Genomic DNA, 57,443 nt, shown 5'->3' with positions numbered 1-57,443 from the left:
CAGGATCAGACCGTGTACGCGCTCCGGGTGGGTTTGCGCGTAGGCCAGCGCCAGGGTCGAACCCCACGAACCGCCGAACAGCACCCATTTGTCGATGCCCAGGTGCTTGCGGATACGCTCGAGGTCGGCGACCAGATCCCAGGTGGTGTTGTTTTCCAGGCTGGCGTGCGGGGTGGAGCGTCCGCAGCCGCGCTGGTCGAAGGTAACAATGCGATACAGGTTCGGATCGAAATAGCGACGGCTCTGCGCGTCGCAACCGGCACCCGGGCCGCCGTGGATGAATACCACCGGCAAGCCTTCCGGCGAACCGCTTTCGTCGACGTACAGCGTGTGGGTGTCATCGACAGCCAGATCGTGCCGGGCATGGGGTTTGATCTGCGGAAACAATGTCTGCATTGCGCGCTCCGTAAGGGGTCGAGGTCATCCCTGGGGGGACTTCTATTATTCTGCCGTTGGGCATCATAAACCCGATTTACGTCAATGAGCATGCCTGAGGACATGAATCAAAACCTGTGGCGAGGGAGCTTGCTCCCGCTGGGCTGCGGAGCAGCCCCAAAACAGTCAGCCGAGTGTTCCCGGTTGAATCCGGATTGCCGCTTTACGACGGCTGCGCCGCCGAGCGGGAGCAAGCTCCCTCGCCACAGTTTTCTCTGCGAGTTATGCGGTGTAGTGCGACTTTGCCCAGGCCAGATAGCCCTGCAGCAACTCTTTCAGCACCACCCGCGTCGGCTCCGCCAGATCGGCGCGGTAGCGGAACGGTTCGAACTCTTCCATATAGGTGCTCTGGCACAGTTCCAGCTGCACGGCGTGGATGTTCTCGGCGGGGTTGCCGTAATGGCGGGTGATATGGCCGCCCTTGAAGCGCCCGTTGAGCACGTGGCTGTAATTGCCATGCCGGGCGCAGATCGCCTGCAGTTGCTCCGCCAATTGCGGATCACAGCTCGCGCCGTTGAAGGTGCCGAGGTTGAAGTCCGGCAGTTTGCCGTCGAACAGGTGCGGGATGATCGAACGGATCGAATGCGCGTCGAACAACAGCGCATAGCCGAACTCGGCTTTCAGCCGCGCCAGCTCCTGTTGCAGGGTGCGGTGATACGGCGTCCAGATCTGTTCCAGGTAGGTCGCGCGTTCTTCTTTCGAGGGCTCGTGCCCTTCGCGGAACAACGGAATGCCATCGAACAGCGTCGCCGGATACAGCCCGGTGGTGGCACCGGCGTACAACGGCTTGTCATCAGACGGACGGTTGAGGTCGATGACGAACCGCGAGTACTCGGCGGCCAACGTGCTGGCGCCGAGTTCCTCGGCAAAATCGTAAAGCTGCGGAATGTGCCAGTCGGTATCCGGCAGGCTTTTCGCATCGGCGATCAGCCCGGCCTCGACCGCTGGCGTCAGACGCACGCCGGCATGCGGCATGCTGATCAGCAGCGGTACGCGACCTTGTTTGAAATTCAGAACCTTATCCACAACCGCTCTCCTACAGACTTGATTCGACGCCGTGACGCACGACGCGTTTGTCCAGATCACCACCGAGCCAATAGGCCAGATCCGCCGGACGATCGATGTGCCAGGCGACGAAATCCGCGACCTTGCCGACTTCCAGCGAACCGTGGGTGTCAGCCATGCCCAGCGCCTGCGCGGCATGAATGGTCGCGCCGGCCAGGGCTTCTTCCGGGGTCATGCGGAAACAGGTGCAGGCCATGTTCAGCATCAGGCGCAGCGACAGCGCGGGCGAGGTGCCGGGATTGAGGTCGCTGGCGATGGCGATCTTGACCTTGTGTTTGCGCAGGGCGTCCATCGGCGGCAACTGGGTTTCGCGCAGGAAATAAAACGCGCCCGGCAACAGCACGGCGACGGTGTCGGACTTGGCCATGGCGATGGCGTCATCCTCATCCATGAACTCCAGATGATCGGCAGACAACGCGTGATACCGCGCGGCCAGACTGGAACCATGCAGCGACGACAGTTGTTCGGCGTGCAGCTTCACCGGCAGGCCGAGTTTTTGCGCAGTGATGAACACCCGCTCGACCTGCTCCGGCGAGAACGCCAGGTATTCACAGAACGCGTCCACCGCATCGACCAGCCCTTCGGCGGCCAGCGCCGGAAGCATCTCGGCGCAGATGTGCTCGATGTAGTCGTCAGCGCGATCCTTGTACTCCGGCGGCAGCGCATGAGCCGCCAGACAGGTGCTGCGTACGCTGATCGGCAGTTCTGCGGCGAGCCGGCGAATCACCCGCAGGATCTTGCGTTCGCTGGCCAGATCCAGACCGTAGCCGGACTTCATCTCGACCGTGGTCACGCCGTCGCGCATCAGGCTTTTCAGGCGCTTGGCGGCGCTGGCGAACAGCTCGTCTTCAGTCGCTTCACGGGTGGCGCGCACGGTGCTGGCGATGCCGCCGCCCTGCGCGGCGATCTCAGCGTAGCTGACGCCTTGCAGGCGCTTCTCGAATTCGCCGCTGCGGTTGCCGCCGAACACTGTGTGGGTGTGGCAGTCGATCAGCCCCGGGGTGACCCACGCGCCTTGCAGATCGTTGACCGCCGGGTATTCGCCAGAAGGCAGCAGATTGCGCGGACCGATCCACTCGATGTGCGCACCGGACGTGACGATGGCTGCGTCCTCGATGATCGAGTAGACGCCCTGCGCCATGGTTGCGACGTGGCAGCGTTGCCAGAGGGTTTTCATCCCAAGTCCTCGTCTTGTTCAAAATCGATTCGCGAGCAAGCCCGCTCCCACAGTTGAAATGCGTTCCCCTGTGGGAGCGGGCTTGCTCGCGAAGAGGCCCTTACAGGCTAGGCAAAAGCTTCGCAGGAACCAGCTCGCTCAAGCACCGCGAAGCCAGCAGCTCAGTCGCCGCATTGATGTCCGGCGCAAAGAAGCGGTCCTTCTCATAGAACGGCACTTCCTTGCGCAGAATCGCCCGCGCCTGCTCCAGCTTGGCCGAGGTCTTCAGACCGTTACGCAAATCCAGCCCCTGCACCGCCGCCAGCCATTCCACCGCGAGAATTCCGCGGGTGTTCTCGGCCATTTCCCACAGGCGCTTGCCAGCGGCCGGAGCCATCGACACGTGGTCTTCCTGGTTGGCCGAGGTCGGCAGGCTGTCCACCGAATGCGGATGGGACAGTGCCTTGTTCTCGCTGGCCAGTGCCGCGGCGGTCACCTGGGCGATCATGAAACCGGAGTTGACGCCGCCATTGGCCACCAGGAACGGCGGCAGCTGCGACATGTGCTTGTCCATCATCAGCGAGATGCGGCGCTCGCTCAGCGAGCCGATTTCGGCGATGGCCAGGGCCATGTTGTCGGCGGCCATGGCCACCGGTTCGGCGTGGAAGTTACCACCGGAAATCACGTCGCCTTCAGCCGCGAATACCAACGGGTTGTCGGAGACGGCGTTGGCTTCGACCACCAGCACTTCAGCGGCCTGGCGGAACTGGGTCAGGCAGGCGCCCATGACTTGCGGCTGGCAACGCAGCGAGTACGGGTCCTGGACCTTCTCGCAGTTCTGGTGCGAATCAGAGACTTCGCTGCGCTCACCGAGCAGATCGCGGTAAGCCATGGCCGCGTCGATCTGGCCTTTCTGCCCACGGGCCGCGTGGATGCGCGCGTCAAACGGCGAGCGCGAACCGAGCACCGCTTCAACCGTCAGACCGCCGATTGCCAGCGCACCGGCAAACAGGTCTTCACCTTCAAACAGACCGCGTAGGGCAAATGCGGTCGATACCTGAGTACCGTTGAGCAGTGCCAGACCCTCTTTCGCCGCCAGGGTCAGCGGGGTCAGACCAGCGACTTTCAGCGCTTCGGTGGCTTCCATCCACTCGCCCTTGTAGCGCGCCTTGCCCTCGCCCAGCAGCACCAGCGACATGTGCGCCAGCGGCGCGAGGTCACCCGATGCACCGACCGATCCCTTGAGCGGAATGTGCGGATAAACCTCGGCGTTGATCAGCGCGATCAGTGCGTCGATCACCACGCGGCGGATGCCGGAGAAACCACGGCTGAGGCTGTTGACCTTGAGCACCATGATCAAGCGCACCAACTCATCGCTGATCGGCTGGCCGACACCGGCAGCGTGAGACAGCACCAGCGAACGCTGGAGGTTTTCCAGGTCTTCGCTGGCGATGCGGGTCGAAGCCAGCAGGCCGAAACCGGTGTTGATGCCGTAGGCGGTGCGGTTCTCCGCGAGGATCTGCTCGACGCAGGCCACGCTGGCCTCGATCTGCGCGGAGGCGCTGTGGTCGAGGGTCAGTTTGACCGGGTGTTGATAGACGTCACGCAGTTGGGCCAGGCTCAGTTGGCCGGGAATCAGGTTCAGCGCAGTCATTAAAATGCTCCTTTTGAGAGTTTGTTATTGGCTCGCCAGTCGCTCCGGATAATTCCGTTGTCCGTCGCATTTCGCCTTTTGGACGATCCGCGCCTTGGCACGCTGGCGTTGTAAAAATCAGTGCAGATTCGGTAATACGTTGTGCAGCGAATTCGGGTCCTTCAAAACGCTCGCGGCGGCGGCGATATCCGGCGCCAGCCAGCGATCCTGATCGTAGGCCGGGACTGTTTCACGCAGCAGTCGCCACGCCCGGTCAGTGCCCACGCCGAAGCGCTGTTCCTTGAGGAATTCGAACGCCTGCGCCGCCAGCAGATATTCGATGGCAAGAATCTGCGTGCAGTTTTCCAGAGCGCGGTGCAGCTTCAGCGCAGCGCTGGTGCCCATGCTCAAGTGGTCCTCCTGCAAGCCGGAGGTGACATAGTTGTCGAGCACGGCCGGTTGCGCCAGTTGGCGGTTCTCGGCACACAGCGAAGCGGCGACGTATTGCACGATCATCATCCCGGAGTTCACCCCCGGGTTGGCCACCAGAAACGCCGGCAGACCGCTGACGTGCGGGTTGACCAGACGATCGAGACGACGCTCGGCAATCGAGCCAATCTCGGCCATGGCAATCGCCAGCAGATCCGCCGCCATCGCCACCGACTGACCGTGCGGGTTGGCCTGCGACATCACCCGGAAGTTGTCCGGCGTGCCCAGCAGCAACGGGTTGTCGGTGCAGCCGTTGAGCTCGGCTTCGACCTGTTTGATCGCGTGCGCCAGTTGATCACGCGCCGCGCCGTGCACCTGCGGGATCGAACGAATGCTCAGCGCATCCTGAGTACGAATGCCTTGGCTCGCCGCGATCACCTCACTGCCGTCGAGCAAGGCCCGCAGGTTGATCCCGACCTGCTGCATGCCCGGGTGTGGCTTGAGCGCGATGATCTCGGCATCGAACGCGGCGATCTGCCCGCGCTGCGCTTCGAAACTCATGGCGCCGATCACGTCGGCCCACTGCACCAGCCGCGTCGCATCGGCAATCGCCAGGCAGCTGAGGCCGGTCATGCACGGGGTGCCGTTGACCAGGCACAAACCGTCCTTCGCACCGAGCTGCACCGGTTGCAGGCCTTCTTCGGCCAGCGCTTGTTGCGCCGAGGTGATCTGTCCGCGATAGCTGACATTACCGACGCCCAGCAGGGCGATGCCGATGTGCGCCATGTGCGTCAGGTAACCCACCGAGCCTTGCGATGGCACTTGCGGGGTGATGCCGCGATTGAGCAACGCCAGCAGCGCTTCGACCACACGGCGATGAATGCCGGATTTGCCGTGGCTGTAGTTGTGGATCGCCGCGCAAAGGATCGCGCGAGTCTGCTCATCAGGCAGCACCGGGCCGACGCCACAGGCGTGGCTGAGCAAGGTATTGCGCGAGAGCTGGCTGAGTTGTTCGTCCTTCAGCGAGACGTTGGACAGACCACCCAGACCGGTGTTGACGCCGTAAGCGCGTTCGCCGCTTTCGACGATGCGCTGGACGATGCCCTGAGCGTTTTCGATGCGCGCCCAGGTTTCGCTCGACAGCTCCAAGGTGGCGCCGTGACGGGCGACGGCGACCACGTCCTGCCAACGCAAGGGGGTACCAGTGATGATGATTTTTTCAGCCTGGGACATCTAAAACCTCATGCCTATTCTGTTGATACACCAACCTGTGGCGAGGGAGCTTGCTCCCGCTGGACTGCGAAGCAGGCCCAAAATTTTTGCGACCGCTGCGCGCTCGAGCGGGAGCAAGCTCCCTCGCCACAAAAGCAGTCTCACCCTTAGTCCACTAAACCACCGCCGCCCGCCGCTGCACGAACCGGTCGACATACTCATCCGCCGGCGAATGCAGGATCTCTCTCGGGGTGCCGACCTGAATCAGGCGGCCGTCCTTGAGGATCGCGATGCGGTTGCCGATGCGCACGGCCTCGTCGAGGTCGTGGGTGATGAAGACGATGGTCTTGTGCAGGGTCTTTTGCAGCTCCAGCAACTGGTCCTGCATCTCGGCGCGGATCAGCGGATCCAGCGCACTGAACGCTTCGTCCATCAGAATAATGTCGGTGTCCGCCGCCAATGCACGGGCCAGGCCCACGCGCTGACGCATGCCGCCGGAGAGCTGGTGCGGGTATTTGTTTTCGTAGCCCTTGAGGCCGACGGTGTTGATCCAGTGCAAGGCGCGCTCGTTGCACAGTTGCTTGCTCTCGCCGCGCACTTTCAGGCCGTAGGCGACGTTCTCGATCACGGTCTTGTGCGGCAGCAGGCCGAAGCTCTGGAACACCATGCTGATCTTGTGCCGGCGAAATTCGCGCAGCGCTTCCATGTCGTATTGCAGGATGTCCACGCCGTCGACCAGGATCGCGCCGCTGGTGGGGTCGATCAGGCGATTGAAGTGGCGCACCAGGGTTGATTTGCCGGAACCGGACAGGCCCATGATCACGAAGATCTCGCCAGTGCCGATGCTCAGCGACAGGTCGTTGACCCCGACCACGCAACCGGTCTCGTTGAGCACTTGATCCTTGGTCTTGCCCTGGCCGACCATCGCCAGTGCGTCCTTGGCGCGGTTGCCGAAAATCTTGAAGACGTTTTTGACTTCGATCTTGCTCACGGTTGCGTTGCTCATTTGCTCACCTCATGCCGTGGCCGACCGTACGCCTGAGTAATGCGGTCGATGACCACCGCGAGAATCACGATCGCCAGACCGGCTTCGAGGCCGCGTCCGACGTTGAGGGTCTGAATCCCCACCAGCACGTCCTCACCCAGACCACGGGCGCCGATCATCGAGGCGATCACCACCATCGACAGGGCCATCATGGTGGTCTGGTTGATCCCGGCCATGATGCTCGGCAGGGCCAGCGGCAGTTGCACGCCGAACAGTTGCTGCCAGCGGTTGGCACCGAAAGCGTTGATCGCTTCCATCACTTCGCCGTCGACCTGGCGGATGCCCAGATCAGTCAGGCGGATCAGCGGCGGCGCGGCGTAGATCACCGTGGCGAAAATCGCCGGGACTTTACCCAGACCGAACAGCATCAGCACCGGAATCAGGTACACGAAGCTGGGCATGGTTTGCATGATGTCGAGCAGCGGCATCAGCACCGAACGCAGGCGATTGCTGCGCGCCGAGAGAATCCCCAGCGGAATGCCGATCAGCACCGATATGATCGTCGCGACCATCATCAGCGCCAGGGTCTGCATGAGTTTGTCCCACAGGCCGACAGCGCCCACCAGGAACAACAGACCGACGATGACCGCAGTCGTGACGACTTTACGCGTGGCGTGCCAGGCGACGACGCCGACGATCGCCAGCATCAACCACCACGGCGCCGCACGCAGCAGGCCTTCGAGGTTCACGATGGCCCAGAGCAAGGTGTCCGAGATGTGGCGGAATACATCACCGTAGTTGGTGACCAGCGCATCGACCCAACCGTTGACCCAGTCGGCGATGGAAAAGGTAAATCTTTCGGGAAACATAAGCGGCTCTCAATCAGAAATCTCAATCAAGCGATTTACGGCATATCTCCCGGCCAGCCTCACGGTTGACCGGGAGGTATCGACCTACAGCGCCGCGTCGATTTTTTTGGCAGCGTCGTCACTGACCCACGCATGCCAGACTTCAGGATGTTCCTTGAGGAAGATTTTCGCCAGCTTCGGCGACTCGATACGTTCCTTCGCCATGCGTCCCAGGTTCTGGTTCAGCAGGTCGATCGGCAGGTTGACCTTTTCCAGCACGGCCACCAATTCCGGGGCTTGCTCGTGGAAGGCTTTCGACAGGCCGACCTTGATGCTCAGGCTCTTGTCGACGCCCGGTTTTTCTTCGAGTTTGACCGCATCGATCTGGCCCATCAGCGGGGTTGGCGTCCAGTAGTAGAACAGGATCGGCTCGCCACGCTTGTAGCTCGACAGCACCGCCGCATCCAGCGCCGGGCCGGTGCCCGGACGGAAGTTGGTGTAGCTGTTTTCCAGGCCGTAGCTCTTGAGCATTTCGCTGTTGTCCAGCTCGCAGGTCCAGCCGGCCGGGCAGTTGTAGAAACGGCCCTTGGACGGCTCTTCGGCGTCTTTGAAAATGGCCGCGTATTTGCCCAGATCGGCGATGTTTTTCAGGTCCGGCGCTTTTGGCTCAAGCTTGCGCTTGGCGTCGCCTTCGATCACGTAGCGCGGCACGTACCAGCCTTCGACCGCACCAACGATCGGCGCGCCGACACCGACGACCTTGCCGGCCTTCTCGGCCTTGTTCCAGACATCGCTGCGGCCGACCCACTCTTCGGCGAACACTTGAATGTCGTTGCTGCTCAGGGCGTTCTCCATGGTGATGGAGTTGCCCGGCAGGCTGTCGGTCTTGCAGTCGTAGCCTTTCTCCAGCACCACTTGCAGGACGTCGGTCAGCAGCATGCCGCTTTCCCAGTTCAGGCCGGCAAACTTCACCGGTTTGCCCGATTCGCACCAGCCAGCTGCCTGAGTCGCACCGGCACTGGCCAACAGGCCCATGGACAGCAATGTGGTCAGCAGGGTCTTGTTCGATTTCATTGTCGCGACGCTCCTAATCATGAATTGGCTTACGGCAGTTCAAGAGGCATCCAGCCCTGTCCACGTCCAGTCAGGCCTGCGCCGCAGCGCGACTGGCCCCACTTTTTTCAGGTTGTACATCGCTGTTCTGCTCGACCGGCAGAATCAGGTGATCGGGCACCGAGCCGTGCCATTTTTTCGCGCACAGGTAATACAGCGCGGCAGGCAACACCAGACCGATGATCCAGGAGATATCCACATCACCGAGGGCCGCCACCAGCGGGCCGGTGTAGAACTTGGTGGAGATGAACGGCAACTGCACCAGCACACCGAACACATAGATGCTGATCCCGAGCAGGTTCCAGCGCCCGTAACGACCGTTCGGATCGGCCAGCGCCGGCACGTCGTAGCGCTCGCGGGTGATGCAGTAGTAGTCGACGAGGTTGATCGCGCTCCATGGCGTGAAGAACGCCAGCAGGAACAGAATGAAAGACTTGAACGCACCGAGGAACGAGTGCTGACCGAGCAAGGCGATCAGGGTTGCCGCACTGACAATCACCAGCACGAACACCAGACGCTGCAGGCGCGAGACCGTCAGGTGGCCACGGAAGCCGCTGATGATGGTCGCGATGCACATGAAGCTGCCATAGGAGTTCAGCGTCGAGATGGTCACCTTGCCGAACGCGATGCTGAAGTACAGCAGCGCGGCGGTGGCCCCGGTGCCGCCCAGCCCGACGATGTAGGCCACTTCGTGACCGGCGAACTGGCCGTTGGCCGAAGCTGCCGCGAACACGCCGAGGACCATCGCCACCTGCGCGCCGATGACCGAACCTGCGCCAGCGGCAAAGAAGGTTTTCACCGAGGAAATCTTGCTCGGCAGGTAACGCGAGTAGTCCGCCACATAAGGGCCGAAAGCGATCTGCCAGGACGCCGCGAGCGACACCGCCAGCAGGAAGCTGCTCCAACTGAAGTGGCGAATTTGCAGGAGTGCGCCAACGTCCACCTGGCTCAGCAGGCGGCTGAACAGATACACAAAGGCAATCACGCCAATCACACTGGCGACCCGGCCGATCCAGTGGATCACCCGATAACCGAGCACCGTGACCAGCACGATGACACTGGCGAACAGCAGAATGCCGACGGTGTCGCTGACGCCAAACAACTGGCCCAGCGCCTGACCGGAAAGCACCGTACCGGTGGCGGTGAAACCCAGGTACATCAGGCACACCAGCACGATCGGAATCGCCGCACCGTACACGCCAAATTGCACGCGGCTGGAAATCATCTGCGGCAGGCCCAGCTTCGGCCCTTGCGCCGCATGCAGCGCCATCACGCCGCCGCCCAGCAGTTGACCGATCAACAGACCGATCAACGACCAGAACACATCACCGCCCAGCACCACGGCCAGGGCCCCGGTGACAATCGCAGTGATTTGCAGATTCGCACCCATCCACAGGGTGAACTGGCTAAACAGACGACCGTGTCTTTCCGCTTCCGGGATGTAGTCGATCGAACGCCTTTCGATCAACGGTTTGTTGCTTGCACGATCAGGGGTTACAGCCATGATTCAACCTCTGTGGATTGTTTTAATTGTTCACTGAGCTTCGGTAGGGCTGCTTTTCTGTGGGAGCGAGCTTGCTCGCGAATTGGCCAGCACATTCAACATCTGTGCTGGCTGACAGATTGCTTTCGCGAGCAAGCTCGCTCCCACATAAAGCCAAAGCGTGTTACTTGCCGCCGGTAATCATCGGCAGGTTCAGCCCCTGCTCCTTGGCGCAGTCGATAGCGATCTGGTAACCGGCATCGGCGTGACGCATGACACCGGTGGCCGGGTCGTTGTGCAGGACGCGGGCAATGCGCTCGGCCGCTTCGTCGGTACCGTCGCAGACGATTACCATGCCCGAGTGCTGGGAGAAGCCCATGCCGACACCGCCACCGTGGTGCAGGGACACCCAGGTCGCGCCGCTCGCGGTGTTGAGCAGAGCGTTGAGCAGTGGCCAGTCGGAGACCGCGTCGGAACCGTCCTGCATCGATTCGGTTTCGCGGTTCGGGCTGGCTACCGAGCCGGAGTCGAGGTGGTCGCGACCGATGACGATCGGCGCCGACAGCTCGCCGCTGCGCACCATTTCGTTGAACGCCAGACCGAGCTTGGCGCGCAGGCCCAGACCGACCCAGCAGATACGTGCCGGCAGACCCTGGAAGCTGATGCGCTCGCGGGCCATGTCCAGCCAGTTGTGCAGGTGCGCGTCGTCCGGGATCAGCTCTTTGACTTTGGCGTCGGTCTTGAAGATGTCCAGGGGATCACCCGACAGCGCCGCCCAGCGGAATGGACCGATGCCACGGCAGAACAGCGGACGGATGTAGGCCGGGACGAAGCCCGGGAAGTCGAACGCGTTTTCCACGCCTTCTTCCTGCGCCATCTGACGGATGTTGTTGCCGTAGTCGAAGGTCGGAATGCCTTGCTTCTGGAAGTCCAGCATGGCTTTGACGTGGACCGCCATCGATTGCTTGGCGGCTTTGATCACGGCGGCCGGCTCGGTCTTGGCACGAGCGCGGTACTCTTCCCAGGTCCAGCCCGCCGGCAGGTAGCCGTTCAGTGGGTCGTGGGCGCTGGTCTGGTCGGTGACCATGTCCGGGCGCACGCCGCGCTTGACCAGTTCCGGCAGGATTTCTGCCGCGTTGCCCAGCAGCGCGATGGAAATCGCTTTGCCTTCGGCGGTGTATTTGGCGATGCGCGCCAAGGCGTCATCGAGGTCTTTGGCCTGCTCATCGACGTAGCGGCTTTTCAGGCGGAAATCGATGCTCACCTGCTGGCATTCGATGTTCAGCGAGCAGGCACCGGCCAGGGTGGCGGCCAGCGGCTGAGCGCCGCCCATGCCGCCGAGACCGGCGGTCAGCACCCACTTGCCCTTGAGGTTGTCGTTATAGTGCTGGCGACCGGCTTCGACGAAGGTTTCGTAGGTGCCCTGAACGATGCCCTGGCTGCCGATGTAGATCCAGCTGCCGGCGGTCATCTGGCCGTACATGGCCAGGCCTTTGGCGTCGAGTTCGTTGAAGTGTTCCCAGCTCGCCCAGTGCGGCACCAGGTTGGAGTTGGCGATCAGTACGCGCGGGGCGTTGCTGTGAGTCTTGAACACGCCGACCGGTTTGCCCGACTGCACCAGCAGGGTTTCGTCGTCATTGAGGTGGGTCAGACTCTCGACGATCTTGTCGTAGCACTCCCAGTTACGCGCGGCGCGACCGATACCACCGTAAACCACCAGCTCTTTCGGGTTCTCGGCCACTTCCGGATCGAGGTTGTTCATCAGCATGCGCAGCGGCGCTTCGGTCAGCCAGCTCTTGGCGGTCAGCTTGTTGCCGCGCGATGCACGGATTTCGACGTCACGTCTCTTTGTATAAACGGCAGTTGTAGGCTTATTGTCAGTCACGAAAAAGACTCCTCAGCGATCAATTCAAACCAACCCTGGCAGTGGGCAAGCAGCCTGTGCGCCTCAATGCGCGACAAGCGAATCAGTGGACGCTGCGGACTTATACGCATACGTCTTTACTTGTACATACAAGCATATGCAATCAAGCGGCCAACTTGCCGGCGGGCAGTTCAGGAAAAATTGCGGACAGCGCTGGAGAGCGCCTGACACAAGGGTTGTGGCGTGGATGAATTTTTTTGCAGGGAGGAAATGAGGTAGCGGCGGATCGTTACGAACCCGTGGTTTTGCGCCACGCTGGGGCGTTCGGTAACAAGTTGGTGCGTGAAGGGAAACAGCCTGCGTGAACGCAATTGTGGCGAGGGAGCTTGCTCCCGCTGGAGGCCGAAGGACTCCCAATTCCGGCATCTACCGGTTTTGGGGCCGCTTCGCAGCCCAGCGGGAGCAAGCTCCCTCGCCACAATGTGTTTTATTTGAGCAGGATAATCAGCGTGCCGTCAGCTCGATCACGCAGCACGGAGCATTGACGGCCACTTCAACCAGACCGCTGTTACCGTCCAGTTGCACACAATCATGTCGGCCCAATTGCGCGACGCTGTCAGCGACTTTCGCCTCAAGCAACTCACTGACACTGAACACCACCACCGTCCCCGCCGAGCTGAAGAACCGCTGCTCGCCGTCCAGCCACTGCAAGCGCGCGCTGTAACGCTGTGGCGCGTAGATCAGGTTGAAGTCGCGGATCGCGCCGCCGAGCAAGGTGCAGGAGACCTGGCTTTCGCCGCTGAACGCAAACGGGTCCAGCGGTAACAGTGGGCGCGTGTCATCACCGTCGACACACAGGGTCATGCCATCGCCCTGCAACACGGTGATCACCCGCTGATAACCGCTGAAGGTGGAGAACCCCCCGGACTCGGCGATGTCGGCGATCGACAGGCGCCAGCCGAACCCCTCAAGGCCTGCGCCCGCGTCACGGGTGATTTCTTCGGTGCTGCCGCCGCCGTTTTTCCACGGCATGCGCGGGTAACCCTCGGCGCGTAAAACTTTCAGTGCACTCATTTATGAAAGCGTCCTTCCAGACGATGACGGGAACCTGGGTGGATCAGGCGCGCCGCAGTCACCGGCTGCCGCCCTGACCAGGTGCGGCGACGGATCAGCAGGCACGGCTCGCCTTTTTCGATCTGCAGCAACTTGCACTCGGAGGGCTCGGCGAGGATCGCTTCAACCACGTGCTCGCCTTCGGTCAGCGGCGCGACCTGGTTGAGATAGGCGTAAGGGGTCTGCAGGGTGAAGTCCTGCTTGAGGTAATCCGGGGCGACCAGCGCGTTGACGAAACGGTCTTCGATTTGCACCGGAATATCGTTTTCGTAATGCACGATCAGCGAGTGGAAGACCTTCTGCCCTTCGCGCATGTCCAGCGCCAGCGCGCGCTCGGAACCGGCGGCCTCTTCTTCGAGGGTGATCACCTGGCAGGTGTGGCGATGGCCACGGGAGGCGATTTCGTCGGCGATGTTGTGCACTTCGAACAGCGCGGACTGGCTCTTTGGTTCGGCGACAAACGTACCGACACCTTGCATGCGCACCAGCAGACCGTCGGCGGTCATCTCGCGCAGGGCGCGGTTGATGGTCATGCGGCTGAAACCGAGCTGGCTGACCAGTTCGCTTTCCGATGGCACGCGGTAGTGCGGTGGCCAGTTACCGCTGTCGATCTGCTGGGTGATCATCTGTTTGACGCGGGCGTACAAGGGCGCCGGACTGTCGCCCAGGTTCGCGGCCAACGGAGAGACTGGAGGCGGAGTCGGCACGGTTGATCCCTGTTTATTGGCTGAAAGTTGCTAGCTTGCCGGAGTTTACCGGGCAGGCAAACGTCTGTATATGTATATACAAATAACACACGATGGGGTGCTGAACCATGTCCGCCTTCTTTGCCGAACGCGCGCTGCTGCCTAACGGATGGGCCAACAATGTACGTCTTGAGGTCAGCGCCGATGGCCTGCTGACCCGAATCCTGGCCGATTCCACCGCAGACGGCGCCGAGCGGCTGAGCGGTCCGCTGCTGCCGGGGATGCCCAATCTGCACTCCCACGCCTTCCAGCGCGCGATGGCCGGGCTGGCCGAAGTGGCCGGTAATCCGAACGACAGTTTCTGGACCTGGCGTGACCTGATGTATCGGCTGGTCGGAAAAATCAGCCCGGAGCAACTCGGCGTCATTGCCCGTCAGCTGTACATCGAAATGCTCAAGGCCGGTTACACCTCGGTCGCCGAATTCCACTACGTGCACCACGACAACAACGGTCAGCCGTATGCCGATCCGGCCGAGCTGGCGCTGCGCATCAGTCAGGCCGCAAGCGACAGCGGCATCGGCCTGACCCTGCTGCCGGTGCTCTATAGCCACTCGGGCTTCGGCGGTCAGACGCCGAACGATGGCCAGCGCCGCTTCATCAACAGCAGCGAAAACTACCTGAAGCTGCAATCGCGCCTGCAACCTCTACTGGCGCAGCAAAAAGCCCAATCGCTGGGTCTGTGCTTCCACTCGTTGCGCGCGGTCACCCCGCAGCAGATCAGCGAAGTATTGGCCGCCAGCGACAAGCAATGCCCGGTGCATATCCACATCGCCGAACAGCAGAAGGAAGTCGATGACTGCCTGAGCTGGAGCGGCCGCCGTCCATTGCAGTGGCTGTACGAAAACACCGAAGTCGATCAGCGCTGGTGTCTGGTCCACGCGACTCACGCCAACCCGGAAGAAGTCACGCTGATGGCCAAGAGTCGCGCCATCGCCGGCCTGTGCCTGACCACCGAAGCCAACCTCGGCGACGGGATTTTCCCGGCGGTGGATTTCCTCGCTCAGGGCGGCCGCATGGGCATCGGCTCCGATAGCCATGTGTCGCTCAGCGTGGTCGAAGAGTTGCGCTGGCTGGAATACGGCCAGCGGCTGCGCGACCAGCGGCGTAATCGTTTGTATGGCGCGGATCAGCCGATGGTCGGGCGCACGCTATATGACGCGGCACTGGATGGCGGCGCCCAGGCTTTGGGACAGCCGATCGGTGCGCTGGAAGTCGGCAAGCGTGCGGACTGGATCGTGCTCGACGGCAATGACCCGTATCTGGCCACGGCCAGTGGTGACGGGATCTTGAATCGCTGGTTGTTTGCCGGTGGCGATCGGCAGGTGCGCGACGTGCTGGTCAACGGCCAATGGGTGGTGCGTGACGGGCGGCATGCCGGCGAAGAGGAAAGTGCCAGAGCCTTCACCCAGGTTCTGCGCGAACTTCTGGGCTGACACAAAACAAAAATGTGGGAGCGGGCTTGCTCGCGAAAGCGGTGTATCAGTCAACATTTCAATCGACTGACACGCCCTCTTCGCGAGCAAGCCCGCTCCCACATTTGATCTTCGGTGATGCTTAATTCGAGGTCTTGGCCATCTGCCGATCCGACGCCCGCCAGATCAGGCGCGTGGTGTCGTAACCCTGCTGCCGCGCCTTGCTCAGCAACTCTTCACGCACTTCAGCGTTGACGGTCGGCGTACGCGACAGCAGCCACATGTACTTGCGACTCGGATCGCCAACGATGGCGGTCTTGTAGTCATCGCTGACGTACAGCACCCAGTATTGCCCCTTCGCCACACCCGGAATCAGCCGCGAGAACCAGGTATCGAACTCGACCCACAACTTGTCGGTCTTGCCCGGCACCTGTGGATAAGCCGTACCCTTGACCTCTTCCCACTGCCAGTCGGCCGTCAGGCAACGGTTGAGCACATCGACGTTGCCGTTGGTCTCGAGCGTGTAATGGGCCTCGGATTGCGCGCAGTTGCGCTGAAAGTACATCGGCATCCGCGCCAGTTCGTACCAGGTACCCTGGTAACGCTTGAGGTTGACCTCGTGGGCCGTCTTGGGCGCCAGCGGATCTTCACCGTGCGTGGCGCAGCCGGCCAGTACCAGGCCGGCAAAAAGGACAAGCAATAACCGCTTCATTGTTTTTCTCCCGTGGGCGCACAGCCCCGGTTTACTTCAGGCCTTGGCCGGAAAACATCAGCACTTTGTCACCGGCGTACTGCACGCTGATAAAGCTGTTCTTGTCGCCCCAGGTGCAACTGGACATGCCGAGCGCGCCCGAGCAGTCGGTAGGTTTGCCGAGCAACGTCTCGACTTCGGCCTTGGCCATGCCGGCCGACAGTTTCGAGTAGTTTTCCTGATTGACCTTGCTGCATGCGGCGAGCAGCACGCAAAAGGTCAGAAGGGCGATAGATCGCAGCGACATGAAGTAACTCCTGGAGCGGAAGGGGGATGGCATGGGGCCAACCAGAAGCTTAGAAGAGAAAACCCTCATCTGGTTCCCTTCAGAAATGGCTATTTATTGCTCCGCTCGTCTGGCTTTTGCCGATAAATCAGACACTTTGCAGGGCTTCTGAGCATTTCGTCGCTTTTCACAAAAGCGCCCTAATCTTTGGCGCACCGAGGCCGAAATAAGAGCAGCGCAAAGCCCCCGAGTGTGGCAAATTGCCGCCCTTTCTCGACCAGCCCCTTCGCGGTAGTTCATTCGATGACCAGAAACATGAAATTCAGCCACAAGATCTTGTTGGCTGCCGCCCTTGTGGTGGCCGTTGCATTCGCCTGTTTCATTTTGTTCAACGACTATCGACAACGCGAAGCCCTGAGCAGCAGCACCGAAGCCTCGATGCAGGAGCTGGGCAGCCTGACCACCAGCAACATCCAGACCTGGCTGGAAAGCCGTATCCAGTTGCTGCAATCGCTGTCGCAACAGGTCGCCGCCGACGGCAGCGCCCCGGCCAGCCTCAAACGCATCATCGACCTGCCCGCCTACACCGGCAATTTCCAGCTCAGCTACTTCGGCGGCGCTGACGGCGTGATGTTCTCGGTGCCCGCCGGCAACCGCGCGCCGGACTACGACCCGCGCGCCCGTGGCTGGTACAAGGCGGCCAACAGCGCGCAGCAGACCATCGTCACCGAACCCTACATCGCCGCGTCGTCGGGCAAACTGGTGATCACCGTCGCCACCCCGGTGCAGCGTCAGGGCCAGATGATCGGCGTGGCCGGTGCCGACATCGACCTGACCAGTGTCAGCGCGATCATCAACTCGCTCAACTTTGGTGGCCACGGCCATGCGTTCATCGTCAGTGCCGATGGCAAGATCCTGATTCACCCGGACAGCAAACTGGTCCTGAAAACCCTCGCCGAGGCCTATCCCAACGGCGCACCGAAAGTCAGCCCGGGCCTGAAAGAAGTCGAATTCGACGGCAAGACCCAACTGATCTCGTTCACCCGCGTCAACGGCGTGCCATCGGCTGACTGGTACGTGGCGCTGGTGCTGGACAAAGACACCGCGTTCTCGATGCTCAGCGAATTCCGCACCTCGGCGCTGATCGCCATGGCGATCGCGGTGGTGATCATCATCGCCCTGCTCGGCATGCTGATTCGCGTGCTGATGCAGCCGCTGCTGACCATGGGTCGCGCCATGCACGACATCGCCGAAGGCGAAGGCGACCTGACCAAGCGCCTGGTGATCCACGGCCATGACGAGTTCGGCGCGCTGGGCCTGTCGTTCAACCGCTTCGTCGAGCGTATTCACACCTCGATCCGCGAAGTGTCCTCGGCCACTGGCCAGGTCAACGAAGTCGCCCTGCGCGTGGTCGCCGCGTCGAATTCGTCGATGTACAACTCCGATCAGCAAGCGACCCGCACCAACAGCGTGGCCGCGGCGATCAACCAGCTCGGCGCCGCCGCTCAGGAAATCGCCCAGAACGCCGCCCTCGCCTCGCAGCATTCGAGCGACGCGCGCAGCCTGGCGGTCGACGGCCAGCAGGTTGTGGATAAAACCATTCAGGCCATGCAGCAGCTGTCGGCAAAAATCAGCGACTCCTGCGGCAACATCGAAACCCTCAACAGCAACACGGTGAACATCGGGCAGATTCTGGAAGTGATCACCAGCATCTCGCAACAGACCAACCTGCTGGCGCTCAACGCCGCGATCGAGGCGGCCCGCGCCGGTGAGGCTGGCCGAGGTTTCGCCGTGGTCGCTGACGAGGTGCGCAACCTCGCACACCGCACTCAGGATTCGGCGCAGCAAGTGCAGAAGATGATCGAAGAACTGCAGGTCGGCGCACGCCAGGCAGTCAGCATCATGACCGAGAGCCAGCGCGAGAGCGAAAGCAGCGTCGGCATCGCCAACCAGGCCGGCGAACGTCTGGGCAGCGTGACCCAGCGCATCGGCGAGATCGACGGGATGAACCAGTCGGTGGCTACCGCGACCGAAGAGCAGACCGCGGTGGTCGAGTCGATCAACGTCGACATCAACGAGATCAACACGCTGAACCAGGAAGGTGTCGAGAACCTGCAGGCGACCTTGCGGGCTTGCTCGGATCTGGAGCAGCAGGCGGCGCGCTTGAAGCAGCTGGTAGGCAGCTTCAGGATCTAAGGCGCGGCCAATGGCGTCTTCGCGAGCAAGCCCGCTCCCACAGGTTTTTGTGAACGACACAGATCCCCTTTGGGAGGCAGCCTGCTGGCGATGACGGCGTTAGCGACGATTGAATTTTGAGTTGAAATACGCTGGTCAGCTCGCAATGACGCTGGACTGAATTAAGACTAAACTCAGTCCTGTTCAATTTGGCGAGACTCAACCATGAAGCTTTCATCGCAAATCAAACCGATCAGCTACCTCAAAAGTCATACAGCGGAGATCGTCAAGTCGATCACTGAAAGCCGTGAGCCATTGGTCATCACCCAAAATGGTGAAGCCAAGCTTGTAGTTATGGACGTGAAAAGCTTTGAGGAGCAGGAAGACACAATGGCTTTGCTGAAGCTATTGGCAATGGGCAATCGGGAGATTGAGGAAGGCAAGTATCGAGACGCTGAGGATGTTTTCGCGGACGTGGACAGGGCCGACCATCAATGAGTTTGAAGGTCGTTATTCTTCAGTCCGCACAGACAGATCTCAAAGAACTCCGGACCTACCTTATCAAACAGTCCTCGAGTCAGACGTGGCAGAGTACCTACGCTAACCTCAAGAACGCCATTCTTGGTCTCGCAGACCTTCCTTATTCCGGTTCAATCCCCGAGGAAATCGAGAAGCTCAACCTTGGTCAATACCGACAAATCATTTCCGGGATGAACCGAGTCATTTATGAAGTCAGAGAAAAAACCGTCTTCGTTCATATCATTGTCGACTCAAGAAAAAGCCTGCCTTCACTTTTGATGAAGAGGCTGTTGAACGGCAATCCTTGAACTCAACAAATCAGAACCGTGACCCAGGCTGACTGAGAAACGCCAACTCCTCAGCCGTAGACTCCCGCCCCAACACCGCATTGCGATGCGGAAACCTTCCAAACCGCGCAATCACTTTCCGATGCCGCTCGGCATAATCCAGATTGTCGGCAAACACCGCCCGCTCGGCTTCCGGCTGTTCGGCCAGCAGAGCGATAAAGCGCGAAACGGCTTCGTTCTGCACCGCGAGGTTTTCGCAGTGTTCGAACACCAGATAAATGAATACCCGCTGGATCGGCTTCAACTGCCGATCGAAATCCGCAGCAATGCCCTGCGCGACGAGCTTCTGCGCGCGCAGATCACCGGAAAAGGCTTTAGGAGAGTCGCGAAAAATCATGCGCGGCAGTTGATCAAGCAGCAGCACCACCGCCAGCCAACCTTCGGGACGTTGCGTCCACTCGGTCAATTCGCCGGCGAGGGCCTGATCGACAAAGACCCCGAAACGCTCACGCGCTTCGAGGTCTTGGCTGTCTTTCTTGCCGAACCACAACTTGCCCTTGTCAGCCGCAATCTCGTCCGGTGATTCGGCATGTCCGAACCACCAATCGAGCAACGGCTGCCAGGGCGCGTTCATGGCTTATTCCTTGTGGTAAGCCGTGGCGCGGGCGACTTCTTCTTTCGAGCCGAGGAACACCGCTACACGCTGGTGCAGGCCTTCGGGCTGAATGTCGAGGATGCGCTGGTGGCCGTCGGTGGACGCGCCGCCAGCCTGTTCCACCAGGAACGACATCGGGTTGGCTTCGTACATCAGACGCAGTTTGCCGGGCTTGGATGGCTCACGGCTGTCGCGTGGGTACATGAACAGACCGCCACGGGTCAGGATGCGGTGTACGTCGGCCACCATCGCGGCGACCCAGCGCATGTTGTAGTTCTTCTTCAGCGGGCCTTCTTCGCCGGCCAGCAGTTCGCTGACGTAGCGTTGTACCGGGGCTTCCCAGTGGCGCTGGTTGGACATGTTGATCGCGAATTCCTGGGTGGTTTCAGGAATGGTGATGTCTTCGTGGGTCAGCACGAAGCTGCCCATTTCGCGGTCCAGGGTGAAGCCTTTGACGCCGTCGCCCAGGGTCAGTACCAGCATGGTCTGCGGGCCGTAGATCGCGTAACCGGCAGCAACCTGCTGGGTGCCTGGCTGCAGGAAGGCTTTTTCGTTCAGCGCTTCGTTCTGGCTCAGGTATTCGTTCGGGCAACGCAGTACCGAGAAGATGGTGCCGACCGGGGCGTTGATGTCGATGTTCGACGAGCCGTCCAGTGGGTCGAATACCAGCAGGTAGGCGCCTTTCGGGTATTTGCCCGGGATCTGGTAGGCATTGTCCATTTCTTCGGACGCCATGCCGGCCAGGTGACCGCCCCATTCGTTGGCTTCGAGCAGGATTTCGTTCGACAGCACGTCGAGTTTCTTCTGCACTTCGCCTTGGACGTTTTCAGTGCCCATGCTGCCCAGAACACCACCCAGGGCGCCTTTGGACACGGCGTGGCTGATCTCTTTGCAGGCACGCGCCACCACTTCGATCAGGAAGCGCAGATCGGCAGGAGTGTTATTGCTGCGGGTCTGCTCAATCAAATAGCGACTCAGGGTAACGCGGGACATGGACGGCTCCGGTGGAATGGGGGGCTAAAAACCCGCGCAGTTTACAGGGAGTCTGAAAACGTAGCGAGCGATGACGCCCGGTAACGTGCATTGGGGCGCAATTGCTTCCATCAGACGTGAACGGGCCGAGAGAGTTCAGGCACCGCATTCAGCGTAGTTCGAAACGGGACGGGTGGTGCATGCGGATCCGCGACCGATCTGAAATTCTTGTTGGCCGATCGGCCGCCTTCGCGAGCAAGCCCGCTCCCACAGTTGACCGAGTAGCCCTGCTGGACGCGATCAATGTGGGAGCGGGCTTGCTCGCGAATGGCGCGCAGCGCCAGCCATGCTCAGGAATTGGTCGGTGGCTTGCGCAACAGACTCGCCGCCATCGCCCCAAGGAACACCACGCTCACCAGCAACACCGCCCACAGGCCGATTTTCTTCCAGTTGGTCTCCGGCATCGCCGCCGCCTCACTGCTCGCCACCTGCGTGGTGACCACTGCGCCCTGCACCGTTGCCTTGCCCAGCGTCGCGAGTTTTTCCGGTTTGAAATCCGGAATCAGCGTGCTCAGCGGCAGGTTCGCGGTTTTCACCGACGGATTGCCCAGCGCCAGACTGTAAGGCCCCTCACCGCGCGCAAGGAAAATCACCTGCGTCGCCCGCACCGCGTATTTCAGGCTCGGTGCCTGCTCGCCCAGACCACCGCCGCGCTCGTCCACGCTCAGTTTCAATTGCTGCACGGTCTGCCCGTACAACTGCAATTCGTTCTGCACCACGTCCTGACCGTTCTGGGTCAGGCGATACAGCAAACCGTTGCTCAACGTCTGCCACGGCAGGCTGCTTTCGCGCCGGCCCGCAAGCGTGACCGGAGCCAGACTGTTCGGTTGCTTCAACTCGACCTGCACCCGCTCGACATTCAGCCCCATCGGCAACTGCCAGGTGTACTCGCCGGACTTGGTGCTGCTGCCCGCCAGCGCTTGCGACCAGACCAACGGCAGCGGCACGTTGCGTGGATCGCTGCTTTTCAATTGTGCCGAAGTCAGGATCGGTGCCGACGTCGGCGCCTCCCACAGCAGGCGCAGATAGCGCGCCGATTGCCCCGGCAGCGCGACCTCATGCTGCTCGATGCGCTCGTCGGAAAAGGTCAGCCGTGCCACCTGCCCCTCACCCCACGCCTGCCAATGCTGCAAGTCATCACTGGCCTCGATGCTGAAGCGCTGGAAGCCGTCACGCTCGCTGGTCCAGTCGAGAATAAGCTGCTGCAGCGGCGCCTTGATCGCACTGGCATCGAGCAGCCAGCCACGCAGCACTTCTTCGCCGGCCTCCAGTTGAGTGGACGGCTGCACTTCTACCAATGTGCCAGTGGTGGTCGATTGCACACGCACGTTCGGCGCACGCTCACTGGCATCGGCGGCGTTGTACAGCGGGAACCACTTCACCTCATGCAACTGCCCGTCGTCGCGGGTCTGCGCCGATTCGCGGGCCAGGGCGTAGGCTTGCGGTTCACCGGCAGCGTTGAATATGCGCAGGTCGCTGAGATCGGTCTGGCGTGCCTGCAATTGCGCGCTCAACGGCAGGTCGAGGCGATACCACGGACCGTTGCCACTCACCGCCAGCGGCACCTGCGTGGCGAAGTCCGCCGGTTTTTCCAGGGCGCCGGCAGTCATCACCACACCCAGCGCCAACCACCCCAGATTCAGCATGCGACTCAAGATGAAACTCCTTCGGTGTCCGGGACGGGTTTGTCCGCCGCCGGTTCGGCTTCGGCGCGTTTCGGTGGCAGCGGTGCAAAGTAGCCCACCACCAGCAGCAACACACCGACGCCGATAAACGAGACGATCCGGGCGAGGCCGCCACGGTTACTCAATTCGACAAAAATCAGTTTGGCCACCACCAGCGCAATCAGCGCCGCGCCGATCAGCCACACTTCACGACGATGGCGCAGATGCCCGCCGATCATCAGACCCAACGCCATCAGGGTCCAGACGATGGACAACCCGGCCTGCACCAGCATCGATTCGAGCAGCAGATCCAGCTCGAACGGAATCCCCGCCCAATGGTGTGCGGCGCGGGTCACCAGCGCGGTGCAGAAGGCGAACAGCGAAACACCGGCGACCAGTTGCGTGGCGTACTCGGCGTAATCCTTGCGCAGGGCAAACTGCGTCACCGCATGACGCGACCACACGTAAACCCCGAACAGGGCGAACAGCAGGCCCAGTTCCAGCGGGTTGATCAGCGGCACATACGGCAGCGGTTCGGCGTTGCCGTCGCTGACACCGTTGGCCAGCCAGAACCACGCCAGCATCAGCACTGCCAGCGGCGCGGCAGCGTACAAACGATATTCGCGAGGGAACGCTGCCACCGGCCACGGCCAGTTGCGCGGAGCCGCCGCCAACAGCAGATACAGGCTCGGCAGGATCGCCCAGCCCAGCCAGCGCCAGGCGTTGTATTGCTCGGACAACAGCAGCAGACCGTAGCGCAGCTCCAGCGCCAGTACGCCGATCAGCAGCCAGCAACCCAGCACATGCGCAGTGCTCAAGGCCCGAGCCGGCAGCATCGGCGCCAGACGCCGCAGGCTGAAGAAATGCACGGCGAACACCAATACCCACGCCAGCCAACCGAAATTCGCCGCTGGGTGATAACGCGCATGCCACGCCGCCAGCAACACCAGCCCCGCCGCCGGAATCAGCAAGGTGCAGAGCAGGCCCAGCGCCGGCCATTTCAGGCGCAGCGCCAACAGCGTCCACAACGCCACACTCAGCGCAGCGACCAGCAGCAACAGCGTCGCCTGCAAATTCAGCGGCGCAAAACGCAGCACCTCACTGACCCACGCCAACGCCCACCAACCGGCGCCCCACACCAGCAGCACTTCGGACAGGCGTTGCAAACTCAGCGCATCGAAGGCCGAGGCGTGATTGCCCAATTGCAGGCGCCAGGCACCGACCAGCGCGGCCAACCCCAGCACCAGCGGCGTCCAGAAGCCGCCATGGGCCAGCGGCCGCAGACCTTCGCTGGACAGCGGCCCGAGCAACGCGGGGCCGGCGAGCAAAAACGCCGTGCCGCCGATCAACTGCAACAACAGCCCAAAGACAAAACTCACGCGCTGTTTGAGGTACAGGCTGAGCCAGATGATCAGCAGACCGCTGGCCGCCCAGACCGCACTCGCGGTTTGCCACGGCAGCACGAACAGCACCGCCAGATTGATCAGCACCAACCCCGCCAGCAACACCACCGACAACCCGCGCAGCAGCCGCACATCGCCGCGCACCATCTCGTCGCGCGCCGCCAGCAGCATGCCGGCGATCAACGCCAGACCGATTAGCGATGCGCTGAGCAAACCGCTCCAACCGGCACTGAATACGGCCGCCGAATCCTCGCCCGCGCCTTGCAGGCGCAACAGGAACAGCGCGCCGCCGAGCAACTGCACGGCGAACGCGGTGAACAGGAACGTGCGCGATTGCAGGCGCAGGCCGACAAACAAGGTCACCAGCCCGGCCAAGGCCCAACTGATCGCTGTCGCCTGAACCAAGAAAAACAGCGGCGCCAACAAGTACAGGAACGTCAGGCCCAGTGCCGCCAGCACCGGCAAGCCCTGGCGCTCCCACGGCGAAGCCTGTTCTGCCGAGGCTTTGCGCAATTGATAGAAACTGAACAGCAGCGCGATGCCGAGCATCAACGCTCCCAGCGGTGCGCCGTCGAGCAGGCTGCTATCGCCAACCCGCAACTGACTGAGAAAGGCCAGCGCCGACCCCAGTTGCAGCAGCAGGGCAAACGCTCGGGCGAACGGCCGATGCTGACGCAGGCCGAGCCAGAAAATCCCCGCGCCCTCCACTGCCCACGCAGCCGAAGTCCAGCGCGCATCGAGGCCCAGCGGGATCGCCAGACTGGCGAAAATCACCCCCAGCGCCAGACAGGTTTCACCGAGCAGCAATGCGCGCCCGCCCATCAATACCCGGGCCAGCCCCATGTAGATCACGCCCAGTGCGAGTGAGCTGAACGCGGCGGCGAACTCCAGGTGCTGCACCAGCGCAAACTGCAAGCCGAAGCCCACGATCGGCGGGCCGAACAACATCGTGCCGTCAACGTAGTCGCCCTTGCGCGCCGACCAATGGAGCAGCGCCTCGCGATCGCCGTCCGCTGGCGCATCGGGCATGTCGAGCAACTTGCGCCGGGCGAACAGCAGGCCGATGGCCAGATACATCAGGAAGAACAGGATCAGGAACGGCTCGGTGCTCCACAGCAGCTCCGGAGCGTAGGAACGCAAGCCCCAGGCGAAGCCGATACCGAACGTGCCGACGAACCCGATCAGGTTGAGCAGGCGCCAGGCCTTGAACCACGCAATGGCAAGAATGCCGGCATTGAGCAGCGCGAAATAGCTGAACAGCGCGACATGGTTGCCCTCCCCGGTCGAGGTCAGGATCGGTGCGGCGAAACCGCCAAGCGCAGCGGCGGCGGCCAGTCCAAGAGCATCCTGAGTGATGGCGAGAATCGCCGAGAACACCGTGACCGCCACCAGCAGACCCAGCGCGGCGGACGGATCGAGCAGCGGATGCAGACGCATCGCCGCAAACACTGTCAGGTACAGCACCGCGATCCCGGTGCCTTGCAGGATCAGCGCATAGCTGTTGTTGCGTGTGCGCAGCCACCAGCCCAGCGCCAGCAGGGCCAACGCCGCCGCCGCGACGCTGGCGTAACGCAATTCGATTGGCACCACCATGCCTTCGGTGGCGTAGCGCAGCAGGAAGGCCAGACCGAAAAACAGCAGCACCACACCGACCCGCAGCACGGTGTTGCCGCCGAACAGCCAGTTGCGCGCAGCGCGGATGCCACGCTCGATCAGGTTCGGGCCACGGGGTTCGGCAGGTTGTGCGGGGGGCGATGGCTCGGCAGTGACGGCGTCCAGATGCCAGACATCGGCCGGCAGTGGCTGACTGGTTTCGCTGGCAGTGACGGTGATCGGTTCGAGTTCGGGCGGCAGCTCCCAGACCAGATCCGGCGCGTCGGCGGGTGCTTGTTCGGCGACGATGGCAGGCTCGCTGACCGGTTCCGCGCTTGCCGCTGGCACCGCGTGAGAGGGAGAGCCTTCCAGCAGATACAGGCGCTGCGCGACGCCTTGCAAGGCCACCTTCGTCTGTTCAAGTTGGCGCTGTTGCTCCGCAGTCTGCCTGCCGAGCTGGGCGATGCGCAGCGTTTGCCCGATCGCCAGTCCGAGCAGTGCACCCAGCAGTGCGGTACTGAACGACTCGTCGAGCAGCCAGCCGAGCAACAGCCCGATCAACATGAACATCCATTGCATGGTCGATATCCCTAAGCAGCCCCAAGGCGGGGCGTATCCGGCGATTGCACAGTCTAGCCACAAACCCTTGTAGGAGTGAGCCTGCTCGCGATAGCGGTTTTTCAGTCAACGAAGCTGTTGAATGTGACGGCGCTATCGCGAGCAGGCTCACTCCTACATTGGATCAGTGGTGATTGAACAGCCCGGTAACTGGCGCTCAGTATATCGATCCGGCCCAACAAACGCTGGGCCTTGCGCACATTTGTTGCGAAAGATTACTCCAGCGCTTTCCAGATATCGGTGGCGTATTCACGAATCGTCCGGTCTGAGGAGAACCAGCCCATGCGCGCCGTGTTGAGCACTGCCGAACGCCACCAGTTGTTGGAATCGTGCCAGTGCGCATCGACGCGCATCTGCGCTTCCCAGTACGAGTCGAAGTCGGCGCAGACCAGGAAGCGGTCGTAGTCCACCAGCGAATCGATCAGCCCGGTATAGCGCGACGTGTCGTCCGGTGAGAACACACCACTGCGGATCGCCTGCAGCACATCGTTCAGACGATGGGACGCAGCGATATCCGGCGCGGCGCTGAACTCGTGGTTCTGTTTACGCGCTTCGACCTGCTGCGCGCTGAGGCCGAAGATGAACATGTGCTCGGCGCCGATGCGCTCGCACATTTCCACGTTGGCGCCGTCGAGGGTGCCGATGGTCAGTGCACCGTTGAGGCCGAACTTCATGTTACTGGTGCCCGAGGCTTCGAACCCGGCCGTGGAAATCTGCTCGGACAAGTCCGCCGCCGGAATGATGCTCTCCGCCAGGCTGACGTTGTAGTTGGGCAGGAACACCACTTTCAGCAAGCCGCGTACGGTCGGGTCGTTGTTCACCACCCGGGCGATATCGTTGGTCAGTTTGATGATCAGTTTGGCCTGGTGATAACTGGCCGCCGCTTTACCGGCGAAGATTTTCACTCGCGGCACCCAGTCGGTTTCCGGCTCGGCACGGATCGCCTGATACAGCGCCACGGTGTGCATCAGGTTGAGCAACTGACGCTTGTATTCGTGGATCCGTTTGACCTGCACGTCGAACATCGCCGCCGGGTTGACCGCAATCCCCAGCCGCTCGTGAATCAGGTAGGCCAGGGCCTTTTTGCTGTGCAGGCGCTGCTCGGCGAAGGCTTTGCGGAAGGCGGGTTTCTCGGCGAACGGTTCGAGGTCGAGCAAGCGTTCTTCCGGGTTATCCAGCACCTCCGGGCCGAGGGAGTCGACCAGCATCGAGGTCAGCTCGGAGTTGGCCTGGAACAGCCAGCGGCGGAAGGTGATGCCGTTGGTTTTGTTGTTGATCCGCTCCGGGTAGAGCTTGTGCAGTTCAGCGAACACGGTCTTGCGCATCAACTGCGTGTGCAGCCCGGACACGCCGTTGACGCTATGCGAACCGAGGAACGCGAGGTTGCCCATGCGCACACGGCGACCGTTGTCTTCCTCGATCAGGGAAACCGCGCGCAGCACGTCGAAATCGTGAATGCCTTTGGCCCGCAGCGAGTCGATGTGCTGGGCGTTGATCAGATAAATGATCTGCATGTGCCGCGGCAGCATGCGCTCCATCAGGCCCACCGGCCAGGTTTCCAGCGCCTCCGGCAGCAGCGTGTGGTTGGTGTACGACAGGGTGTCGACGGTGACTTGCCACGCCGCATCCCAGGCCACGTCGTAGACGTCGACCAGTTGGCGCATCAATTCGGCGACGGCAATCGAGGGGTGGGTGTCGTTGAGCTGGATCGCCGCGTGATCGCCCAGGGTCAGCACCGAGGTGTGCATGTTGCGATGGCGGCGCAGCAAATCCTGCAGCGAAGCGGCGACGAAGAAATACTCCTGACGCAGACGCAGCTCTTGCCCGGCTTCGGTGCTGTCGGCCGGATAGAGAACCCGGGAAATGCTTTCAGCCCGGGCCACTTCGGCGACGGCGCCCAAGTGGTCACCGGCGTTGAAGCGCTCCAGGTGCAAATCTTCCATCGCCCTGGCGCGCCACAGGCGCAGGGTGTTGACGCTCGCCCCGCGCCAGCCGACCACCGGTGTGTCGTAGGCAATCGCCCGTACGGTTTCCGCAGGCGACCAGACCTGTTTGGTCTTGCCGCTGGCATCGGTCACGGTTTCGACGCTGCCGCCGAAGCCGATCGAGTACACCACTTCCGGACGTTCGAACTCCCACGGGTTGCCGAAATCCAGCCAGTGCTCGGTCTGTTCCTGCTGCCAGCCATCGACGATGGCCTGACGGAACAGACCGTGTTCGTAGCGAATGCCGTAGCCGTGCCCGGCGATGCCGAGGGTCGACATGCTTTCCATGAAGCACGCCGCCAGACGCCCGAGGCCGCCGTTGCCGAGTGCCGCATCCGGCTCGAGCAGGCGGATCCGTTCCAGATCGACACCGAGCTCAGTCAGCGCTTCACGGGCGACGTCGAGCAGGCCAAGGTTGCTCAGGCTGTCGTAGAGCAAACGACCGATGAGAAATTCCAGCGAGAGGTAATACACCCGCTTCTGGCCTTTGCGGTAGATCTGCCGGGTGTGGTCCATCCAGTGCTCGACCATGTGGTCGCGCGCCGCCAGGGCAATGGCTTCGAACCAGTCATGGTCGAAGGCGTGATCCGGGTCTTTACCCACTGCATAGGTGAGCTTGGTCAGGACGGCATCGCGGAATGCGGCCACCTCTGCTTCGCGAACTAGTGGTTCTTGAGTCATCGATAGGACCTCGAGCGAGCGGGGAATTGTCTGAGCCTAGACGGTCTGACCGACGCTGGCGGCTCTGGTTCGGCAGTTTTTCTTGAGAGTGTGAGATCGCCCGGCATAACCTTGGCGAGCACGCTGATCGATGCATGGCCCGTGCCGGGTCAAGCGCCAATTTTGGCGGACGATGAAAAAATCTGGCGAAAGGTTGTTCAAAAATCCACCAGTCCCGGTATGATCGCGCGCCCTGATGCACACGCCTGGTAACTCCCGATGATGAAGCCCAACCTGATTGCCGCCGCCGAGATCGATCGTCTCGATACGTGGGCCAAATATTCGGCCCCGATGTGCGGTTCTTGTATCTCCAGCTGCTGCACGCTGCCGGTCGAGGTCAAGATCAAGGATCTGGTGCGCATCGGCGTGGTCGACGAGTTCGAGCTGGGCGATCCGCCGAAGAACATCGCCAAGCGCCTGCAAAAGGAAGGGCTGGTCGAGCGCTTCAACCAGAAGTCGGGGATCTTCACCCTGCAGCGCATGAGCAACAACGATTGCTACTACCTGGATCGTAAATCGCGCCTGTGCACCATTTATGACAAGCGCCCGGACACCTGCCGCAACCACCCGAAAATCGGCCCGCGGCCGGGGTATTGCGCGTACAAGCCCAAAGAAGTGGAGCGAGTGCAGAACTCGCGGTCGATCGAGAAGTTCTGATCATTCCTGAAATTTTCGGCGCCTTTCAGGCCGCCTTCGCGAGCAAGCCCGCTCCCACAGGGAACTATGGCGTACACAAGATTTGTGTTCACCGAGATCTACTGTGGGAGCGGGCTTGCTCGCGAAGCGGCCAGCACAAACACCGCCCCCGTCTCGGTTAAATCCCGGACAAACAAAAACGCCCCCGGTCTCGCGACCGGGGGCGTTTTTTCAAGCTCGGGCTAAATTACGCCTTGGCTTTCTTGGCAGCGCGGGTACGCTCGCTTTCGTCCAGGATCTTCTTGCGAAGACGGATGGACTTAGGCGTGACTTCGCACAGCTCGTCTTCCTGGATGTATTCCAGAGCCTGTTCCAGAGTGAAGCGAACAGGTGGTACCAGAGCGATGGTTTCGTCTTTACCCGAAGCACGCATGTTGTCGAGCTTCTTGCCTTTGGTTGGGTTCACACCCAGGTCGTTGTCGCGGCTGTTCTGACCAACGATTTGACCGTTGTAGATCTCCTGGCCGTGTTCTACGAACAGCTTGCCACGAGCCTGCAGGGTTTCCAGCGAGTAGGTCAGTGCCTTGCCGGTTTCAACCGAAACCAGAACGCCGTTCTGACGGCCGGACATGTGGCCCGACTTCACTGGCGCATAACGGTCGAAGATCGAGGTCAGGATGCCAGCACCGTTGGTCAGGGTCAGGAACTGGTTACGGAAACCGATCAGACCGCGAGCAGGGATGTTGTATTCCAGACGAACACGGCCCTTGCCATCCGGCACCATGTTGCTCAGGTCGCCCTTACGCAGACCCATCTCTTCCATGACCTTGCCCTGCGATTCTTCAGGGATGTCGATGGTGACGTTTTCGAACGGTTCCTGCTTCACGCCGTCAACTTCACGGATGATCACTTCAGGACGGCCCAGGGCCAGCTCGAAGCCTTCGCGACGCATGGTTTCGATCAGTACCGAGAGGTGCAGCTCACCACGGCCGGAAACCTTGAACTTGTCAGCCGAGTCGCCTTCTTCAACGCGCAGTGCAACGTTGTACAGCAGCTCTTTGTCCAGACGATCCTTGATGTTACGGGAGGTCACGAACTTGCCTTCTTTACCGCAGAATGGCGAGTCGTTTACCTGGAAGGTCATGGAAACGGTTGGCTCGTCAACGGTCAGCGGCTTCATCGCCTCGACGGTGTTGATATCGCACAGGGTGTCGGAGATGAACAGCTCGTCGAAGCCGCTGATGCAGACGATGTCGCCGGCCGCTGCTTCTTCAACGTCAATGCGGTGCAGACCGTGGTGACCCATCAGCTTCAGGATACGACCGTTGCGGCGCTTGCCGTCGGCGCTGATAGCGACAACCGGGGTGTTCGGCTTGACGCGACCACGAGCGATACGGCCAACACCGATAACACCCAGGAAGCTGTTGTAGTCCAGAGCGGAGATCTGCATCTGGAACGGACCGTCACGGTCAACGGCCGGAGGCGGAACGTGATCGACTACCGCTTGGTACAGCGGGGTCATGTCTTCCGCCATGGCGGTGTGGTCCAGACCGGCGATGCCGTTCAGGGCCGAAGCGTAAACAACCTGGAAGTCCAGTTGTTCTTCGGTAGCACCGAGGTTGTCGAACAGGTCGAAGATCTGGTCCAGAACCCAGTCCGGACGCGCACCTGGACGGTCAACCTTGTTGATGACCACGATTGGACGCAGGCCGGCTTCGAACGCCTTCTTGGTCACGAAACGGGTTTGCGGCATAGGGCCGTCTTGAGCGTCAACCAGCAGCAGAACGGAGTCAACCATCGACATTACGCGTTCTACTTCGCCGCCGAAGTCGGCGTGGCCCGGGGTGTCCACGATGTTGATGTGGTAGCCGTTCCAGTTGATGGCGGTGTTTTTCGCCAGAATGGTAATACCGCGCTCTTTTTCCTGGTCGTTGGAGTCCATCACGCGCTCGTCGTTGAGCTCGTTGCGCTCCAGGGTGCCGGATTGACGCAGGAGTTTGTCTACCAGGGTGGTCTTACCATGGTCAACGTGGGCAATGATGGCGATGTTACGTAGATTTTCGATCACTTGTGTATCTCGATCAGAGGATTCGGTTTGCTGACAAGTCTTGGCAGCGATTAACAGTAGTGTCCGGCATGGCCGTTACAGCTTGACGGCGGTGTCGGGGGGCCGGTGACGCAGGCCACAGGCAAACAGCCCCGGGCACTTAGCTCGGTCGATAAACGCGCACATTGGCATGCCCCTCACTGAGCAAATGGTGAGCATGCAGGCGACTCATCACGCCTTTGTCGCAATACAGCAGGTACTGGCGAGTCGGATCCAGCTCCTTGAAACGAGCGTTCACTGCATAGAACGGCATCGTCTGTACTTCTATGCCGGCGATTTCCAGCGGGTCATCCTCGGCCGCATCCGGGTGACGGATGTCGATGACGATCTGACCGGCCAGCGCTTCGCCGACTTCTTCGATTTGCAAATCCTGGCCCAATTCGTCGATCACCCGATCGATCGACACCAGTTTGGCGTTTTCGAGCGCACGCTCGAGAACCGCCATGTCGAATTCTTTCTCTTCGTGCTCAACACGGTGGCGCTTGGCGGCGGTCTTCGGATTGACCGAGATGACCCCGCAGTACTCCGGCATGTGCCGGGCGAAATCGGCGGTGCCGATCTCGTTGGCCGTGTCGATGATGTCCTGCTTGTGCGCAACGATCAGTGGGCGCAGGACCAGCTTGTCGGTCACACAGTCGATCACCGACAGGTTCGGCAGCGTCTGGCTCGATACCTGGGAAATCGCTTCGCCGGTGACCAGCGCGTCGATGTGCAGCCGGTCGGCGATGGCCGACGATGCGCGCAACATCATACGCTTCAATACGACGCCCATATGACTGTTATCGACTTTGCCGAGAATTTCGCCCAACACTTCTTCGAACGGAACACTGACAAATAGCACGCGTTGCGAGCTGCCGTACTTCTTCCAGATGAAATGCGCGACTTCCATCACGCCCAATTCGTGGGCACGACCGCCCAGATTGAAGAAGCAGAAATGCGCCATCAGGCCGCGGCGCATGATCTGGTAGGCGGCAACCGTCGAGTCAAAGCCGCCGGACATCAATACCAGCGTCTGCTCCAGGGCGCCGAGCGGATATCCGCCGATGCCGTTGTGCTGGCTGTGAATGACAAACAACCGTTGGTCGCGAACTTCGATGCGAACTTCGATTTGCGGGTCTTTGAGGTCGATTCCGGCCGCACCGCACTCACGACGCAGCTTGCTGCCGACGTATTTTTCAACGTCCATCGAGCTGAACGGATGCTTGCCTGCACGCTTGCAGCGCACCGAGAAAATCTTCCCGGCCAGCACATCGCCGTAGTGCTGTTTGCACTTCTCGGTGATGTCGTCGAAGTCGCCCAGCGGGTACTCGTCGATCTGCAGAAAGTGCGCGACACCCGGAGTGCAAGTCAGGCGCTCGCCCATCTCTTTCAAGGCTTTGGGGTCGGTAACGCGGGTTTCCAGCTCGAGATTGTCCCACACACCGTTCACCACCACGGCCGGGTCCAGATCGCGGAGCACGGCGCGGATGTTCTTGGCCAGCTGGCGGATGAAACGCATCCGGACAGGGCGGCTTTTGATGGTGATCTCGGGGAAGACTTTTACGATTAGTTTCATGAAAACAGCGCGCGCAGGGCCAGCCGAAAAAGGGGGGCGCGGATTATAGCGGAAATTGCTCAAGGTTTAACCAGTTAATATGCAGAAGGTTTCACTTGCACCAAAACGGGTCATTTTTGATTTAAGACGCTACATTAAAGGGCGAGATTTTCGCCTTTATGGCGCTTTCGTCCTGTGAAAGCGTGAATTTGGGGCAAAAAACCCATGCTGGGGCACTGGCATGCAATTTGCTCCCTTGTGAGGCAGGTTGCCTTGGCAGAGTATCTGCGCCGGCATCACCCATATTAAGGGCATCCACTACCAAGCCCTAAGCCACCCCGGAGGACACTATGTCGAAGTCGGTTCAACTCATCAAAGATCATGACGTCAAGTGGATTGATCTGCGCTTCACGGACACCAAAGGCACTCAGCACCACGTGACCATGCCGGCTCGCGATGCGCTGGAAGACGACTTCTTCGAAGTCGGCAAGATGTTCGACGGTTCCTCCATCGCTGGCTGGAAAGGCATCGAAGCCTCCGACATGATCCTGCTGCCGGACGACGACACTGCCGTTCTCGACCCGTTCACCGAAGACGCGACCCTGATCCTGGTCTGCGACATCATCGAACCGTCGACCATGCAAGGTTACGATCGCGACCCGCGCGCCATCGCTCACCGTGCCGAGGAATACCTGAAGACCACCGGTATCGGTGACACCGTCTTCGCAGGTCCGGAGCCAGAGTTCTTCATCTTCGACGAAGTGAAGTTCAAGTCCGACATCTCCGGTTCGATGTTCAAGATCTACTCCGAACAAGGCTCGTGGATGTCCGACCAGGACATCGAAGGCGGCAACAAAGGCCACCGTCCTGGTATCAAAGGCGGCTACTTCCCGGTTCCGCCGTTCGACCACGACCACGAAATCCGTACTGCCATGTGCAACGCACTGGAAGAGATGGGCCAGACCGTTGAAGTTCACCACCACGAAGTGGCAACTGCCGGTCAGAACGAAATCGGTGTCAAGTTCAACACCCTGGTGAAGAAAGCTGACGAAGTTCAGACTCTGAAATATGTTGTGCACAACGTTGCCGACGCATACGGCCGCACCGCGACCTTCATGCCGAAGCCACTGTACGGCGACAACGGCTCGGGCATGCACGTACACATGTCCATCGCCAAAGACGGCAAGAACACCTTCGCAGGTGAAGGCTATGCCGGCCTGTCCGAAACCGCTCTGTACTTCATCGGCGGTATCATCAAGCACGGTAAGGCCCTGAACGGCTTCACCAACCCGGCCACCAACTCCTACAAGCGTCTGGTGCCAGGTTTCGAAGCACCGGTGATGCTGGCCTACTCGGCTCGCAACCGTTCCGCCTCGATCCGTATTCCTTACGTCAACAGCCCACGCGGCCGTCGTATCGAAGCCCGTTTCCCGGATCCGGCTGCCAACCCGTACCTGGCTTTCGCAGCACTGCTGATGGCCGGCCTGGACGGTATCCAGAACAAGATCCACCCAGGCGATGCCGCTGACAAAAACCTGTACGACCTGCCGCCTGAAGAGGCGAAAGAGATCCCACAAGTTTGCGGCAGCCTGAAAGAAGCCCTGGAAGAGCTGGACAAGGGCCGTGCGTTCCTGACCAAGGGCGGCGTGTTCTCCGACGATTTCATCGACGCTTACATCGCGCTGAAATCCGAAGAAGAAATCAAGGTCCGCACCTTCGTACACCCACTGGAATATGAGCTGTACTACAGCTGCTGATCCGGTAGCGCTGCGCTACGCGGCGTAACAAAAAGAGGCCTCCTTCGGGAGGCCTTTTTTATTGCGCGAATTTCGTTGGCGCCCGCACGACCCTGTGGGAGCGGGCTTGCTCGCGAAGGCGTCGTGTCAGCCACCATCATCTTCAATGACCGACCGCATTCGCGAGCAAGCCCGCTCCCACGGGGGCATTGCAGCGTCTGAATGATTTGCGGATATGTCCAGGGTTGGGCCAACCGCCACACCTGGCCTATGCTCCACCCCATCGTTTTCATTGCCGGTCGATTTCATGGGTCGCACCTTTCTCTACCTCCTGCTACTGATCGCCCTGCCCGCTGCCGCGCAGATCTACAAGTACACCGACGCCAACGGCAACACGGTCTACAGCGATCATGCGCCGGACGGTGTAAAGGCGCTGCCGGTAGAGCTGCCACCGCTGAACAGCGTCGAACCGCAGGCACCGAGCACCCCGGCGCCCGCCAGCACGGACACGCGCCCAGCGGCGCGCAGTGCTTATGAAGTGCTGGAACTGACCGGCCTGCCCAGCGAAGAAGCCCTGCGCGCCAACAACGGCACCTTCACCGTCAACGTGCTGATCAAGCCGCGCCTGCAGCCGCCGCACCAGCTAAGGCTGGTACTGGACGACGCGCCCTACGGCCAGCCGAGCAATGTGCCGATCCTGCAACTGGTGAATGTCGATCGCGGCGAGCATCGTCTCGCGGTGCAGGTGATCGACGGTGAAGCGATCATCCAGCAGAGCCCGGCGGTGGTGTTCACCGTGCAGCGAGTGCACAAGCCGTGAGGATTTTCTGGCTGATCCTGTGCCTGTGCGCCCTGCCCGTGCACGCCGAGGTCTTCACCTATATCGACGCGCAGGGCAATCGCGTCTACACCGACCAGCCGCGCGGCAACGCCAAGCGCGTACCTATCGCGACCAGTAATCGCATGTCGGCCAACCCCACGGCTGCAGCACCGCTCAGCGCTGTGAAAAAGGTCGCGGAACAACCGCTGTTCCACTACGACATGCTGCGCATCCTGATCCCCGAGCCGGACGCGACCATTCGCAGCAGCGCCGGCGAGGTGATCGTCAGCGTCACCAGCGAACCGGGCCTGCAGCAGGGCCATCGCTATCGCCTGCTGCTGGACGGCCAGGCCACTGGCGAGCCGGGCCCGAGTCCGGTGTTCCCGTTGAGCAATATCGACCGGGGCAGCCATAACCTGTCAGTGGAAATCCTCGATGTCGAGGGTCGCATCGTCGAGCGCACCGCCAACCAGCCGTTCCACATGCTGCGCATCTCGCAGGCGCAGAAACGCCAGGTCAAACCCTGCGTCAGCGAGGACTACGGCGTGCGCCCGGAATGTCCGCTGAAAGACAAACCCGTCGAAGAAAAAAATCCCTTCCTGCGTTTCTTCTAACGCCGTTCAGCTTTGCGCACTATATTGGTGCATAAGGTTGCACCGTACCCACATCCCAACCCATTTTGGTTCGAAACTTCCCGTTCTCGTGCATTGAGCGCCACGCAAATGAACGTCAAACGCCTGTTTCACGGGTTGAGCGCTTCTTTTCGGAGCCTTGGTTTGGTTTTTGCATTTTCCGTTTAACGACGCCTGCTTCTTGCGCACGCTCCGCCCCCAAAAGAGGCTCCGATGACTATTAGCGACGCAATCCACCGTTTGCTGCTCGACAACCTGACCACCGCCACCATCCTGCTCGACGCCGAATTGCGCCTCGAATACATGAACCCGGCGGCGGAAATGCTGCTGGCCATCAGCGGCCAGCGCAGCCATGGGCAGTTCATCAGCGAGCTGTTCACCGAGTCCACCGAGGCGCTCAACTCATTGCGCCAGGCAGTCGAACAGGCGCACCCGTTCACCAAACGCGAAGCGATGCTCACCGCCCTCACCGGCCAGACCCTGACCGTGGATTACGCGGTGACGCCGATCCTCAGCAACGGCGCGACCATGCTCCTGCTGGAGGTACATCCGCGCGACCGTCTGCTGCGGATCACCAAGGAAGAGGCGCAGCTGTCCAAGCAGGAAACCAGCAAGATGCTGGTGCGCGGCCTGGCCCACGAGATCAAGAATCCGCTCGGCGGTATCCGTGGTGCGGCGCAGTTGCTGGCCCGTGAGCTGCCGGAAGACAGTCTGCGCGACTACACCAATGTGATCATCGAAGAGGCCGACCGCCTGCGCAATCTGGTCGACCGCATGCTCGGCTCCAACAAGCTGCCGTCACTCGCGCTGTGCAACGTCCACGAAGTGCTGGAGCGCGTCAGCCAACTGGTCGAAGCGGAAAGCCAGGGCTGCATCACCTTGGTGCGCGACTACGACCCGAGCATTCCCGACGTCCTGATCGACCGCGAACAAATGATTCAGGCCGTACTGAACATCGTGCGCAACGCGATGCAGGCGATCAGCAGCCAGAACGAGCTGCGTCTGGGTCGCATCAGCCTGCGCACCCGGACCATGCGCCAGTTCACCATCGGCCACGTCCGTCATCGCCTGGTGACCAAGATCGAGATCATCGACAACGGCCCCGGGATACCGGCGGAACTCCAGGAAACCATTTTCTTTCCCATGGTCAGCGGCCGTCCGGACGGTACCGGGCTGGGCCTGGCCATTACCCAGAACATCATCAGCCAGCACCAGGGCCTGATCGAGTGTGACAGCCACCCCGGCCACACCACGTTCTCGATCTTTCTGCCACTGGAACAAGGAGCCACATCGACATGAGCCGTAGTGAAACCGTGTGGATCGTCGATGACGACCGTTCTATCCGTTGGGTTCTGGAAAAGGCCTTGCAGCAGGAAGGCATGACCACCCAGAGCTTCGACAGCGCCGATGGCGTGATGAGTCGTCTGGCCCGTCAGCAGCCTGATGTGATCATTTCCGATATCCGCATGCCGGGTGCCAGTGGCCTCGACCTGCTGGCGCGCATCCGCGAACAGCATCCACGGTTGCCGGTCATCATCATGACCGCTCACTCCGACCTGGACAGCGCCGTCGCCTCCTATCAGGGCGGCGCGTTCGAATACCTGCCCAAGCCGTTCGACGTGGACGAGGCGGTATCGCTGGTCAAACGCGCGAACCAGCACGCACAGGAACAGCAAGGCCTGGAAGTGGTGCCGGCGCTGACCCGCACGCCGGAAATCATCGGCGAAGCACCGGCGATGCAGGAAGTGTTTCGCGCCATCGGCCGCTTGAGCCATTCCAACATCACCGTGCTGATCAACGGCGAATCCGGTACCGGTAAAGAACTGGTGGCCCACGCCCTGCACCGCCACAGCCCGCGCGCGGCCTCGCCGTTCATCGCGCTGAACATGGCGGCGATCCCGAAAGACCTGATGGAATCCGAGCTGTTCGGCCACGAGAAAGGTGCGTTCACCGGCGCGGCCAACCTGCGGCGCGGGCGCTTCGAACAGGCTGACGGCGGCACACTGTTCCTCGACGAAATCGGCGACATGCCGGCCGATACCCAGACTCGTTTGCTGCGGGTGCTGGCGGACGGTGAGTTCTATCGCGTCGGCGGCCATGTGCCGGTCAAGGTCGACGTGCGGATCATCGCCGCGACTCACCAGAATCTGGAAACCCTGGTGCATGCCGGAAAATTCCGTGAGGACTTGTTCCACCGCCTCAACGTGATCCGCATCCACATTCCACGCCTGTCGGACCGTCGCGAAGACATCCCGACCCTCGCCAAGCATTTCCTCAGCCGCGCTGCGCAAGAACTGGCGGTGGAGCCGAAGCTGCTGAAGAGCGAGACCGAGGAATACCTGAAGAACCTGCCGTGGGGCGGCAACGTGCGCCAGCTGGAGAACACCTGCCGCTGGATCACTGTGATGGCGTCCGGGCGTGAAGTGCACATCAGTGACCTGCCACCGGAGCTGCTGAGCCTGCCGCAGGATTCGGCGCCGGTGACCAACTGGGAACAAGCGCTGCGCCAGTGGGCCGATCAGGCGTTGGCCCGCGGCCAATCGAGCCTGCTCGACAGCGCCGTGCCGGCGTTCGAGCGGATCATGATCGAGACTGCGCTGAAGCACACCGCCGGTCGGCGGCGCGATGCGGCGGTATTGCTTGGCTGGGGGCGCAACACCCTGACGCGCAAGATCAAGGAATTGGGGATGAAAGTGGATGGCGGGGACGAGGATGAGGGGGATGAGGGCTGATCAACCACGCCCTCTGTGAAAGTGGGCTTGCTCACGAAAGCGCTGTTCATGAAACGTATCAGTGACTGACGCGACGCCTTCGCGAGCAAGCCCGCTCCCACCGTGGCCCCGCCGTGCACCAACCTAATGCACTTTGACCCGTGATCGGGCATCGCAGCCGTTGCTAAAAACATCCAGGCAAGACTTAAAAACCCAGCCAGTAAAAACACGAAAGCCCCGATTTACGGGGCTTTCGCGCATCTGAAGCTTTTTTCTGTTTCGAAATACTAAAACTGGCACGCGCCCTGCAATAACCCTTACAGGTGATTCGATTCACCACCCGTTTCGGGGACCTTGGTACAGGCAGGCCGGGGAATCCCCTCTTTACACCGGGCTCAGAGCGCCAACGCGATGCGCCCACCCTTTTGGGATCCTTGGTACAGGCAGGCCGGGGGTTCCCTCTTTACACCGGACCGACGCTCGCAGCGAAGTCCACCCCGTTTTGGGAACCCTGGTACAGGCAGGCCGGGGATTCCCGCTTTTATTGCTCCCGGAGATGGATCTCCAGCCGCCAGCGGTCATCGACCTTGCTCCCGGCCCACTCCCCTTGCAGCGGCCGCGCCGCCAGCACCGTCAGCAACAACCCACCGTCACTCACCCGCGTTCGCCAGTTCACGTCCTTGCCGTTGAGCTTGAGCTGCCCCTTCTGCGCCTTGCCCTCTGCCTGAAACAACAGGGCCACGGTGCCGTCGATGATTTCGCCGTGCAGCTGCGGTTCGTTGTTGAACCACACCACCAGGCCGACAGCGGTCACCTCAACCTGCTGCAGCACAGTCGGATCCGGCGTGGTCAGGCGACCGATCATCAAGCCGACCATCAAGCCGAAAATCGCCAGCGAACCGATCACCCGCGGGAATAGTTTCGAACGCGGGTCGGCTTGCGGCGTAGAATGCGCGTCATCTTTACCTTCGGAGCCGTGCATGTTTCACGTCATCCTTTTTCAACCAGAAATTCCGCCGAACACCGGCAACGTTATCAGGCTGTGCGCCAACAGCGGCTGCCACCTGCATTTGATCGAACCGCTGGGTTTCGAGATGGACGACAAGCGCTTGCGCCGGGCCGGTCTCGACTACCACGAATATGCCACGTTGCAGCGCCACGCCGACCTCGCCAGTTGCCTGGAAAGCCTCGGCAACCCACGGCTGTTCGCCTTTACCACCAAAGGTTCGCGGCCGTTTCACGATGCCGCGTTCGTCCCGGGCGATGCGTTCATCTTCGGCCCGGAAAGCCGTGGCCTGCCGCCGGAAGTGCTGGACGCCCTGCCCGCCGAACAGCGCCTGCGCCTGCCGATGCGTGAAGGCTGCCGCAGCCTGAACCTGTCCAACACCGTGGCGGTGGCCGTGTACGAAGCGTGGCGGCAGAACGACTTCAAATAACCCGCCGCCCGCAAAAACATCACCCCTGTAGGAGCTGCCGCAGGCTGCGATCTTTTGATCTTGATCTTCAAAAACAAGATCAAAAGATCGCAGCCTGCGGCAGCTCCTACACGAAGGTTTCGTTTGCCCCATGAAAAAAGCGCCTTTAAACGGCGCTTTTTTCATGGGGCAAACGAAGCTTTTATTGTACGGTCGGCGTCTCGCCCGCTGCCTGCATGCGCTGCAGCTCTTGCGCGTACAGGGCGTCGAAGTTCACCGGAGCCAGCATCAGGGCCGGGAACGAGCCACGGGTTACCAGGCTGTCCAGGGTTTCGCGAGCGTACGGGAACAGGATGTTCGGGCAGAACGCACCCAGGGTGTGGCTCATCGAACCCGCGTCCAGGTTCTTGATCAGGAAGATACCGGCCTGTTGCACTTCAGCGATGAAGGCCACTTCGTCACCGTTTTTCACGGTAACCGACAAGGTCAGCACGACTTCGTAGAAATCGCCTTCCAGCTCTTTCTGGCGAGTGTTCAGATCCAGACCGACGGTCGGGTCCCACTGCTGGCGGAAGATCGCCGGGCTTTTCGGGGCTTCGAAGGACAGGTCGCGTACGTAGATGCGCTGCAAGGAGAATTGCGGTGCGGTTTCTTCTTCGCTGGCTGCAGTGTTCTGTTGGTCAGTCATCTCAGATCCTTTCTGATCTTGGGTCTTTTAGGGATTGCTGTACGTGGGTGCAGCCGTTCAGGCCTTGAGCAGCGCGTCGAGCTTGCCGGCGCGCTCCAGGGCATACAAATCATCACAACCGCCGATGTGCTTTTCGCCGATCCAGATCTGCGGAACGGACGTGCGTCCGGCCTTCTGGCTCATGGCAGCACGAATCTGCGGCTTGCCATCGACCTTGATCTCTTCGAAGGCCACACCTTTGTTCGCGAGCAATTGCTTGGCTCGCATGCAGTAAGGGCAGTAATCGCTGGAGTAGACGATGACTTCGCTCATATCACTTCACCAGCGGCAGGTTGTCGCCTTTCCAGCTGGAGATCCCGCCGGACAGCTTGGCGGCGGTGAAGCCGGATTTCATCAGCTCGCGAGCGTGGGTGCCAGCGGTCTGGCCCAGAGCGTCGACCAGAATGATGGTCTTGGCCTTGTGCTTTTCCAGCTCGCCGATGCGCGCAGCCAGCTTGTCTTGAGGAATGTTGATCGCGCCAACGATATGGCCGGCGGCGTAATCTTTCGCCGGACGGATGTCCACCACCACGCCTGCGTCCTTGTTGACCAGTGCGGTCAGTTCGCCGGTGCTCAGGCTTTTACCGCCGCCCTGCATCGTGTGCGCCAGCAGCAAAGCCAGCAATACGACGAAGATACCGACAAGAATGTAGTGGTTAGTGGCAAATTCAATCAGGTGAGCAACCATCGAAGGAGGTTCCAGGGCGTTAAAATGTCGGCCAGTATACACAGCCCCTAGGGTGGGCCAAACCCCGTCCGGCGGTGACGTGGTCGGAACTAAGCATTAAACTCGCCACTCCCTTTTTCAACGCCCTCTTCTTTATTAGCCACGAGTGGATTCCATGACTACCACGCCTAAACCTTTGGTCCTGATGATTCTCGACGGCTTCGGTCACAGTGACAGCCACGAATCCAATGCCGTGTATGCGGCGAAGAAGCCTGTGCTCGATCGTCTCTGGGCCACAGTGCCGAACGGCCTGATCTCCGGCAGCGGCATGGACGTCGGCCTGCCGGACGGCCAGATGGGCAACTCCGAAGTCGGTCACATGAATCTCGGCGCCGGGCGCGTGGTGTATCAGGACTTCACTCGCGTGACCAAAGCGATTCGCGACGGCGAGTTCTTCGAGAACCCGACCATCTGCGCCGCTGTGGATAAAGCCGTGGCCGCCGGCAAAGCCGTGCATTTCATGGGCCTGCTGTCCGATGGCGGCGTGCACAGCCATCAGGATCACCTGGTCGCGATGGCCGAACTGGCCTTCAAGCGCGGCGCCGAAAAAATCTACCTGCACGCCTTCCTCGATGGTCGCGACACGCCGCCGAAAAGCGCCACGTCGTCGATCGAACTGCTCGACGCGACCTTCCAGGCGCTTGGCAAGGGCCGTATCGCCAGCATCGTCGGTCGCTACTTCGCGATGGACCGTGACAACCGCTGGGACCGCGTGTCCCAGGCCTACAACCTGATCGTCGACGGCAACGCCGAGTTCAACGCCGCCACGGCCCAGGAAGGCCTCGAAGCCGCCTACGCCCGTGGCGAGAGCGACGAATTCGTCAAAGCCACCACCATCGGTGAGCCGGTCAAGGTCGAAGACGGCGACGCCGTGGTGTTCATGAACTTCCGCGCCGACCGCGCCCGCGAGCTGACCCGCGTATTCGTCGAGGACGATTTCAAGGAGTTCGAGCGCGCGCGCCAGCCGAAACTGGCCGGTTTCGTCATGCTGACCCAATACGCCGCCAGTATCCCTGCGCCGTCGGCCTTCGCCGCCGGCAGCCTGGAAAACGTGCTTGGCGACTATCTGGCGAAGAACGGCAAGACCCAGCTGCGCATCGCCGAAACCGAAAAATATGCACACGTGACCTTCTTCTTCTCCGGTGGCCGTGAAGAGCCGTTCCCGGGCGAAGAGCGCATCCTGATCCCGTCGCCGAAAGTCGCCACCTACGACCTGCAGCCGGAAATGAGCGCGCCGGAAGTCACCGACCGCATCGTCGATGCCATCGAGCATCAGCGTTACGACGTGATCGTGGTCAACTACGCCAACGGCGACATGGTCGGCCACAGCGGCGTGTTCGACGCTGCGGTGAAGGCCGTGGAATGCCTGGACACCTGCGTCGGGCGCATCGTCGAAGCGCTGGAAAAGGTTGGCGGCGAAGCGCTGATCACCGCCGACCACGGCAACGTCGAAAAAATGGCCGATGAAGAAACCCACCAGGCTCACACCGCGCACACCACCGAGCCAGTGCCGTTCATTTATGTCGGCAAGCGTGACCTCAAGGTCCGTGCAGGTGGCGTACTGGCGGACGTGGCGCCGACCATGCTGATGCTGCTGGGTCTGGAAAAACCGGCGGAAATGACTGGTACGTCGATTCTGGTCTGAACCAAATCCATAAAACACCGCAAAACCCTGTAGGAGTGAGCCTGCTCGCGATAGCAATCTGACAGTCAACTACTCTGTTGAATGTGAGAACGCCATCGCGAGCAGGCTCACTCCTACATTTGTTTATGGTTGTTTCAAAGATTATTTTCAGCTGTATCTCCAGCCAGTTATCACACAAGCCCAATTGGGCGTTTTTTTTGCAGCCTCGGGCGGGCATACTAGGCCGTCCATTACCCTGGTGCCGCCCGCCTCTATGCTCCGCGTCCTGATCGCCCTCGCTCTGACATGCCTGCTCCAACCGGCCTTCGCTGACGAGCGCGCGCAAACCCAACAGCAGCTGGATGCCACGCGTCAGGACATTGCCGAGCTGAAAAAGCTGCTGGGCAAGCTGCAGGAAGAAAAATCCGGCGTGCAGAAAGAGCTCAAGGGCACTGAAACCGAGATGGGCAAGCTCGAGAAGCAGGTCGATGCCCTGCAGAAAGAGCTGAAGAAAAGCGAATCCGAGCTGCAGCGGCTCGATGCGGAGAAAAAAAAACTCCAGAGCGCGCGCACTGAACAGCAGCGACTGATCGCCATCCAGGCCCGCGCGGCCTACCAGAACGGCCGTCAGGAATACCTCAAGCTGCTGCTCAACCAGCAGAATCCCGAGAAATTCGCCCGCACCCTCACCTATTACGATTACCTGAGCCAGGCCCGCCTGGAGCAGTTGAAGAACTTCAACGAAACCCTGCGCCAACTGGCCAATGTCGAAAAAGACATCGCCACGCAACAGGCGCAATTGCTGGTACAGAAAAGCAGCCTCGACACCCAGCGCGACGAGCTGGAAAAGGTCCGCAAGGAACGCCAGCAAGTCCTCGCCAAGCTCAACGATGATGTGAAGGCCCGCGACCAGAAACTCGCCGCCCGCGAGCAGGATCAGGCAGACCTGTCTAAAGTCCTTAAAACCATTGAAGAAACCCTGGCCCGCCAGGCTCGTGAGGCAGAAGAAGCGCGGCAGAAAGCGCTGATCGCCCAGCAGGAAGCGGAAAAAAAGCGTTTGCGTGAGGCGCAGGCTGAAAACAGCGACGCCCCACGAAAACCCGCCAGATCAACCCCCGGCGCACTGGTGTCCAGCAGCGGCGAGACCTTTGGCGGCCCTTTTGCCGCAACCCGGGGAAAACTTCCATGGCCGGTTGATGGTCGATTGCTGGCACGCTTCGGCGAAAGCCGTGGCGACGATGCCCGGACCAAGTGGGATGGCGTGATGATCAGCGCCGCTGCAGGCAGCCAGGTGCATGCCGTGCATGGCGGGCGCGTGGTGTTCGCCGACTGGTTGCGTGGCGCCGGGCTGCTGGTGATCCTTGATCACGGCAATGGTTATCTGAGCCTTTACGGTCACAACCAGACACTGCTCAAGTCGGCCGGTGACGTAGTAAAAGCCGGTGAGTCGATTTCCACTGTCGGTAACAGTGGCGGTCAGGACACACCAGCGCTGTATTTCGCAATTCGTCAGCAGGGTCACCCGAGTGATCCGGCGCAATGGTGTCACGCGCAAGGATAAGCGCGTCGCCTAATTCAGGAGTTCGTTCGACATGCTGCATTTGTCCCGCCTTACCTCGCTGGCCCTGACGATCGCTGTGGTGATCGGCGCGCCTCTGGCGTTCGCTGCTCAACCGGCCCCGGCCGTCGCTCCGGCAGGTACTGCCGCGACCTCCAAGGCACCGCTGCCGCTGGAAGAGTTGCGTACCTTTGCCGAGGTCATGGATCGAATCAAAGCCGCCTATGTCGAGCCGGTGGACGACAAGACCCTGCTGGAAAACGCGATCAAGGGCATGCTCAGCAACCTCGATCCGCACTCCGCCTATCTGGGCCCTGAAGACTTCACCGAGCTGCAGGAAAGCACCAGCGGCGAATTCGGCGGCCTGGGTATCGAAGTCGGCTCGGAAGACGGCTTCATAAAAGTCGTGTCGCCAATCGACGACACGCCTGCGTCCAAGGCTGGCATTCAGGCTGGCGACTTCATCGTCAAGATCAACGGTCAGCCGACTCGCGGCCAGACCATGACCGAAGCCGTGGACAAGATGCGCGGCAAGATCGGCCAGAAGATCACCCTGACTCTGGTGCGCGACGGCGGCACGCCGTTCGACGTGACCCTGGCGCGCGCCGTGATTCAAGTGAAGAGCGTCAAGGCGCAGCTGCTGGAATCGGGCTACGGTTACATCCGCATCACCCAGTTCCAGGTCAAGACCGGCGAAGAGGTCTCCAAGGCCCTGGCCAAGCTGCGCAAAGACAACGGCAAAAAGCTCAACGGCATCATCCTCGACCTGCGCAACAACCCGGGCGGTGTGTTGCAGGCGGCAGTGGAAGTGGTCGACCACTTCATCAAGAAAGGTCTGATCGTCTACACCAAAGGCCGAATCGCCAACTCCGAACTGCGCTTCTCCGCCACCGGCAAGGACGAAAGCGAAGCGGTGCCGATGGTGGTGCTGATCAACGGCGGCAGCGCCTCGGCGTCGGAAATCGTTGCCGGTGCCCTGCAGGACCAGAAACGCGCGGTGGTCATGGGCACCACCAGTTTCGGCAAGGGCTCGGTGCAAACCGTGCTGCCGCTGAACAACGACCGCGCGCTGAAGATCACCACGGCGCTGTACTTCACGCCGAACGGCCGCTCGATCCAGGCCCAGGGCATTGTCCCGGACATCGAAGTGCGCAAGGCCAAGATCACCAACGAAGCGGACGGCGACTACTTCAAGGAAGCCGACCTGCAAGGCCACCTGGGCAACGGCAACGGCGGCGCAGACAAGCCGACCGGTTCCGGCGCGAAGGCCAAGGCCATGCCGCAGGATGACGATTACCAGTTGGCCCAGGCCCTGAGCCTGCTCAAAGGGCTGAGCATCACGTCCGGCCGTTGAGGATGTCTTTGCGTTTCCTCTTCGTCCTGCTGTGCTGTCTGGGGGGTGCTGCGCACGCAGAACCCCCCAGCACTACCCCGCCAAAAGCCTATCTGACGCTGATCATCGACGACCTGGGACAGAACCTGCCCCGGGATCGCCGCGTGCTGGCCCTGCCCGGCCCGGTGACCACGGCGATCATGCCCGACACCCCGCACGCCACCGAATTCGCCCGCGAAGCCCATCGCGCCGGCAAGATCGTGATCCTGCACATGCCGATGGATCCGGCCACCGGCCCGTACGCCTGGCACCCCGAACTGCCGCTCGAAGAGCTGCAAAAGCGCCTCGACGCCGCGTTCAAAATGGTCCCTTACACCGCGGGCATCAACAACCACATGGGCAGTCGCATGACCGCGCAACCGGTGGCGATGGCGTGGCTGATGGGTGAGTTGCAACGCCGCCACAAGTTCTTCGTCGACAGCCGCACCAGTGCGCAAACCGTGGCGGCGCAGCAGGCACAGAAGATCGATCTGGCGAGTGTTTCGCGGGATGTATTCCTCGATGACGAGCGCACCGAAGCGGCGATTTTCACCCAACTGCAGACCGCCATCAGCCTGGCGCGCAAACAGGGATCGGCGGTGATGATCGGTCACCCGTACCCGCAGACGCTGGCAGTGTTGGAGCGTGAATTGCCGAAGCTGAAAGCTCAGGGCATCGAGTGGATCGACATCAAGCAGATGATCAGCGTGCGGAGCAACAGGGCGACCGCTGCACACGGGAAAAATGGTATTTATCGCTAACCGGCCAACTAATTAACTGCTTATTATCCCCGCGCCAAATCCAACAAATAGCAACACCTTGGAAATTCACTAACAACAAAACTCATTTATTCTGCGCCAGTCTTGCACCCCAACACACTCGCCAAGGACTGGCCATGAACTTAAAGAACATCTACACAGGCTTTTTATTACTTCCTGCATTCTCGCTGCCTGCTTATTCCATCCCAGTGGATTATGGCAAAGGCGTTGAGAACTTCTCCTCCTCTTATTACCTGAAAAACCGGGACGGTGACTATAACTACTGGAACGGAATAGGCGTATACAAAAGCCCTGGGCAACTTACCTGCACCGCTTTTCTGATCGACACAAACAGCTCTGATGCGTCCGACTCTGCCTATGCGCTCACCAGTGCACATTGCGTGGGCAAGGAAAATGGCGTCATGCGAATAGATGACCCCATCGAAGGCACGATCACCTTCAACCATTTCAATGACACACCGGATGCCCGCAAGGCCGTCCCTCTGAAAAAAGTAGCCTGGAGCAGTATTCAGGGTGTCGATGTGGCTCTTTTGGAACTAGGGATGTCACAAGGCGAACTTCTGGCACAGGGCATCACGCCCATGAAGCTGGCCGAACAACCACCGGCCGAAAACACCGACATTCTGATTGTGCACGGACCCGGTGGAGCGCCATTACGAATTTCAGCCTGTACCCATGTACCTTCGCCGGCCATTTTCGAAAAGCCCTGGGTCTGGCGGCATAGTCTCAGCAATCAGTGCAAAGACGTTGCCTCCGGAAGCTCCGGGGGCCCTGTCATTGTTCGAGCGACCAACGAAGTCTATGGCGTTCTGGGTACGCTTGCAGCCCATCTGACGCCGTTGCCCGGCTACGGCCAGATGCCGAGCGGCAGTTACGGTAGTTCAACCTCGGTTTTCAACAATTGCTTTATCGATGGCAAACTCAATACCAACCCACAGGTGTGCGAGTTATTTCCGGCAGCTTCCATCAGGCTACCCGCCGAACTGCCAATGCACGCAAAAATCAGCGTAACTACGCAAGGCAGTTATGTGTATCCCGCGTGGAACTTCGAAATAACCGCCAGCACCCGATTTATTCGAACCAAACGTACTACCGACTCACTCGATTGCGAAAAGCCTGAAGGCTACAGCCAACCGATCAACAGCGACACCCGCCCCACTCGGTTGAATGTTCCAATGGGTCCTGAAACCGGGACTAATAACCTTTGCATTATCGCCACGGACGATACCAGCGAAGTATTACCCGCCGGAACTTATCGCAATGCCGTGACAGTTCCCACCTATCTGATTGATGCGGGCCCGACACCTGCTCCTGCCCTGGACGCTTTCTATGACAAAGAAACAGACCGAGTGATATTCCTCTGGCCGAAAAGGAACATCGAGGGTATTGATCGTTATGAAGTAAAAGCCGGCCCCGCGGATACAACCCGTTGCGTCGATCCGCAGGGGTATACCGTTCCGAAATACAATTGGGTTCGCCGAGAAAGCAACTTCCCCATGAAATTCTGCATGTATGCCCTCGATACCAACAATCAGCGCTCAGTGCTGAAGGAATACATCCTGCAATGGGAAACGCTCAAAAATCGCGCCCCTTGATCTGAACGGCGCCCCGCAGCCTTGTGCTTCTGCATCAACGGCAACAGAAGAAGCGCAAGGCTGCCAATGGCCAGGATGATGTCTATCGGAAATATCCGGTCACTACGCTAAATACATAGTTACCGCCAAAGGCCTGGCGCGAATACCGATAGTGAGACCTGCAACGGGTCGCGACTCCCTTGAGTCGTCGTTCAACTATCAGGAGTGACTATGACCATTCATGAACAGGCCGCAGCGCCATCCAGGCCAATCGAGCCGATCAGACACGACAACTTGCTGATCCAGTTCACCACGGAATACCACCGAATCTGGGACAGCGCCGGCTCGCGGGCAAAACCTGCGGCTTTCTGGCGGCCGACACCAGCGCCGGATGTATTGCCGGGCTACTTCCCGCTCGGCGATGTGTTCATTGCCGGACACGACAACATTAACGGCAGCACCGTGGTCGCCGTGGTTTGCGAGGCCGATACCCCCAGCGCGGATCCAACCCGGGGCCCGGCATTACGCCGCCCGGACGACTTCGAATTGATCTGGAAAGACTCCGGCTCAAAATCGAAGAAAGACGGGGCCGTATGGCGACCGCTTGCCCCGCAAGGTTATGTGGCCATGGGAGCGGTCTGCTCCAACGATCATGAAAAACCTTCAGTCAATGCAGTTCGCTGTGTGCGTGCCGATCTGGTGATCGCATCAGACGTCGGCGAGCTGATCTGGAATGACAAGGGCAGCGGCGCCAGACAGAGCTTCAGTGCCTGGAGCATTGCGCCGCGCAGTGCACCGCCGGGAGAGATTCACTTCGCGCCAGGCACTTTTGTGGCGGCCAACGGTTTCGGCAAACCCGAGGGCGATGGCGGCGCTTACTCACTGCGGATGCAGATCGCGCCGCAGATCCTGTCGGCGCCCTCGCTGCCGACGCTTTCCGGATCGAACGTTTCGCAAATCCACGCGGCGGCCACGCTTGCTCAAGTCGTCGAACTTCCCTGGTTCGTCATCAAGGATGACCTGTCACCCCTGGAACAACTGCGCACCAGCCCCCTCTATCGTCTGGAAAGAACCGATCACTACTATCTGGTCGGGAGCGGACACAACACGAGCGACCAGGCCTGCTCGTTCAAGTGGACGGCGCAGCGACTGCAGAACTCCAAGATGCTGCGCCTGTTCACGCAGCTCACAGCGATCAATTTCGTGGGGCCGTGGACAACGACGGCAGACGCTCAGCCATCACTGCCGTTCTCGGCGAGATTGAACAGCCAGTTCACCCACAGCGAGACCTCAAGCAGTGGCTGGCAGACTGCGTTTGTCACCCAAGTCCTCGCCATGGCCGGCAAAGGCAAGTTCGTCGCGGTGTATCAACTGGAGAGTTTCTACGAGTTGGTGCGTGGAGACGGTTCACAGGCAGGGATCAACCTCGGCTACACCGAGTGCGAAAACCTGCATCTGCTGCAATATCCGCTGGATGAATGCAGCCACGATACTGCGGACAAGGCGTTGCCGACCGCTATAGATACCGTCCCATGATCTCGTCCACCACACCGTCCTTGCGCATCTGATCCAGCGCCGCCTGCAACCTGGCGACCGTTGCATCCGACACGTCCTTGTTCAGCGCCAGGTACAACTCGGCGCTGTTGAAGCGCAGCACGGTCTTGAGTCCGGTGACCCCATCCTGCCGCGCCAGATAACGCCCGGCAGGATCACCCGTGGCCCACAGGTCGATCTGGCCATTGACCAGTTTTTTCGCGTTGTCCTGATCACGCAGCACCACGATCGGCTTCAGGCCCTGCTTGGCCAGCGTCTCGGCAATCGCGTCACCCTTATAGGCGCCGATCTTGTATTTGCGTGCATCGTTGAGGGTGTCGAGGGTGATCTTGCTGTCGGCCCTGGCCAACATGATCCAGTCGTCCGGACCGATCGGGCCGACCCATTTGAACAGGTTCTCGCGATCCGGCAGGCGGGCCATCACGAAGGCGCCATAACCGGGGTTTTCCAGCGCCAGTTTGTAGACCCGCTCCCACGGGAAGCGCAGCGTCAGGCTGTAGGTGAGCCCGGCGCGCTTGAACATTTCGCGCACAATGTCGGCGGCAATGCCGTTGATGTTCTCGCCCTTGGCGAAATTCTTGCCGTCTTTCGCCATGTTGTAGGGCGGGAAGTTTTCGGTGAGGAGCACCAGATCGGTGTCGGGACTGTTTTCGGCCCGCGCCGTGTTGAGCAACAACACAGAGGCACTGGCGAGAACAAGAAGCAGGCGTTTGATCATGTCGGGCTACCGGAATCCATGGCGTGCCCAAGAGTGCCTTGGGTACGCCATGCTGTCCACTGGCCTGTACGGTTTAGCGCATGACAATTCCGCGTTGCGCCATGTAGGCCTTGGCCTCCTGCACGGTGTATTCACCGAAGTGAAAAATACTCGCCGCCAGTACCGCGCTGGCGTGGCCTTCGAGGATGCCGTCGGCCAGATGCTGCAGATTGCCGACGCCACCGGAAGCGATCACCGGGATGCCCAGTGCATCGCTGATCGCCCGAGTCACACCGAGGTCGAAGCCGTTTTTCATGCCGTCCTGATCCATGCTGGTCAACAGGATCTCGCCGGCACCGAGGCCTTCCATTTTTTTCGCCCACTCGACTGCATCGAGACCGGTCGGCTTGCGCCCGCCGTGGGTGAAGATTTCCCAGCGCGGGGTTTCACCCGGGCCGGAGACCTTTTTCGCGTCGATGGCGACGACGATACACTGCGAGCCGAAATGCTGCGCGGCTTCGCCGACGAACTCCGGATTGAACACCGCTGCGGTGTTGATCGAAACCTTGTCCGCACCGGCATTGAGCAGGTTGCGAATGTCCTGCACGGTGCGCACGCCGCCGCCGACGGTCAGCGGGATGAACACCTGGCTGGCCATGCGCTCGACGGTATGCAGTGTGGTGTCGCGGCCATCGACGCTGGCGGTGATGTCGAGGAAGGTAATCTCGTCGGCACCCTGCTCGTCATAACGACGGGCGATTTCCACCGGGTCACCGGCATCGCGGATGTTCTCGAACTTCACACCTTTGACGACCCGGCCGTTGTCCACGTCCAGGCAAGGGATGATGCGTTTGGCCAGCGCCATGGTCAGTCCTCAGCCTTGGTATGCATCGCAGAAAGCTTGCGCTTCAGCGACGTCGAGGGTGCCTTCGTAGATCGCCCGGCCAGTGATTGCACCGATGATGCCCGGCGCCTTGGCGTCGAGCAGCGACTTGATGTCACCCAGATTGTGGATACCGCCGGAAGCAATCACCGGGATCTTCGTCGCTGCCGCCAGCGCAGCGGTGAACGGTACGTTGCAGCCCTGCATCATGCCGTCTTTGGCGATGTCGGTATAAACGATCGAGGACACACCGTCGGCTTCAAACTGCTTGGCCAGATCGATGACTTGCACGGTGCTGATTTCAGCCCAGCCATCGGTGGCGACGAACCCGTCTTTGGCATCCAGACCGACGATGATTTTGCCCGGGAACGCGCGGCAGGCCTCAGCGACGAACGCCGGATCCTTCACCGCTTTGGTACCGATGATCACGTAGCTCACGCCCGCCTTGACGTAGTGCTCGATGGTTTCCAGCGAGCGGATACCGCCGCCGATCTGGATCGGCAGGGTCGGGTAGCGCTTGGCGATCGCGGTCACCACTTCGCCGTTGACCGGCTGGCCTTCGAACGCGCCGTTCAGATCGACCAGATGCAGACGGCGGCAACCGCCCTCCACCCACTTGGCAGCCATGCTCACCGGGTCATCGGAGAACACTGTGGAATCTTCCATGCGGCCCTGGCGCAGACGTACGCAGGCACCGTCTTTAAGATCGATAGCGGGAATAATCAGCATCTGGCAAACCTTCAAATTTGAATGTTCAGCTTGGCTCGGAAATCAGTTTTTCTCGAGCGCCCACAGGTCGCTTTCGATGCTTTCAAACCGCTCTTTGAGGTGGGTCTGCACATCGAAAATCGCCCTGTTGTAATAGTGCGGAGCAATTTCGCGGGTAAACAGCTCAAGAATTTCCGCCGCCTCGAACGAACCCAGGTCGAGTTCGAACCGATCCTCCATGAACCGCTGGATCTTGCGGCTGGCCTCGTTCTCCTGCTCGGGAGTGAGGGTCAGGATCGGCGGTTTGGACTTCTTGGCGGCCATTTACCAGCGACCGTCCCACGCGGCGAAGTTCTGCAGCAATTGCAGGCCATGGGTATGGCTCTTCTCCGGGTGGAACTGCACGGCGAAACGCGAGCCTTCGGCCAGCGCTGCTGCGAAATCGACCCCGTAATGACCGCTACCGACTACCTGCCGCGCATTGGCGGCAGCGATGTAGTAGCTGTGCACGAAGTAGAAACGCGCCTTGTCCGGAATGTCGTGCCACAACGGGTGACTGACCTTCTGCTGCACTTCGTTCCAGCCCATGTGCGGCACTTTCAGGTGCTCGCCGTCTTCATGCAGGTCTTTGCCGAAGAACTTCACCGCGCCCGGGAACAGGCCGATGCAGTCGACGCCGTCGTTCTCTTCGCTGCTGTCGAGCAGGGCTTGCATGCCGACGCAGATGCCGAGGAACGGACGATCCTGGCTGACTTCACGCACCAGCGAGTCGAAACCGAGACGACGGATCTCCGCCATGCAATCGCGAATCGCACCAACGCCGGGGAACACCACGCGGTCGGCTTCGCGGATCACGTCCGCGTCGCTGGTGATCAGCACCTTGCCGGCGCCGACGTGCTCGAGGGCCTTGGCCACCGAGTGCAGGTTGCCCATGCCGTAGTCGATAACTGCAACCGTCTGCATTACAGAACGCCTTTGGTCGATGGCATTTGCCCGGCCATGCGCTCATCCAGCTCGACAGCCATGCGCAGCGCGCGGCCGAAAGCCTTGAACACGGTTTCGATCTGGTGGTGGGTGTTGGTGCCACGCAGGTTGTCGATGTGCAGGCTGACAAGCGCGTGATTGACGAAGCCCTGGAAGAATTCCTGGAACAGGTCGACGTCGAAGCCGCCCACGGTGGCGCGGGTGTACGGCACGTGCATCTGCAGGCCTGGACGGCCGGAGAAGTCGATCACCACACGCGACAGCGCTTCATCGAGCGGCACGTAGGCGTGGCCGTAGCGACGGATGCCTTTCTTGTCGCCGATGGCTTTGGCGAAGGCCTGGCCGAGGGTGATACCGACGTCTTCCACGGTATGGTGGTCGTCGATATGCAGATCGCCCTTGCATTCAATATCCAGGTCGATCAACCCGTGACGGGCGATCTGATCCAGCATGTGCTCAAGAAAAGGAACACCGATATCGAATCGGGCCTTTCCGGTGCCATCAAGGTTGATCGAGGCTTTGATCTGGGTTTCCAGAGTGTCGCGCTCGACAGACGCCTTACGTTCGGCCATCACCAGCTCCGCAAAATCATTGGGCGAAAAAGGCAGCCATTATAGGCACGCGGGGCCGAAACAGAAACACGAGACGTGATATGCCTGACGGACAGAAGCCCCGGCTGTCGCGGGTAGACATGTCCATACAAGCCATTACAGGCACCCCAAAACAACTGTAGGAGTGAGCCTGCTCGCGATGAGGGCCTCACAGTCAACATTTCTGTCGACTGTCAGACCGCTATCGCGAGCAGGGCTCACTCCTACAGGGGTATTACGTTTTTACTTAGTGAAACAGTACCGCCGTCTTCTGCAGGGTCACCCACACACCCCACGCCAACGGAATACCCACCACCAGCCATGCAGCCACAGCCAGCGGCTTGCTGCCCGGTGCGGCTTTCCACTCCAGCACGGTGCTCGCATCAGCCCCTTTGTCGTGGCCCAGCGCCTGTTCGGCAGCCAGTTCGGCGTCGGTCATGAAGTACTTGTCGGCCACCGGACGAACCAGCAGGTTGCACAGGAAACCCAGCACCAGCAGGCCCGCGAGGATGTACAGGGTGATGTCGTAAGCGGCAGCGCGTTCAACGCCGATGCTCAGTTGATACTCGCGCAGGTAGTTCACCAGCACCGGACCGAGCACACCGGCCGCAGCCCAGGCGGTCAGCAGGCGACCGTGGATCGCGCCAACCATTTGCGTGCCGAACAGGTCGGCCAGATACGCCGGAACGGTCGCAAAACCACCGCCGTACATCGACAGGATGATGCAGAACGCCGCCACGAACAGCGCAACGTTGCCCAGATGGCCCATGTTCGGGATCAGCGCGTACAGGGCAAAACCGAGGGCGAAGAACACGAAGTAAGTGTTTTTGCGACCCAGGTAGTCCGAGAACGAGGCCCAGAAGAAGCGGCCACCGATGTTGAACAGGCTCAGCAGGCCGGTGAAGCCGGCAGCGATCGCGGCAATCGAAGCCAGTTGCCCGGCATCCAGTTGACCGAACGGCACGTCAACGCCCAGCAACTTGCCGCCGAACACTTCCTGCAGCAGTGGCGAAGCCATGCCGAGGATGCCGATACCGGCGGATACGTTCAGGCACAGCACCAGCCACACCAGACGGAACTGCGGGGTTTTCCACGCCACATTCACGTGCACGTGACGGTGGGTGATCATCGCGTTCGAGGCTTTTTTCGCCGGCGCGGTCCAGCCTTCAGGCTTCCAGCCGGTTGGCGGCACGCGGTAGGCCAGAGCGCCACCGATCATGAACACGAAGTAGATCGCCGCCATGGCCACGAAGCTCTGCCACACGCCGACCCCGGCAGGCGAAGCGAAGTGGCTCATCAGTGCCGTCGCCAACGGTGCACCGACCATCGCGCCGCCACCAAAGCCCATGATCGCCATGCCGGTCGCCATGCCGCGCTTGTCCGGGAACCACTTGATCAGGGTCGATACCGGCGAGATATAGCCCAGGCCCAGACCGATACCGCCGATCACGCCAGAGCCGATCCACATCAGCCAGATCTGGTGGGTATAGATCCCCAGTGCAGAAATCAGCAGACCGCCGCACCAGCACAGTGCCGACACCACACCAGCCTTGCGTGGCCCGGCGTGTTCCAGCCAGCCACCCCAGATCGCTGCCGAGCAGCCGAGGAAGATGAAGAACAGGGTGTAGATCCAGCCGAGCATGGAGATCGGCCAGTCGCATTGCGAAGAGAAGACCTGAGCGATGAAGCTCATGTCCGGCGCGCAAGCCACTGGCGCGGTGACGCCCAGCGCCTTGGACAGCGGCAACCAGAACACCGAGAAACCGTAGGCCATGCCGATGCACAGGTGGATGGCCAGCGCGGCCGGTGGAACCAGCCAGCGGTTGAAACCGGGCTTGGCGATGATGCGTTCCTTGGACAGGAACGCAGGCTGGTCGGCGCGAAGGCCGTCCGCCGTGATACTCGTGCTCATTGTGTATCCCCCAATTATTAGTATTGTTCGCCAGCCACTGTTCACCCTCGGCCTTTATGCACGCAGGCATGACCGTTTTTTCAGGTGAAGCTCCTTGAAGGCGCGACGTTAAGTCGCAGAAGGACGGACGAACCGGCGAAGGTTACCATTTGCACGTGACAGAAAAACCAAACTGATATCACCTTTTTCGTGTCATCTGATCTCGCCCCCTCAGGAAAAAGCCATGCCGATCGTTGTCCAAGCGCTGAACGATGCCAGTTACCAGGATCAACAGGATTTGCAGAAGATCTATCGTGACGCTCCGCAGTGGCTGTTCGCGCCGTATTCCGGGGACGCCCAGTTGATCGAAAGCAGCCTGGCGGACGGGTCTTTGATTACAGGACGTTTCAACGACCGACTGCTCGGTGCGGCGCGCCTGACAAGGCACGACAGGATTTGGTACTTGTCGCATTTATGTGTACGAAAAGTCACCCGGCGCCGTGGGGTGGCTGAGCGATTGGTGAACCAAGCGCAGAAAATGGCGTCGCAAGCGGGAGCCCAACTGCGCCTGCTGGCACCGGCCGGACACCTTGAAACGCAGGCGCTGGCCGCCAAACTGCAAGTGCCGCTGGAAGTCATCGCGACATGACAGCGCCCCGAACCGGGCGGATGCAGCGCTATACTCCCCGGCTAAATTACGAATTCGACTAACTACAAGGACTCGCCCATGAAAGCGTTCGGCAAAATCCTGGGTCTGGTACTTCTCGGGCTGTTGCTGATCATTGTGGCGGCGGGCTTCGCCCTGACCCACCTGTTTGATCCCAACGACTACAAAGACGAGATCCGCCAGATAGCCCGCGACAAGGCCCACATCGAGCTGACGCTCAATGGCGATATCGGCTGGAGCCTGTTCCCGTGGCTCGGCCTGGAACTGCATGAAGCCAGCATCGCCACCCTGATCAACCCGACCGAACCGTATGCCGACCTGCAGATGCTCGGCCTGTCCGTGCGCGTTCTGCCACTGTTGCGCCGTGAAGTGCAGATGAGCGATGTGCGTGTCGA

General features: G+C 60.8%; 51 protein-coding genes and 1 pseudogene (2 of these 52 cut by a window edge). 20 read left to right on the top strand and 32 right to left on the bottom strand.

Annotation, left to right across the window (positions count from 1 at the left end):
- The 12 genes from pip to hutC form a co-directional block, all read right to left on the bottom strand.
- Nucleotides 1-396, bottom strand: the beginning of a protein-coding gene (gene pip / locus ACVHNU_RS26960; RefSeq protein WP_003220824.1) for a prolyl aminopeptidase. The gene continues 576 nt to the left of window position 1, outside the view; only the first 396 of its 972 coding nucleotides appear in the window; its start codon is at nt 394-396; its stop codon lies off the left edge, out of view.
- A 261-nt stretch (nt 397-657) separates the two neighbouring features.
- Complete coding sequence (hutG, locus tag ACVHNU_RS26955; RefSeq protein ID WP_473018628.1) at nt 658-1,461, bottom strand: N-formylglutamate deformylase; 804 nt, start codon at nt 1,459-1,461, stop codon at nt 658-660.
- A gap of 10 nt (nt 1,462-1,471) precedes the next feature.
- Nucleotides 1,472-2,677, bottom strand: coding sequence for an imidazolonepropionase (gene hutI, locus ACVHNU_RS26950; RefSeq protein WP_473018627.1), 1,206 nt, complete (start codon nt 2,675-2,677; stop codon nt 1,472-1,474).
- A gap of 100 nt (nt 2,678-2,777) precedes the next feature.
- Complete coding sequence (hutH, locus tag ACVHNU_RS26945; protein WP_003220818.1) at nt 2,778-4,310, bottom strand: histidine ammonia-lyase; 1,533 nt, start codon at nt 4,308-4,310, stop codon at nt 2,778-2,780.
- Between the two features lie 117 nt (nt 4,311-4,427).
- Entirely contained in the window at nt 4,428-5,951 is a 1,524-nt protein-coding gene (gene hutH, locus ACVHNU_RS26940; RefSeq protein WP_473018626.1) for a histidine ammonia-lyase, read from the bottom strand.
- Nucleotides 5,952-6,105: 154 nt separating this feature from the next.
- Nucleotides 6,106-6,936, bottom strand: coding sequence for a quaternary amine ABC transporter ATP-binding protein (locus tag ACVHNU_RS26935; RefSeq protein ID WP_003220814.1), 831 nt, complete (start codon nt 6,934-6,936; stop codon nt 6,106-6,108).
- Nucleotides 6,933-7,784, bottom strand: a complete 852-nt coding sequence (locus ACVHNU_RS26930) for an ABC transporter permease (RefSeq protein WP_003220813.1) — start codon at nt 7,782-7,784, stop codon at nt 6,933-6,935. Before ACVHNU_RS26930 ends, ACVHNU_RS26935 begins: the two co-directional genes overlap by 4 nt.
- A gap of 84 nt (nt 7,785-7,868) precedes the next feature.
- Nucleotides 7,869-8,837: an ABC transporter substrate-binding protein gene (locus tag ACVHNU_RS26925; protein WP_473018625.1), complete on the bottom strand. Its 969-nt coding sequence runs from the start codon at nt 8,835-8,837 to the stop codon at nt 7,869-7,871.
- Between the two features lie 70 nt (nt 8,838-8,907).
- Nucleotides 8,908-10,380, bottom strand: coding sequence for a purine-cytosine permease family protein (locus ACVHNU_RS26920; protein WP_103485254.1), 1,473 nt, complete (start codon nt 10,378-10,380; stop codon nt 8,908-8,910).
- A gap of 163 nt (nt 10,381-10,543) precedes the next feature.
- A complete protein-coding gene (gene hutU, locus ACVHNU_RS26915) occupies nt 10,544-12,244 on the bottom strand; it encodes a urocanate hydratase (protein ID WP_473018624.1) in 1,701 nt (566 codons plus the stop codon).
- A 483-nt stretch (nt 12,245-12,727) separates the two neighbouring features.
- Nucleotides 12,728-13,297 carry a HutD/Ves family protein gene (locus ACVHNU_RS26910; RefSeq protein WP_003220806.1) on the bottom strand — a complete coding sequence of 190 codons (570 nt, stop codon included), beginning with the start codon at nt 13,295-13,297 and terminating at the stop codon, nt 12,728-12,730.
- On the bottom strand, nt 13,294-13,962 hold the full coding sequence (hutC, locus tag ACVHNU_RS26905; RefSeq protein WP_232324077.1) for a histidine utilization repressor: 669 nt from the start codon (nt 13,960-13,962) through the stop codon (nt 13,294-13,296). Before hutC ends, ACVHNU_RS26910 begins: the two co-directional genes overlap by 4 nt.
- A gap of 188 nt (nt 13,963-14,150) precedes the next feature.
- Between hutC and ACVHNU_RS26900 the strand changes: the two genes are divergently transcribed.
- The gene (locus ACVHNU_RS26900) at nt 14,151-15,515 is read left to right on the top strand and encodes a formimidoylglutamate deiminase (protein ID WP_400498560.1); all 1,365 of its coding nucleotides are present in this window, start codon (nt 14,151-14,153) and stop codon (nt 15,513-15,515) included.
- Nucleotides 15,516-15,636: 121 nt separating this feature from the next.
- Here the strand turns inward: ACVHNU_RS26900 and ACVHNU_RS26895 are convergent, their stop codons facing one another.
- Both ACVHNU_RS26895 and ACVHNU_RS26890 read right to left on the bottom strand, forming a co-directional pair.
- A complete protein-coding gene (locus ACVHNU_RS26895) occupies nt 15,637-16,206 on the bottom strand; it encodes a lipocalin family protein (protein WP_003220803.1) in 570 nt (189 codons plus the stop codon).
- Between the two features lie 31 nt (nt 16,207-16,237).
- Entirely contained in the window at nt 16,238-16,492 is a 255-nt protein-coding gene (locus ACVHNU_RS26890; RefSeq protein WP_003220802.1) for a hypothetical protein, read from the bottom strand.
- A gap of 282 nt (nt 16,493-16,774) precedes the next feature.
- Between ACVHNU_RS26890 and ACVHNU_RS26885 the strand changes: the two are divergent.
- From ACVHNU_RS26885 to ACVHNU_RS26870, 4 genes and pseudogenes are all read left to right on the top strand, one after another.
- A pseudogene (locus ACVHNU_RS26885) lies at nt 16,775-17,809 on the top strand (cache domain-containing sensor histidine kinase); the annotation flags it as partial.
- Between the two features lie 93 nt (nt 17,810-17,902).
- Nucleotides 17,903-18,667 carry a methyl-accepting chemotaxis protein gene (locus ACVHNU_RS26880; protein ID WP_371850962.1) on the top strand — a complete coding sequence of 255 codons (765 nt, stop codon included), beginning with the start codon at nt 17,903-17,905 and terminating at the stop codon, nt 18,665-18,667.
- Nucleotides 18,668-18,871: 204 nt separating this feature from the next.
- Nucleotides 18,872-19,144: a type II toxin-antitoxin system Phd/YefM family antitoxin gene (locus ACVHNU_RS26875; protein ID WP_003220800.1), complete on the top strand. Its 273-nt coding sequence runs from the start codon at nt 18,872-18,874 to the stop codon at nt 19,142-19,144.
- A complete protein-coding gene (locus ACVHNU_RS26870) occupies nt 19,141-19,473 on the top strand; it encodes a type II toxin-antitoxin system RelE/ParE family toxin (RefSeq protein WP_003220799.1) in 333 nt (110 codons plus the stop codon). The genes ACVHNU_RS26875 and ACVHNU_RS26870 overlap by 4 nt, the downstream gene beginning before the upstream one ends.
- Nucleotides 19,474-19,483: 10 nt before the next feature.
- Here ACVHNU_RS26870 and ACVHNU_RS26865 read toward each other — a convergent pair whose 3' ends face one another.
- From ACVHNU_RS26865 to ACVHNU_RS26845, 5 genes are all read right to left on the bottom strand, one after another.
- Nucleotides 19,484-20,086, bottom strand: coding sequence for a DUF924 family protein (locus tag ACVHNU_RS26865; RefSeq protein ID WP_473018623.1), 603 nt, complete (start codon nt 20,084-20,086; stop codon nt 19,484-19,486).
- A 3-nt stretch (nt 20,087-20,089) separates the two neighbouring features.
- Nucleotides 20,090-21,100: a class 1 fructose-bisphosphatase gene (locus tag ACVHNU_RS26860; RefSeq protein ID WP_003220797.1), complete on the bottom strand. Its 1,011-nt coding sequence runs from the start codon at nt 21,098-21,100 to the stop codon at nt 20,090-20,092.
- Nucleotides 21,101-21,429: 329 nt separating this feature from the next.
- The gene (locus ACVHNU_RS26855) at nt 21,430-22,794 is read right to left on the bottom strand and encodes a DUF3999 domain-containing protein (protein ID WP_473018622.1); all 1,365 of its coding nucleotides are present in this window, start codon (nt 22,792-22,794) and stop codon (nt 21,430-21,432) included.
- Nucleotides 22,791-26,378, bottom strand: a complete 3,588-nt coding sequence (locus ACVHNU_RS26850; protein WP_473018621.1) for a DUF2339 domain-containing protein — start codon at nt 26,376-26,378, stop codon at nt 22,791-22,793. The genes ACVHNU_RS26855 and ACVHNU_RS26850 overlap by 4 nt, the downstream gene beginning before the upstream one ends.
- Nucleotides 26,379-26,632: 254 nt before the next feature.
- Nucleotides 26,633-29,083, bottom strand: a complete 2,451-nt coding sequence (locus tag ACVHNU_RS26845) for a glycogen/starch/alpha-glucan phosphorylase (protein WP_003220794.1) — start codon at nt 29,081-29,083, stop codon at nt 26,633-26,635.
- A gap of 258 nt (nt 29,084-29,341) precedes the next feature.
- Here ACVHNU_RS26845 and ACVHNU_RS26840 point away from each other — a divergent pair, with 258 nt between their 5' ends.
- A complete protein-coding gene (locus ACVHNU_RS26840) occupies nt 29,342-29,779 on the top strand; it encodes a YkgJ family cysteine cluster protein (RefSeq protein ID WP_045122258.1) in 438 nt (145 codons plus the stop codon).
- Between the two features lie 226 nt (nt 29,780-30,005).
- Here the strand turns inward: ACVHNU_RS26840 and typA are convergent, their stop codons facing one another.
- Entirely contained in the window at nt 30,006-31,826 is a 1,821-nt protein-coding gene (gene typA / locus ACVHNU_RS26835) for a translational GTPase TypA (RefSeq protein WP_003220792.1), read from the bottom strand.
- A gap of 139 nt (nt 31,827-31,965) precedes the next feature.
- Nucleotides 31,966-33,420, bottom strand: a complete 1,455-nt coding sequence (gene thiI, locus ACVHNU_RS26830; protein ID WP_003220790.1) for a tRNA uracil 4-sulfurtransferase ThiI — start codon at nt 33,418-33,420, stop codon at nt 31,966-31,968.
- A gap of 329 nt (nt 33,421-33,749) precedes the next feature.
- Here thiI and glnA point away from each other — a divergent pair, with 329 nt between their 5' ends.
- From glnA to ntrC, 5 genes are all read left to right on the top strand, one after another.
- Complete coding sequence (gene glnA, locus ACVHNU_RS26825; protein ID WP_003220788.1) at nt 33,750-35,156, top strand: glutamate--ammonia ligase; 1,407 nt, start codon at nt 33,750-33,752, stop codon at nt 35,154-35,156.
- A gap of 286 nt (nt 35,157-35,442) precedes the next feature.
- Nucleotides 35,443-35,955 (top strand): DUF4124 domain-containing protein, encoded by a 513-nt coding sequence (locus ACVHNU_RS26820; RefSeq protein WP_473018620.1) that lies wholly within the window; start codon nt 35,443-35,445, stop codon nt 35,953-35,955.
- Nucleotides 35,952-36,569, top strand: coding sequence for a DUF4124 domain-containing protein (locus ACVHNU_RS26815; protein WP_473018619.1), 618 nt, complete (start codon nt 35,952-35,954; stop codon nt 36,567-36,569). Before ACVHNU_RS26820 ends, ACVHNU_RS26815 begins: the two co-directional genes overlap by 4 nt.
- A 231-nt stretch (nt 36,570-36,800) precedes the next feature.
- Nucleotides 36,801-37,886, top strand: a complete 1,086-nt coding sequence (gene glnL / locus ACVHNU_RS26810) for a nitrogen regulation protein NR(II) (protein ID WP_003220783.1) — start codon at nt 36,801-36,803, stop codon at nt 37,884-37,886.
- Nucleotides 37,883-39,319: a nitrogen regulation protein NR(I) gene (gene ntrC / locus ACVHNU_RS26805; RefSeq protein ID WP_103485265.1), complete on the top strand. Its 1,437-nt coding sequence runs from the start codon at nt 37,883-37,885 to the stop codon at nt 39,317-39,319. The genes glnL and ntrC overlap by 4 nt, the downstream gene beginning before the upstream one ends.
- A gap of 520 nt (nt 39,320-39,839) precedes the next feature.
- On the opposite strand, the gene ACVHNU_RS26800 is transcribed toward ntrC, so the two are convergent.
- Complete coding sequence (locus ACVHNU_RS26800) at nt 39,840-40,280, bottom strand: hypothetical protein (RefSeq protein WP_226499819.1); 441 nt, start codon at nt 40,278-40,280, stop codon at nt 39,840-39,842.
- On the opposite strand from ACVHNU_RS26800, the gene ACVHNU_RS26795 reads away from it, so the two are divergent.
- Nucleotides 40,279-40,734, top strand: coding sequence for a tRNA (cytidine(34)-2'-O)-methyltransferase (locus ACVHNU_RS26795; RefSeq protein WP_003220777.1), 456 nt, complete (start codon nt 40,279-40,281; stop codon nt 40,732-40,734). The two genes, ACVHNU_RS26800 and ACVHNU_RS26795, sit on opposite strands and share 2 nt — an antisense overlap.
- 181 nt (nt 40,735-40,915) lie before the next feature.
- On the opposite strand, the gene secB is transcribed toward ACVHNU_RS26795, so the two are convergent.
- The 3 genes from secB to ACVHNU_RS26780 are packed head-to-tail and all read right to left on the bottom strand — an operon-like array spanning nt 40,916 to nt 42,128.
- Nucleotides 40,916-41,401 carry a protein-export chaperone SecB gene (gene secB / locus ACVHNU_RS26790; RefSeq protein ID WP_003220776.1) on the bottom strand — a complete coding sequence of 162 codons (486 nt, stop codon included), beginning with the start codon at nt 41,399-41,401 and terminating at the stop codon, nt 40,916-40,918.
- 57 nt (nt 41,402-41,458) lie between these two features.
- Nucleotides 41,459-41,713, bottom strand: coding sequence for a glutaredoxin 3 (gene grxC / locus ACVHNU_RS26785; RefSeq protein ID WP_003220774.1), 255 nt, complete (start codon nt 41,711-41,713; stop codon nt 41,459-41,461).
- Between the two features lies 1 nt (nt 41,714).
- Nucleotides 41,715-42,128, bottom strand: coding sequence for a rhodanese-like domain-containing protein (locus ACVHNU_RS26780; protein WP_003220772.1), 414 nt, complete (start codon nt 42,126-42,128; stop codon nt 41,715-41,717).
- 154 nt (nt 42,129-42,282) lie between these two features.
- On the opposite strand from ACVHNU_RS26780, the gene gpmI reads away from it, so the two are divergent.
- The 6 genes from gpmI to ACVHNU_RS26750 all read left to right on the top strand — a co-directional run bounded on the left by gpmI (nt 42,283) and on the right by ACVHNU_RS26750 (nt 50,610).
- Complete coding sequence (gene gpmI / locus ACVHNU_RS26775) at nt 42,283-43,812, top strand: 2,3-bisphosphoglycerate-independent phosphoglycerate mutase (protein WP_262143477.1); 1,530 nt, start codon at nt 42,283-42,285, stop codon at nt 43,810-43,812.
- Nucleotides 43,813-44,065: 253 nt separating this feature from the next.
- Nucleotides 44,066-45,352: a murein hydrolase activator EnvC family protein gene (locus ACVHNU_RS26770; protein ID WP_003220768.1), complete on the top strand. Its 1,287-nt coding sequence runs from the start codon at nt 44,066-44,068 to the stop codon at nt 45,350-45,352.
- 31 nt (nt 45,353-45,383) lie between these two features.
- Nucleotides 45,384-46,703 carry a S41 family peptidase gene (locus ACVHNU_RS26765; RefSeq protein WP_201136030.1) on the top strand — a complete coding sequence of 440 codons (1,320 nt, stop codon included), beginning with the start codon at nt 45,384-45,386 and terminating at the stop codon, nt 46,701-46,703.
- A 2-nt stretch (nt 46,704-46,705) separates the two neighbouring features.
- Complete coding sequence (locus tag ACVHNU_RS26760) at nt 46,706-47,482, top strand: divergent polysaccharide deacetylase family protein (protein ID WP_473018618.1); 777 nt, start codon at nt 46,706-46,708, stop codon at nt 47,480-47,482.
- 134 nt (nt 47,483-47,616) lie between these two features.
- Nucleotides 47,617-49,095 (top strand): S1 family peptidase, encoded by a 1,479-nt coding sequence (locus ACVHNU_RS26755; RefSeq protein ID WP_473018617.1) that lies wholly within the window; start codon nt 47,617-47,619, stop codon nt 49,093-49,095.
- A gap of 210 nt (nt 49,096-49,305) precedes the next feature.
- Nucleotides 49,306-50,610 carry a Vps62-related protein gene (locus tag ACVHNU_RS26750; RefSeq protein ID WP_262143475.1) on the top strand — a complete coding sequence of 435 codons (1,305 nt, stop codon included), beginning with the start codon at nt 49,306-49,308 and terminating at the stop codon, nt 50,608-50,610.
- Here ACVHNU_RS26750 and ACVHNU_RS26745 read toward each other — a convergent pair.
- The 7 genes from ACVHNU_RS26745 to ACVHNU_RS26715 all read right to left on the bottom strand — a co-directional run bounded on the left by ACVHNU_RS26745 (nt 50,591) and on the right by ACVHNU_RS26715 (nt 56,402).
- A complete protein-coding gene (locus ACVHNU_RS26745) occupies nt 50,591-51,346 on the bottom strand; it encodes a substrate-binding periplasmic protein (RefSeq protein WP_003220757.1) in 756 nt (251 codons plus the stop codon). The genes ACVHNU_RS26750 and ACVHNU_RS26745 overlap by 20 nt on opposite strands.
- Before the next feature lie 73 nt (nt 51,347-51,419).
- Nucleotides 51,420-52,190 (bottom strand): imidazole glycerol phosphate synthase subunit HisF, encoded by a 771-nt coding sequence (gene hisF / locus ACVHNU_RS26740; protein ID WP_003220755.1) that lies wholly within the window; start codon nt 52,188-52,190, stop codon nt 51,420-51,422.
- Nucleotides 52,191-52,199: 9 nt separating this feature from the next.
- Nucleotides 52,200-52,937: a 1-(5-phosphoribosyl)-5-[(5-phosphoribosylamino)methylideneamino]imidazole-4-carboxamide isomerase gene (hisA, locus tag ACVHNU_RS26735; RefSeq protein WP_473018616.1), complete on the bottom strand. Its 738-nt coding sequence runs from the start codon at nt 52,935-52,937 to the stop codon at nt 52,200-52,202.
- 42 nt (nt 52,938-52,979) lie between these two features.
- The gene (locus ACVHNU_RS26730) at nt 52,980-53,240 is read right to left on the bottom strand and encodes a DUF2164 domain-containing protein (RefSeq protein ID WP_103485273.1); all 261 of its coding nucleotides are present in this window, start codon (nt 53,238-53,240) and stop codon (nt 52,980-52,982) included.
- Nucleotides 53,241-53,879, bottom strand: a complete 639-nt coding sequence (gene hisH / locus ACVHNU_RS26725; protein ID WP_003220749.1) for an imidazole glycerol phosphate synthase subunit HisH — start codon at nt 53,877-53,879, stop codon at nt 53,241-53,243.
- Nucleotides 53,879-54,472 (bottom strand): imidazoleglycerol-phosphate dehydratase HisB, encoded by a 594-nt coding sequence (hisB, locus tag ACVHNU_RS26720; protein WP_007909204.1) that lies wholly within the window; start codon nt 54,470-54,472, stop codon nt 53,879-53,881. The genes hisH and hisB overlap by 1 nt, the downstream gene beginning before the upstream one ends.
- Nucleotides 54,473-54,737: 265 nt before the next feature.
- Nucleotides 54,738-56,402, bottom strand: a complete 1,665-nt coding sequence (locus tag ACVHNU_RS26715; RefSeq protein ID WP_103520112.1) for an OFA family MFS transporter — start codon at nt 56,400-56,402, stop codon at nt 54,738-54,740.
- Between the two features lie 223 nt (nt 56,403-56,625).
- Between ACVHNU_RS26715 and ACVHNU_RS26710 the strand changes: the two genes are divergently transcribed.
- Together ACVHNU_RS26710 and ACVHNU_RS26705 are read left to right on the top strand one after the other, a co-directional pair.
- Nucleotides 56,626-57,030, top strand: a complete 405-nt coding sequence (locus ACVHNU_RS26710; protein ID WP_338800570.1) for an acetyl-CoA sensor PanZ family protein — start codon at nt 56,626-56,628, stop codon at nt 57,028-57,030.
- 78 nt (nt 57,031-57,108) lie between these two features.
- Nucleotides 57,109-57,443, top strand: partial view of an AsmA family protein gene (locus ACVHNU_RS26705; protein ID WP_473018615.1) — the start only. It continues 1,891 nt past the right edge of the window; only the first 335 of its 2,226 coding nucleotides appear in the window; its start codon is at nt 57,109-57,111; its stop codon lies beyond the right edge, outside the window.

It is taken from the genome of Pseudomonas sp. Ors-4-3C (genome assembly GCF_055755035.1).
This window is presented reverse-complemented; position numbering and strand designations above follow the sequence as displayed.

Excerpts from the sequence above, each read along its gene's own strand:
- ACVHNU_RS26760 (WP_473018618.1), top strand. The coding sequence starts at position 46,706 with ATGTCTTTGCGTTTCCTCTTCGTCCTGCTGTGCTGTCTGGGGGGTGCT.
- ACVHNU_RS26800 (WP_226499819.1), bottom strand. The coding sequence starts at position 40,280 with ATGCACGGCTCCGAAGGTAAAGATGACGCGCATTCTACGCCGCAAGCC.
- ACVHNU_RS26840 (WP_045122258.1), top strand. The coding sequence starts at position 29,342 with ATGATGAAGCCCAACCTGATTGCCGCCGCCGAGATCGATCGTCTCGAT.
- ACVHNU_RS26860 (WP_003220797.1), bottom strand. The coding sequence starts at position 21,100 with ATGTCCCGCGTTACCCTGAGTCGCTATTTGATTGAGCAGACCCGCAGC.
- hisF (WP_003220755.1), bottom strand. The coding sequence starts at position 52,190 with ATGGCGCTGGCCAAACGCATCATCCCTTGCCTGGACGTGGACAACGGC.
- ACVHNU_RS26900 (WP_400498560.1), top strand. The coding sequence starts at position 14,151 with ATGTCCGCCTTCTTTGCCGAACGCGCGCTGCTGCCTAACGGATGGGCC.
- secB (WP_003220776.1), bottom strand. The coding sequence starts at position 41,401 with ATGACTGACCAACAGAACACTGCAGCCAGCGAAGAAGAAACCGCACCG.
- hutH (WP_473018626.1), bottom strand. The coding sequence starts at position 5,951 with ATGTCCCAGGCTGAAAAAATCATCATCACTGGTACCCCCTTGCGTTGG.
- gpmI (WP_262143477.1), top strand. The coding sequence starts at position 42,283 with ATGACTACCACGCCTAAACCTTTGGTCCTGATGATTCTCGACGGCTTC.
- hutI (WP_473018627.1), bottom strand. The coding sequence starts at position 2,677 with ATGAAAACCCTCTGGCAACGCTGCCACGTCGCAACCATGGCGCAGGGC.
- ACVHNU_RS26865 (WP_473018623.1), bottom strand. The coding sequence starts at position 20,086 with ATGAACGCGCCCTGGCAGCCGTTGCTCGATTGGTGGTTCGGACATGCC.
- ACVHNU_RS26890 (WP_003220802.1), bottom strand. The coding sequence starts at position 16,492 with ATGTCGCTGCGATCTATCGCCCTTCTGACCTTTTGCGTGCTGCTCGCC.
- ACVHNU_RS26780 (WP_003220772.1), bottom strand. The coding sequence starts at position 42,128 with ATGGTTGCTCACCTGATTGAATTTGCCACTAACCACTACATTCTTGTC.
- ACVHNU_RS26850 (WP_473018621.1), bottom strand. The coding sequence starts at position 26,378 with ATGCAATGGATGTTCATGTTGATCGGGCTGTTGCTCGGCTGGCTGCTC.
- ACVHNU_RS26750 (WP_262143475.1), top strand. The coding sequence starts at position 49,306 with ATGACCATTCATGAACAGGCCGCAGCGCCATCCAGGCCAATCGAGCCG.
- ACVHNU_RS26935 (WP_003220814.1), bottom strand. The coding sequence starts at position 6,936 with ATGAGCAACGCAACCGTGAGCAAGATCGAAGTCAAAAACGTCTTCAAG.
- ACVHNU_RS26770 (WP_003220768.1), top strand. The coding sequence starts at position 44,066 with ATGCTCCGCGTCCTGATCGCCCTCGCTCTGACATGCCTGCTCCAACCG.
- ACVHNU_RS26910 (WP_003220806.1), bottom strand. The coding sequence starts at position 13,297 with ATGAGTGCACTGAAAGTTTTACGCGCCGAGGGTTACCCGCGCATGCCG.
- ACVHNU_RS26730 (WP_103485273.1), bottom strand. The coding sequence starts at position 53,240 with ATGGCCGCCAAGAAGTCCAAACCGCCGATCCTGACCCTCACTCCCGAG.
- ACVHNU_RS26795 (WP_003220777.1), top strand. The coding sequence starts at position 40,279 with ATGTTTCACGTCATCCTTTTTCAACCAGAAATTCCGCCGAACACCGGC.
- ACVHNU_RS26765 (WP_201136030.1), top strand. The coding sequence starts at position 45,384 with ATGCTGCATTTGTCCCGCCTTACCTCGCTGGCCCTGACGATCGCTGTG.
- glnL (WP_003220783.1), top strand. The coding sequence starts at position 36,801 with ATGACTATTAGCGACGCAATCCACCGTTTGCTGCTCGACAACCTGACC.
- hutC (WP_232324077.1), bottom strand. The coding sequence starts at position 13,962 with ATGATCACCCAGCAGATCGACAGCGGTAACTGGCCACCGCACTACCGC.
- ACVHNU_RS26745 (WP_003220757.1), bottom strand. The coding sequence starts at position 51,346 with ATGATCAAACGCCTGCTTCTTGTTCTCGCCAGTGCCTCTGTGTTGTTG.
- glnA (WP_003220788.1), top strand. The coding sequence starts at position 33,750 with ATGTCGAAGTCGGTTCAACTCATCAAAGATCATGACGTCAAGTGGATT.
- ACVHNU_RS26820 (WP_473018620.1), top strand. The coding sequence starts at position 35,443 with ATGGGTCGCACCTTTCTCTACCTCCTGCTACTGATCGCCCTGCCCGCT.
- ACVHNU_RS26875 (WP_003220800.1), top strand. The coding sequence starts at position 18,872 with ATGAAGCTTTCATCGCAAATCAAACCGATCAGCTACCTCAAAAGTCAT.
- ACVHNU_RS26920 (WP_103485254.1), bottom strand. The coding sequence starts at position 10,380 with ATGGCTGTAACCCCTGATCGTGCAAGCAACAAACCGTTGATCGAAAGG.
- hisH (WP_003220749.1), bottom strand. The coding sequence starts at position 53,879 with ATGCAGACGGTTGCAGTTATCGACTACGGCATGGGCAACCTGCACTCG.
- ACVHNU_RS26715 (WP_103520112.1), bottom strand. The coding sequence starts at position 56,402 with ATGAGCACGAGTATCACGGCGGACGGCCTTCGCGCCGACCAGCCTGCG.
- thiI (WP_003220790.1), bottom strand. The coding sequence starts at position 33,420 with ATGAAACTAATCGTAAAAGTCTTCCCCGAGATCACCATCAAAAGCCGC.
- hisB (WP_007909204.1), bottom strand. The coding sequence starts at position 54,472 with ATGGCCGAACGTAAGGCGTCTGTCGAGCGCGACACTCTGGAAACCCAG.
- ACVHNU_RS26755 (WP_473018617.1), top strand. The coding sequence starts at position 47,617 with ATGAACTTAAAGAACATCTACACAGGCTTTTTATTACTTCCTGCATTC.
- ACVHNU_RS26845 (WP_003220794.1), bottom strand. The coding sequence starts at position 29,083 with ATGACTCAAGAACCACTAGTTCGCGAAGCAGAGGTGGCCGCATTCCGC.
- hutH (WP_003220818.1), bottom strand. The coding sequence starts at position 4,310 with ATGACTGCGCTGAACCTGATTCCCGGCCAACTGAGCCTGGCCCAACTG.
- ACVHNU_RS26925 (WP_473018625.1), bottom strand. The coding sequence starts at position 8,837 with ATGAAATCGAACAAGACCCTGCTGACCACATTGCTGTCCATGGGCCTG.
- ACVHNU_RS26880 (WP_371850962.1), top strand. The coding sequence starts at position 17,903 with ATGTACAACTCCGATCAGCAAGCGACCCGCACCAACAGCGTGGCCGCG.
- ACVHNU_RS26895 (WP_003220803.1), bottom strand. The coding sequence starts at position 16,206 with ATGAAGCGGTTATTGCTTGTCCTTTTTGCCGGCCTGGTACTGGCCGGC.
- ACVHNU_RS26870 (WP_003220799.1), top strand. The coding sequence starts at position 19,141 with ATGAGTTTGAAGGTCGTTATTCTTCAGTCCGCACAGACAGATCTCAAA.
- hisA (WP_473018616.1), bottom strand. The coding sequence starts at position 52,937 with ATGCTGATTATTCCCGCTATCGATCTTAAAGACGGTGCCTGCGTACGT.
- grxC (WP_003220774.1), bottom strand. The coding sequence starts at position 41,713 with ATGAGCGAAGTCATCGTCTACTCCAGCGATTACTGCCCTTACTGCATG.
- ntrC (WP_103485265.1), top strand. The coding sequence starts at position 37,883 with ATGAGCCGTAGTGAAACCGTGTGGATCGTCGATGACGACCGTTCTATC.
- ACVHNU_RS26710 (WP_338800570.1), top strand. The coding sequence starts at position 56,626 with ATGCCGATCGTTGTCCAAGCGCTGAACGATGCCAGTTACCAGGATCAA.
- ACVHNU_RS26930 (WP_003220813.1), bottom strand. The coding sequence starts at position 7,784 with ATGTTTCCCGAAAGATTTACCTTTTCCATCGCCGACTGGGTCAACGGT.